This is a genomic window from Allohoeflea poritis (genome assembly GCF_027889715.1).
In the GTDB taxonomy this organism is placed as follows: Bacteria; Pseudomonadota; Alphaproteobacteria; order Rhizobiales; family Rhizobiaceae; genus Hoeflea_A; species Hoeflea_A poritis.
Map to the genome: position 1 here is coordinate 1 of NZ_JAPJZH010000026.1, position 55,153 is coordinate 55,153.

The 55,153-nt window shown below is 59.1% G+C and carries 56 protein-coding genes and 1 rRNA gene; 33 read left to right on the forward strand and 24 right to left on the reverse strand.

Translation table 11 applies throughout. The features are described 5' to 3' along the window. From trbE to OOZ53_RS24840, 8 genes are all read left to right on the forward strand, one after another. Nucleotides 1-1,917: conjugal transfer protein TrbE (trbE, locus tag OOZ53_RS24805; protein ID WP_271092479.1), on the forward strand; the 1,917-nt coding region annotated here is incomplete at its 5' end. After that, complete coding sequence (trbJ, locus tag OOZ53_RS24810; RefSeq protein WP_271092480.1) at nt 1,907-2,629, forward strand: P-type conjugative transfer protein TrbJ; 723 nt, start codon at nt 1,907-1,909, stop codon at nt 2,627-2,629. The genes trbE and trbJ, both read left to right, overlap by 11 nt. A 35-nt stretch (nt 2,630-2,664) precedes the next feature. Further along, nucleotides 2,665-3,861, forward strand: coding sequence for a P-type conjugative transfer protein TrbL (trbL, locus tag OOZ53_RS24815; RefSeq protein ID WP_271092481.1), 1,197 nt, complete (start codon nt 2,665-2,667; stop codon nt 3,859-3,861). After that, the gene (trbF, locus tag OOZ53_RS24820) at nt 3,861-4,556 is read left to right on the forward strand and encodes a conjugal transfer protein TrbF (protein WP_271092482.1); all 696 of its coding nucleotides are present in this window, start codon (nt 3,861-3,863) and stop codon (nt 4,554-4,556) included. The genes trbL and trbF overlap by 1 nt, the downstream gene beginning before the upstream one ends. Next, nucleotides 4,553-5,608 (forward strand): P-type conjugative transfer protein TrbG, encoded by a 1,056-nt coding sequence (gene trbG / locus OOZ53_RS24825; protein ID WP_271092483.1) that lies wholly within the window; start codon nt 4,553-4,555, stop codon nt 5,606-5,608. The genes trbF and trbG overlap by 4 nt, the downstream gene beginning before the upstream one ends. A 92-nt stretch (nt 5,609-5,700) precedes the next feature. Beyond that, a complete protein-coding gene (locus tag OOZ53_RS24830; RefSeq protein WP_333780613.1) occupies nt 5,701-6,939 on the forward strand; it encodes a TraB/TrbI/VirB10 family type IV secretion system protein in 1,239 nt (412 codons plus the stop codon). After that, the gene (locus OOZ53_RS24835) at nt 6,936-7,208 is read left to right on the forward strand and encodes a DUF2274 domain-containing protein (protein ID WP_271092485.1); all 273 of its coding nucleotides are present in this window, start codon (nt 6,936-6,938) and stop codon (nt 7,206-7,208) included. Before OOZ53_RS24830 ends, OOZ53_RS24835 begins: the two co-directional genes overlap by 4 nt. Nucleotides 7,209-7,210: 2 nt before the next feature. Next, nucleotides 7,211-7,519 (forward strand): DUF736 domain-containing protein, encoded by a 309-nt coding sequence (locus OOZ53_RS24840; RefSeq protein WP_271092486.1) that lies wholly within the window; start codon nt 7,211-7,213, stop codon nt 7,517-7,519. A gap of 48 nt (nt 7,520-7,567) precedes the next feature. Here the strand turns inward: OOZ53_RS24840 and OOZ53_RS26570 are convergent, their stop codons facing one another. Beyond that, complete coding sequence (locus OOZ53_RS26570; protein ID WP_425499236.1) at nt 7,568-7,888, reverse strand: helix-turn-helix domain-containing protein; 321 nt, start codon at nt 7,886-7,888, stop codon at nt 7,568-7,570. 13 nt (nt 7,889-7,901) lie between these two features. On the opposite strand from OOZ53_RS26570, the gene OOZ53_RS24845 reads away from it, so the two are divergent. The 3 genes from OOZ53_RS24845 to OOZ53_RS24855 all read left to right on the forward strand — a co-directional run bounded on the left by OOZ53_RS24845 (nt 7,902) and on the right by OOZ53_RS24855 (nt 10,863). After that, nucleotides 7,902-8,657 (forward strand): 8-oxoguanine DNA glycosylase, encoded by a 756-nt coding sequence (locus OOZ53_RS24845; RefSeq protein ID WP_271092487.1) that lies wholly within the window; start codon nt 7,902-7,904, stop codon nt 8,655-8,657. Nucleotides 8,658-9,043: 386 nt separating this feature from the next. Next, nucleotides 9,044-10,270, forward strand: coding sequence for a PfkB family carbohydrate kinase (locus OOZ53_RS24850; RefSeq protein WP_271092488.1), 1,227 nt, complete (start codon nt 9,044-9,046; stop codon nt 10,268-10,270). Next, nucleotides 10,258-10,863: a 7-cyano-7-deazaguanine synthase gene (locus OOZ53_RS24855; protein ID WP_271092489.1), complete on the forward strand. Its 606-nt coding sequence runs from the start codon at nt 10,258-10,260 to the stop codon at nt 10,861-10,863. Before OOZ53_RS24850 ends, OOZ53_RS24855 begins: the two co-directional genes overlap by 13 nt. A gap of 41 nt (nt 10,864-10,904) precedes the next feature. Here OOZ53_RS24855 and OOZ53_RS24860 read toward each other — a convergent pair whose 3' ends face one another. The 5 genes from OOZ53_RS24860 to OOZ53_RS24880 form a co-directional block, all read right to left on the reverse strand. After that, nucleotides 10,905-11,741 carry a hypothetical protein gene (locus tag OOZ53_RS24860; protein ID WP_271092490.1) on the reverse strand — a complete coding sequence of 279 codons (837 nt, stop codon included), beginning with the start codon at nt 11,739-11,741 and terminating at the stop codon, nt 10,905-10,907. A gap of 204 nt (nt 11,742-11,945) precedes the next feature. After that, the gene (locus OOZ53_RS24865; RefSeq protein WP_271092491.1) at nt 11,946-13,304 is read right to left on the reverse strand and encodes a type II toxin-antitoxin system HipA family toxin; all 1,359 of its coding nucleotides are present in this window, start codon (nt 13,302-13,304) and stop codon (nt 11,946-11,948) included. Beyond that, the gene (locus OOZ53_RS24870; protein WP_271092492.1) at nt 13,304-13,555 is read right to left on the reverse strand and encodes a helix-turn-helix domain-containing protein; all 252 of its coding nucleotides are present in this window, start codon (nt 13,553-13,555) and stop codon (nt 13,304-13,306) included. Before OOZ53_RS24870 ends, OOZ53_RS24865 begins: the two co-directional genes overlap by 1 nt. A 316-nt stretch (nt 13,556-13,871) precedes the next feature. Next, complete coding sequence (locus OOZ53_RS24875) at nt 13,872-14,435, reverse strand: ImmA/IrrE family metallo-endopeptidase (RefSeq protein WP_271092493.1); 564 nt, start codon at nt 14,433-14,435, stop codon at nt 13,872-13,874. A 2-nt stretch (nt 14,436-14,437) separates the two neighbouring features. Beyond that, nucleotides 14,438-14,773 carry a helix-turn-helix domain-containing protein gene (locus tag OOZ53_RS24880; RefSeq protein ID WP_271092533.1) on the reverse strand — a complete coding sequence of 112 codons (336 nt, stop codon included), beginning with the start codon at nt 14,771-14,773 and terminating at the stop codon, nt 14,438-14,440. Between the two features lie 183 nt (nt 14,774-14,956). On the opposite strand from OOZ53_RS24880, the gene OOZ53_RS24885 reads away from it, so the two are divergent. Genes OOZ53_RS24885 through OOZ53_RS24895 form a run of 3 tightly spaced genes read left to right on the forward strand, consistent with a single transcriptional unit; the run spans nt 14,957 to nt 17,242 of the window. Further along, nucleotides 14,957-15,634 carry a multiubiquitin domain-containing protein gene (locus tag OOZ53_RS24885; protein WP_271092494.1) on the forward strand — a complete coding sequence of 226 codons (678 nt, stop codon included), beginning with the start codon at nt 14,957-14,959 and terminating at the stop codon, nt 15,632-15,634. Continuing rightward, entirely contained in the window at nt 15,609-16,793 is a 1,185-nt protein-coding gene (locus tag OOZ53_RS24890; RefSeq protein ID WP_271092495.1) for a ThiF family adenylyltransferase, read from the forward strand. The genes OOZ53_RS24885 and OOZ53_RS24890 overlap by 26 nt, the downstream gene beginning before the upstream one ends. Further along, entirely contained in the window at nt 16,790-17,242 is a 453-nt protein-coding gene (locus OOZ53_RS24895; protein WP_271092496.1) for a ubiquitination-like system serine protease family protein, read from the forward strand. Before OOZ53_RS24890 ends, OOZ53_RS24895 begins: the two co-directional genes overlap by 4 nt. Nucleotides 17,243-17,469: 227 nt before the next feature. On the opposite strand, the gene OOZ53_RS24900 is transcribed toward OOZ53_RS24895, so the two are convergent. Together OOZ53_RS24900 and OOZ53_RS24905 are read right to left on the reverse strand one after the other, a co-directional pair. Next, complete coding sequence (locus OOZ53_RS24900; RefSeq protein WP_271092497.1) at nt 17,470-18,411, reverse strand: hypothetical protein; 942 nt, start codon at nt 18,409-18,411, stop codon at nt 17,470-17,472. 89 nt (nt 18,412-18,500) lie between these two features. Further along, nucleotides 18,501-19,661, reverse strand: a complete 1,161-nt coding sequence (locus OOZ53_RS24905) for a tyrosine-type recombinase/integrase (protein ID WP_271092498.1) — start codon at nt 19,659-19,661, stop codon at nt 18,501-18,503. A 334-nt stretch (nt 19,662-19,995) separates the two neighbouring features. Between OOZ53_RS24905 and OOZ53_RS24910 the strand changes: the two genes are divergently transcribed. From OOZ53_RS24910 to rrf, 3 genes are all read left to right on the forward strand, one after another. Next, nucleotides 19,996-20,463 (forward strand): hypothetical protein, encoded by a 468-nt coding sequence (locus OOZ53_RS24910; RefSeq protein ID WP_271092499.1) that lies wholly within the window; start codon nt 19,996-19,998, stop codon nt 20,461-20,463. A gap of 279 nt (nt 20,464-20,742) precedes the next feature. Then, nucleotides 20,743-22,215 (forward strand): S8 family serine peptidase, encoded by a 1,473-nt coding sequence (locus OOZ53_RS24915; protein WP_271092500.1) that lies wholly within the window; start codon nt 20,743-20,745, stop codon nt 22,213-22,215. Between the two features lie 121 nt (nt 22,216-22,336). Further along, nucleotides 22,337-22,451, forward strand: a 5S ribosomal RNA gene (gene rrf, locus OOZ53_RS24920). A 178-nt stretch (nt 22,452-22,629) separates the two neighbouring features. Here rrf and OOZ53_RS24925 read toward each other — a convergent pair. The 3 genes from OOZ53_RS24925 to OOZ53_RS24935 form a co-directional block, all read right to left on the reverse strand. Beyond that, a complete protein-coding gene (locus OOZ53_RS24925) occupies nt 22,630-24,606 on the reverse strand; it encodes a hypothetical protein (RefSeq protein ID WP_271092501.1) in 1,977 nt (658 codons plus the stop codon). After that, complete coding sequence (locus OOZ53_RS24930; RefSeq protein ID WP_271092502.1) at nt 24,606-25,541, reverse strand: MBL fold metallo-hydrolase; 936 nt, start codon at nt 25,539-25,541, stop codon at nt 24,606-24,608. Before OOZ53_RS24930 ends, OOZ53_RS24925 begins: the two co-directional genes overlap by 1 nt. A 342-nt stretch (nt 25,542-25,883) precedes the next feature. Next, nucleotides 25,884-26,492, reverse strand: a complete 609-nt coding sequence (locus tag OOZ53_RS24935; protein ID WP_271092503.1) for a helix-turn-helix domain-containing protein — start codon at nt 26,490-26,492, stop codon at nt 25,884-25,886. 120 nt (nt 26,493-26,612) lie between these two features. Here OOZ53_RS24935 and OOZ53_RS24940 point away from each other — a divergent pair, with 120 nt between their 5' ends. The 14 genes from OOZ53_RS24940 (at nt 26,613) to OOZ53_RS25005 (ending at nt 39,590) form a co-directional block, all read left to right on the forward strand. Beyond that, nucleotides 26,613-27,803 carry an LLM class flavin-dependent oxidoreductase gene (locus tag OOZ53_RS24940; RefSeq protein ID WP_271092504.1) on the forward strand — a complete coding sequence of 397 codons (1,191 nt, stop codon included), beginning with the start codon at nt 26,613-26,615 and terminating at the stop codon, nt 27,801-27,803. Then, complete coding sequence (locus OOZ53_RS24945; RefSeq protein ID WP_271092505.1) at nt 27,796-28,473, forward strand: glutathione S-transferase family protein; 678 nt, start codon at nt 27,796-27,798, stop codon at nt 28,471-28,473. The genes OOZ53_RS24940 and OOZ53_RS24945 overlap by 8 nt, the downstream gene beginning before the upstream one ends. A gap of 1 nt (nt 28,474) precedes the next feature. Continuing rightward, nucleotides 28,475-28,942, forward strand: a complete 468-nt coding sequence (locus tag OOZ53_RS24950; protein ID WP_271092506.1) for a flavin reductase family protein — start codon at nt 28,475-28,477, stop codon at nt 28,940-28,942. Between the two features lie 13 nt (nt 28,943-28,955). Further along, complete coding sequence (locus tag OOZ53_RS24955) at nt 28,956-29,837, forward strand: alpha/beta hydrolase (RefSeq protein ID WP_271092507.1); 882 nt, start codon at nt 28,956-28,958, stop codon at nt 29,835-29,837. 24 nt (nt 29,838-29,861) lie between these two features. Further along, nucleotides 29,862-30,236 carry a nuclear transport factor 2 family protein gene (locus tag OOZ53_RS24960; protein ID WP_271092508.1) on the forward strand — a complete coding sequence of 125 codons (375 nt, stop codon included), beginning with the start codon at nt 29,862-29,864 and terminating at the stop codon, nt 30,234-30,236. A gap of 63 nt (nt 30,237-30,299) precedes the next feature. Further along, on the forward strand, nt 30,300-31,325 hold the full coding sequence (locus OOZ53_RS24965; RefSeq protein ID WP_271092509.1) for a LacI family DNA-binding transcriptional regulator: 1,026 nt from the start codon (nt 30,300-30,302) through the stop codon (nt 31,323-31,325). 91 nt (nt 31,326-31,416) lie between these two features. Then, nucleotides 31,417-33,075, forward strand: a complete 1,659-nt coding sequence (locus OOZ53_RS24970; protein ID WP_271092510.1) for a GMC family oxidoreductase — start codon at nt 31,417-31,419, stop codon at nt 33,073-33,075. Nucleotides 33,076-33,086: 11 nt separating this feature from the next. Then, nucleotides 33,087-33,599: a VOC family protein gene (locus OOZ53_RS24975; protein WP_271092511.1), complete on the forward strand. Its 513-nt coding sequence runs from the start codon at nt 33,087-33,089 to the stop codon at nt 33,597-33,599. Nucleotides 33,600-33,678: 79 nt separating this feature from the next. After that, nucleotides 33,679-35,082, forward strand: a complete 1,404-nt coding sequence (locus OOZ53_RS24980; RefSeq protein WP_271092512.1) for an extracellular solute-binding protein — start codon at nt 33,679-33,681, stop codon at nt 35,080-35,082. A gap of 70 nt (nt 35,083-35,152) precedes the next feature. After that, complete coding sequence (locus OOZ53_RS24985) at nt 35,153-36,040, forward strand: carbohydrate ABC transporter permease (protein WP_271092513.1); 888 nt, start codon at nt 35,153-35,155, stop codon at nt 36,038-36,040. Between the two features lie 11 nt (nt 36,041-36,051). Then, a complete protein-coding gene (locus tag OOZ53_RS24990; RefSeq protein WP_271092514.1) occupies nt 36,052-36,876 on the forward strand; it encodes a carbohydrate ABC transporter permease in 825 nt (274 codons plus the stop codon). 31 nt (nt 36,877-36,907) lie between these two features. Further along, entirely contained in the window at nt 36,908-37,990 is a 1,083-nt protein-coding gene (locus OOZ53_RS24995) for an ABC transporter ATP-binding protein (RefSeq protein ID WP_271092515.1), read from the forward strand. Between the two features lie 5 nt (nt 37,991-37,995). Beyond that, nucleotides 37,996-38,985 (forward strand): zinc-binding dehydrogenase, encoded by a 990-nt coding sequence (locus OOZ53_RS25000; RefSeq protein ID WP_271092516.1) that lies wholly within the window; start codon nt 37,996-37,998, stop codon nt 38,983-38,985. Nucleotides 38,986-39,059: 74 nt separating this feature from the next. After that, the gene (locus OOZ53_RS25005) at nt 39,060-39,590 is read left to right on the forward strand and encodes a GNAT family N-acetyltransferase (RefSeq protein WP_271092517.1); all 531 of its coding nucleotides are present in this window, start codon (nt 39,060-39,062) and stop codon (nt 39,588-39,590) included. A 21-nt stretch (nt 39,591-39,611) separates the two neighbouring features. Here the strand turns inward: OOZ53_RS25005 and OOZ53_RS25010 are convergent, their stop codons facing one another. The 13 genes from OOZ53_RS25010 to OOZ53_RS25070 form a co-directional block, all read right to left on the reverse strand. Further along, a complete protein-coding gene (locus tag OOZ53_RS25010; RefSeq protein ID WP_271092518.1) occupies nt 39,612-41,573 on the reverse strand; it encodes a tetratricopeptide repeat protein in 1,962 nt (653 codons plus the stop codon). Between the two features lie 126 nt (nt 41,574-41,699). Next, a complete protein-coding gene (locus OOZ53_RS25015) occupies nt 41,700-42,380 on the reverse strand; it encodes an HAD family hydrolase (RefSeq protein ID WP_271092519.1) in 681 nt (226 codons plus the stop codon). Then, nucleotides 42,364-44,277: an NAD-dependent epimerase/dehydratase family protein gene (locus OOZ53_RS25020; protein WP_271092520.1), complete on the reverse strand. Its 1,914-nt coding sequence runs from the start codon at nt 44,275-44,277 to the stop codon at nt 42,364-42,366. The genes OOZ53_RS25015 and OOZ53_RS25020 overlap by 17 nt, the downstream gene beginning before the upstream one ends. Continuing rightward, nucleotides 44,274-44,924, reverse strand: a complete 651-nt coding sequence (locus OOZ53_RS25025) for a GNAT family N-acetyltransferase (RefSeq protein WP_271092521.1) — start codon at nt 44,922-44,924, stop codon at nt 44,274-44,276. The genes OOZ53_RS25020 and OOZ53_RS25025 overlap by 4 nt, the downstream gene beginning before the upstream one ends. Nucleotides 44,925-44,926: 2 nt before the next feature. Then, nucleotides 44,927-45,811, reverse strand: a complete 885-nt coding sequence (locus OOZ53_RS25030; RefSeq protein WP_271092522.1) for a class I SAM-dependent methyltransferase — start codon at nt 45,809-45,811, stop codon at nt 44,927-44,929. Then, nucleotides 45,808-46,500 (reverse strand): pseudaminic acid cytidylyltransferase, encoded by a 693-nt coding sequence (gene pseF, locus OOZ53_RS25035; RefSeq protein WP_271092523.1) that lies wholly within the window; start codon nt 46,498-46,500, stop codon nt 45,808-45,810. Before pseF ends, OOZ53_RS25030 begins: the two co-directional genes overlap by 4 nt. Continuing rightward, nucleotides 46,497-47,570 (reverse strand): pseudaminic acid synthase, encoded by a 1,074-nt coding sequence (pseI, locus tag OOZ53_RS25040; RefSeq protein WP_271092524.1) that lies wholly within the window; start codon nt 47,568-47,570, stop codon nt 46,497-46,499. Before pseI ends, pseF begins: the two co-directional genes overlap by 4 nt. Nucleotides 47,571-47,598: 28 nt before the next feature. Beyond that, a complete protein-coding gene (gene pseC / locus OOZ53_RS25045; protein ID WP_271092525.1) occupies nt 47,599-48,744 on the reverse strand; it encodes a UDP-4-amino-4,6-dideoxy-N-acetyl-beta-L-altrosamine transaminase in 1,146 nt (381 codons plus the stop codon). After that, entirely contained in the window at nt 48,744-49,742 is a 999-nt protein-coding gene (pseB, locus tag OOZ53_RS25050; RefSeq protein ID WP_271092526.1) for a UDP-N-acetylglucosamine 4,6-dehydratase (inverting), read from the reverse strand. Before pseB ends, pseC begins: the two co-directional genes overlap by 1 nt. A gap of 242 nt (nt 49,743-49,984) precedes the next feature. Continuing rightward, on the reverse strand, nt 49,985-50,479 hold the full coding sequence (locus OOZ53_RS25055) for an SRPBCC family protein (protein ID WP_271092527.1): 495 nt from the start codon (nt 50,477-50,479) through the stop codon (nt 49,985-49,987). Next, entirely contained in the window at nt 50,472-50,843 is a 372-nt protein-coding gene (locus tag OOZ53_RS25060; RefSeq protein ID WP_271092528.1) for an ArsR/SmtB family transcription factor, read from the reverse strand. Before OOZ53_RS25060 ends, OOZ53_RS25055 begins: the two co-directional genes overlap by 8 nt. Before the next feature lie 77 nt (nt 50,844-50,920). Further along, complete coding sequence (locus tag OOZ53_RS25065) at nt 50,921-51,715, reverse strand: glutathione S-transferase family protein (RefSeq protein ID WP_271092529.1); 795 nt, start codon at nt 51,713-51,715, stop codon at nt 50,921-50,923. Nucleotides 51,716-51,789: 74 nt separating this feature from the next. Continuing rightward, nucleotides 51,790-53,478, reverse strand: a complete 1,689-nt coding sequence (locus OOZ53_RS25070) for a SulP family inorganic anion transporter (protein WP_271092530.1) — start codon at nt 53,476-53,478, stop codon at nt 51,790-51,792. Nucleotides 53,479-53,855: 377 nt separating this feature from the next. Here OOZ53_RS25070 and OOZ53_RS25075 point away from each other — a divergent pair, with 377 nt between their 5' ends. Beyond that, nucleotides 53,856-54,386 carry a helix-turn-helix domain-containing protein gene (locus OOZ53_RS25075; RefSeq protein WP_271092531.1) on the forward strand — a complete coding sequence of 177 codons (531 nt, stop codon included), beginning with the start codon at nt 53,856-53,858 and terminating at the stop codon, nt 54,384-54,386. Nucleotides 54,387-54,392: 6 nt separating this feature from the next. Beyond that, entirely contained in the window at nt 54,393-54,917 is a 525-nt protein-coding gene (locus OOZ53_RS25080) for a GNAT family N-acetyltransferase (protein ID WP_271092532.1), read from the forward strand. The last annotated feature ends 236 nt before the right edge of the window (nt 54,918-55,153 follow it).

Here is a 55,153-nt window from a genome sequence, read left to right on the forward strand (position 1 = left end):
GCGCTGTCCGATGGCGAAACACTCACCTATCTGCATGGCTGCATCTCCGACCGGCGTCTGTCCGTCGCCGTCCCGGATATCCCTGCCCATCTCGATGCCGTGCTTGTCGACACACCGTTGTCCGGCGGGCTCGAGCCGATACTGGGCGATGCACACCTACGCACGCTCACTGTGCTCGGTTATCCCGGCTCCACGACGCCCGGACTGCTCGACGATCTCAACCATCTGGGCTTCGAATACCGCTGGGCGGTGCGGTTCATCGCGCTCGACAAGGCGCAAGCGGAAAAGATCATCCGCCGCTGCCGCCGGCAGTGGTTTGCCAAACGCAAATCGATCTCCGCCATCATCAAGGAGGTGCTCACTAATGAGCAGTCAGTCCTGGTCGACACGGATGCGGACAACAAGACGGATGATGCCGATGCCGCGCTGCAGGAGCTCGGACAGGATCTGGTTTCCTACGGCTACGTCACCACGACGGTGACCGTCTGGGATGAAGACGCCGATGCAGTTCGCGAAAAGGTTCGGGCCGTTCAACGCATCATCGACGGACGCGGTTTTGTCACCATCCAGGAGACGGCCAATGCGGTCGAGGCCTGGCTCTCATCCTTTCCCGGTCATGTTTACGCAAATGTTCGGCAGGCGCCGGTCAATACGCTGAACCTTGCCCACATGATGCCGCTGTCGGCGACTTGGGCCGGACCGGAGCGGAACGATCATCTGGACGGGCCGCCGCTGATTACCGTTCGGACTAACGGCACAACGCCGTTCCGGCTGGTCACCCATATCGGCGACGTGGGGCACACCATCGTTGTCGGTCCCACAGGCGCGGGAAAATCGGTGCTGCTGTCGCTGATTGCCCTGCAGTTCCGCCGCTATGCCAACGCCCAGGTCACCGTCTTCGACAAGGGCGGCTCGGCGCGTGCCGGCGTGCTCGGCATGGGCGGTCAGTACTTCGATCTCGGTTCGGAAGGAGCGTTGTCGTTCCAGCCACTGGCGAACATCGACATCGTTGCCGAACGGTCCTTCGCGCAAACCTGGATCCTGGATCTCCTGACCATCGAGAATGTGTCCGTCACACCGGAGATCAAGGACGCGGTCTGGTCGGCACTCTCGAACCTTGCCGCCGCTCCGCGGGCCGAGCGTACGCTGACCGGGCTTTGCTCGCTCCTGCAGCGCAACGATCTGCGCCAGGCGCTTCAGCCCTTTACGCTGGAAGGACCCTATGGCCGCCTGCTCGATGCCGACGATGACCGGCTGACGCTCAGCGCCGTCCAGTGCTTCGAGATGGAAGAGCTGATGCACGAGAAGGGTGCCGTGCTTCCCGTGCTCACCTATCTCTTCCATCGCCTTGAAGCCGGCTTTGAAGGCAGGCCCGCGCTGCTTGTCCTTGATGAGGCTTGGTTGTTCCTCGACAATCCGGCCTTTGCCGCGCGCATCCGCGAATGGCTGAAGACGCTGCGCAAGCAGAATGTCTCGGTGATCTTCGCGACGCAGGGTTTGTCGGATATTTCCGGCAGCACCATTGCACCCGCTATCATCGAAAGCTGCCCGACACGCATTTTCCTTCCCAATGACCGTGCCGTCGAGCCGCAGGCAAGGGCAGTCTATGAAGCCCTCGGCCTCAATCACCGGCAGATCGAGATGATCGCCCGCGCAGTGCCCAAGCGCGACTACTACTATCAATCCCGTCAGGGCAACCGGCTGTTTGAACTCGGGCTCGGGCCGGTGGCGCTTGCCTTCACCGCCGCCTCCGCCAAACAGGATCACGCCCTCATCGACGAGCTGATCGCCGCCCATGGCGAAGACGAGTTCGCCGACTCCTGGCTGCGGGCGAAGGACCTGGACTGGGCGGCCAATCTGATTGTTGCAGACGAAAAAGATTCCTCATCAGAACTGGAGACACCAGATGCGCATTAGGTTCCTTGCGGCTGTCACTGCCGTTTGTCTAACGATAGCCCCAGTCGACAACGCCTATGCCCTCTTCGGGTTCGGCGATATCGTTTACGACCCAACAAACCACGCGGAGAACCTGCTGACCGCGGCCCGTTCGCTGGAGCAGATCAACAACCAGGTCCGGCAGTTGGCCAATGAGGCGCAGATGCTGATCAATCAGGCGCAGAACCTCGCCAGTCTGCCGTCCTCCATCGCCTCGGAGCTTCAGACATCATTGGAAGAAGTCGGCGCTCTGATCGAGAACGCAGAAGGCCTTGCCTACGATGTTGTCCGGATCGACGAGGCCTACCGGGAACTGTTTCCGGAAGGCTATGCCGCCTCGGTGACGACCTCCCGGATCGTTCAGGATGCTCAAGCGACCTGGGAACTTGCCCGCGAGGGTTTCAAGCATAGTCTCGATGTGCAGGCCGGGGTTGTCGTGCAGCTCCAAGGCGATGCCGCGACGCTGGACGGACTTATCGCCGACAGCCAGGGCGCTGCCGGCAATCTCCAGGCGCTTCAGGCCGGCAACCAGCTCACCGCGCTTGCGGCCAAACAATCCATGCAGCTCCAAAGCCTTCTGGCCGCTTCCGCGCGGGCCGATGCGTTGCGAGAAGCCGATGCGCTGGCCGCCCGCGAACGGGGCCGAGCCCGGTTCGAGCGTTTCCTCGGCGACGGCAACGCCTATTCGCGCTGACCTGCTGATCAATCGAAGGGACAGGATAGGCGGCCATGGATGATCTCAACATTATCGATCAGTTCACGCAGACATTCGTGACCTATATCGAGTCCGGATTCGGACTGCTCGGTCCGGATGTCACCTTCCTGACGACCATCCTGATCGGCATCGACATCACCCTTGCCGGCCTGTTCTGGGCGTTCTCCGAGGATCGGTCTATTCTCCCGTCCCTGATCAAGAAGGTGCTTTATGTCGGTGCCTTCGCCTTCATTCTGAACAACTTCTCCGACCTGGCCACAATCATCTTTGAGTCTTTCGCCGGTCTGGGATTGCGGGCGACCGGATCGCCGATCTCCGCCGACGATCTCATGCGGCCGGGATTTGTGGCTGCCACCGGCTACGATGCCGCCGCGCCGCTACTGGAAGACGTCTCCGACCTCATCGGGCCGATCGCGTTTTTTGAGAACTTCGTTACGATCGCAATCCTTATGTTCGCATGGGTCGTGGTGCTGCTCGCCTTCTTCATCCTGGCGATCCAGCTCTTCATCACCATCCTTGAGTTCAAGCTGACGACGTTGGCAGGCTTCGTGCTGGTGCCGTTCGCGCTCTGGAACAAGACGGCGTTTCTGGCCGAACGGGTACTGGGCAATGTGATTGCCGCCGGCATCAAGCTGATGGTGCTGGCGGTGATCGTTGGTATCGGCTCGACCCTGTTCGGCACCTTTGCCGCATCTTTCTCCGGTGGCGACATCACGCTGGAACAGGCGGCCTCCACGGTGCTCGGTGCGCTCTCCATCTTTATGCTTGGCATCTTCGGACCCGGCATTGCGGCGGGCCTGGTCTCCGGCGCGCCGCAACTTGGGGCAGGGGCCGCCGCCGGATCGGCCGCGGGTCTTGCCTTGGGAGGCGCTGCTACAGCGGGCGCGGCTGTTGGCGGCGTGCGTGCCCTGGGCAGTGCAGCGGGCGGGGCCGTCCGGGCCGCGGCATCAATGGGCGGAGCAGCCGCAGCCGTCCGCTCACCCGGAGCCACGGGTGTTGCCTCCGCGGCAATGACCCCGGCATCCGGGATCGTGAGTGCGGCCGGTGCTTCCCAAGCTGCTTCTGCAGGTTCCTCCCAAGCGCCGGAATGGGCGCGAAAGCTCCATCGCCGACAGCGGCTTCGCGAGGGCGCGACCGTTGCCGCCCACACGCTGCGCGACGGCGACCGGCCCGCTTCCGGTGAAAACCCCAAACTGAAGGACGATGATTGATGTTCAAACGGTCGACGACCACCTATGGGCAAACGCCCCAGCCTGAAACCCCATACCAAAAGGCCGCCCAGGTTTGGGACACCCGCATGGGCGATGCGCTAGTGCGGGCAAGGAACTGGCGATTGATGGCCTTCGGGTGCCTGACACTGTCGTTGTTGTTGTCAGGCGGTGTGGTCTGGCAGGCCGGGCGCAGCACCATCACCCCCTATGTCGTCGAAGTCGACCGGCTGGGCGACGTACGCACCGTCGGTCGGGCGACCGAAGTCTATGAGCCGACAGACGCCCAGATCGCCTACCATCTTGCGCGCTTCATCGAAAACGTTCGATCCCTGCCGATCGATCCCGTGATCGTGCGCAAGAACTGGCTGCGCGCCTACGATTATACGACCACGCGTGGCGCCAACAGTCTCAATGACTATGCCCGCGTCCACGATCCGTTCTCCAGGGTCGGCAGGCGCACGGTCGCAGTCGACGTCACCAGCGTGGTGCGCTCCTCGGATGACAGTTTCGATGTGCGCTGGCGCGAGCAGACCTTCGAGAACGGATCGCTCGCCGATACGGCCCGTTACACCGCCGTCCTTTCGATCGCCATCCAGCGTCCACGCACCGAAGAGGCGTTGCGCAAGAATCCCCTCGGCATCTACGTCTACAGCCTCAACTGGTCGAAAGACCTCATCGCAGGAGAACCCAAATGAAGTTTTTACACTTGTCCAAATTGTCTGCGGTGAGCGCATTGGTGTTGCTGGCTGGCTGTGCGGGTAGAGAGCGTCCGCCGGTTATCGATTTCGACGCAGAGGACTTCGATACGGCGGTACTCACTGCCGAGCCGCCCAAACCGGTGGAGATCGTAGAGTTGCCGAAACCCCTGCCACTGCCTGGTCAGTTAAAACCGGCTCCGGGCAAGACAACAAAGAGAGTGGTAGACAAGCGCCCGCCCCGGGACCGGATTACGGCCGCCAATGCAGCAGCCAAGATCGAGCCGTCGAAAGACGGTTATGTCAATGCAATCCAGGTCTATCCCTATTCTGAAGGCGCGCTCTATCAGCTCTATGCCGCACCGGAGCAGGTCAGCGACATTGCCCTTCAGAAAGGCGAAAGGATCGTCTCCGTCTCCGCCGGCGACACGCTGCGATGGGTGGTGGGCGATACGGTGAGTGGCTCCGGCAGCGAGGCTCGCGCCCATGTGCTGGTGAAACCCACCAAGGAAGACCTCAAAACCAACCTGGTCATCATCACCAACCGGCGGACCTATCATTTGGAGCTGCAAAGCACGGATGAGACTTATATGGCATCCGTCTCCTGGCGCTATCCGGGTGATGAGCTGATCGCGCTCAAAGGCCGGAACGAACAAGCCGAAAGTGCCGCCCAGCTTGTGGCTGACACCGGCCTCAACATCGCCCGGCTGCGCTTTCGTTACCGCATCACCGGCGACGATCCGCCCTGGCGCCCCGTGCGGGTCTTCGACGATTCGAAGAAGGTCTATGTCCAGTTCCCCGCCCGTCTCGACCAGGGCGAGGCACCGCCGCTCTTCGTCGTCGGCCCGGACGGGCGCAACCAGCTGGTCAATTACCGGGTGAGGGGCCGTTATTACATCGTCGACCGCATGTTCGCAGCTGCCGAATTACGACTCGGTGAAGATCCGCAACAGGTGGTCCGCATCACCCGTACCGACGGCCGCCACGCGAGCGCCGGGCGCAGGGACGCATTCGGAACTCGCAATAGGCTCGAGGAAGAGGGGACACGATGACATCTTCTGACGCCGACAAGCCATCCGGCAATGTCGCTCCGCCGCCAAAGGCGGACCCGGAGGATCTGGTCTTGCGTGCCAAACCCCGCCCGGTGACGCGCATCAACCGGCGAGTGTTGATGCTGCTCACCGGCACCGGTCTTGTTCTGATCTGTGCCGCGACGATCTTTGCTCTCGATCCGCCGCGTCTGTTCGATCGCGGCGAGACAGGGCGTGAACTTTATACGACGCAAAACCGTCCCACCGCCGATGGTCTCGATACATTGCCGCGCCGGTACAGCGACATGAAGGAACCGGCCATCAAACTTGGACCGCCGCTTGCCGGCGATATCGGGCCGGCGGTCGTTGGCAAGGAAAGGGAGCTTGGTTTGAGGCAGACGCCGAGCTTGCCGTTCCGGCCGGACCCTGAAGAAGATGCGCTCAGGGCCGAGCGCATCCGCCAGTCGCGCCTCGCTCAGCAGGCCCGGGAATCGAATGTGTTCTTCAAGCTGACTTCCGGTTCGGCTGGGCAACGGCTGGCGGGACTTGGAGTATCTGGCATTGGAAGCGGTCATCAACGTTCAGCCGTTGAAGCACAGGTTGCAACTGCTCGATCGGGGCAAAATCGATTTGCAATTGCCGATGATGTCAGTTCCGGGCCGCTTCAACTCGACCTTGCGAACGATCAGAACTCGCAAGGCCGAAAAATTGGGTTCCTGAATAGTGAGGTGGACGAGGCGATCTACAATCCACACACATTGCAGGATCCGGCGTCGCCATACCAGATCATGGCCGGCACCATCATCCCGGCCAGCCTTGTCACCGGCATTAATTCCGATTTGCCGGGCCAGATCATCGCTCAGGTAACCGAAAACGTATATGACGCGGTTTCGGGGCAGCATCTGCTAATCCCGCAGGGAACGCGGATCATCGGAACCTATGACAGCGTCATTGCCTTCGGCCAGAGCCGGGCGCTCGTTGTGTGGCGGCGACTTATTTTGCCGAACGGCTCCTCTGTCGTCATCGAAAACCTGCCCGCAACGGACACTGCCGGCTACGCGGGGCTCGAAGACAAGGTGAATTTCCATACCTGGCGCTTGCTAAAGGGCGTGGCCCTGTCGACACTCCTCGGCGTCGGAACGGAACTGACGTTCGGGGATGATGAAGGTGATCTTGTCACCACGATCCGAGAAACCGCACAGGACAACGCAAATCAAGTCGGGCAATCGCTGACCCAGCGCAATCTCAACATCCAGCCCACGATCACCATCCGCCCCGGCTGGCCGCTGAGCATCATCGTCAACAAGGACATTGTGCTGCGCCCCTACAGCAGCCCGTGGAGAAACCCATGAGCCTCAAACTTGAAAAACTGCCCGACCGCGATCCGGTAAAGATTACATTCACAGCAAATCCGGAACTCAAATCAGCGCTCAATGATTACGCCGAGCTCTATAGCTGTGCCTACGGCCAGAAGGAATCGGTCACGGATCTGATCCCGTTCATGCTGGACACGTTCATGAATGCGGATCAGGGCTTCAAGCGATCGCGCAAGCAACTCCATGAGGCGCGTGCACTGCCGCCTCCTCGTCAATCCTCAACAATTCAAACGAAGGAGAAGTAGCTGTGGCCACAATCGGTAACTTTACACCCGACAAGGACGGCTATGTAGGAACGATCCGCACTCTAACAATGAATGTGAAGGCGAAGATCGTCGCAAATGACCAAAAGAGTAGCGCCGGAGCGCCCGATTTTCGGATCTTTGCCGGACGGGCCGAACTCGGCGCCGCTTGGAAGGCGCAGACCAACGGCAAGGAGCCGCGGGATTATCTCAGCGTCCAGCTGGATGATCCGAGCTTTGCCGAACCGATCCATGCGGCACTGTTTGAGGAAGAGGGCGCTGCGTTTCTCGTGTGGAACCGGCGTGACGGTTAGCATGGTGCTTCGTGCGCATTGCAGGTGCTATAGTGCATGAAAAATGCGTTAGAGTTCAGCTGCAATGCGAGCGATTAGTGCCTTGAGTTCGTCGGAGCTCGCGATGGCAGCCACAACGTCGTCTTGAAGTCGCGGCTCCGATCGCTCCGTTTCCTCGATAAAAGCGATGGTACGAAAAAGCAAAGGTTTGCGGGGTTTTTGGCCGCCTTCGATGCGTGAGACATTGAATTGCCTGGTACCCAGCCGTTTGGCAAGCTCAGTCTGTGTCAACCCGGCGTTCTGACGCGCACGCTTCAGACGCCTTGAGAAGTTCCCATCGTTCCATTCGTTTGCTTGCATAAAAAAAGCATATAATATGCAATTAATCATTTGGCGAGATGAGATGTCCTCAAAAACCGCACAACCCGCAGTTCAGTACCGCCTGTTGGCGCCTTCCCACCCCGATGATGAGGTTATGCCGGGCTTGAGATTCGGCCGGGAGGATGAGTTGCTCACGCCCGCGTATTGGACTATGCGATGTGAGACGGCAGACCCCACCGACATAGACTTTGTGAATCGCCACGGTACGCTTGAAGAGGAAATCGGATTCTGTTTGCTGGGCGGTTTCGGCGTGACCTTAGAGGTCGCAACAGCTTTCTTCGAGCGTCTGCGGAGGAATGGTGCCTTCGAGCGAGGCGCTATGCTTCCAGAAGTCGACTTATTCGCTATGCTCGATGAGCCCGCGGTGGTCGGTGGCCTGCCTCGCCGTTATCGTTTTCCGACGCAGCGAGCCCGCAGGCTTAACCGTGCAATGGCAGATCTGACGAAGATGAAGTTCGATCAAGCCGATCCAGTTAGATTTCGTGACCAAATTCAGAGTTTAGAAGGCGTTGGACCGAAGACTGCGAGTTGGATCGCGCGCAATTGGTTGGATACAGATCTAATCGCGATACTGGACATTCATGTTTTGCGAGCAGGTTGGTTGCTCGAGCTGTTTGACAAGAACTGCCGTCTCCCTCGTGACTACTTGAATTTGGAGAACCGATTCCTTTGTTTCGCAAAAAACTTGCACGTCCGTGCATCGGTACTCGATAGTGTAATGTGGTATGATATGCGCACATTCGGGTCGAATCTGGTGCGGCAAAGACTAGTAGCTTAAGTAGTACTAACCAGATGTTTAGGTGGAGCAGAAGAAGGCAAGGCGATGGGTGGAAGTGGATCGAGCGGTGGATGGACTCCGCCGGGGTCGGACGGTAGCGGACAAGACCCCTGCGATCTGCGTTTTCAAACGGATCTTTTTGCACCAGTCGCCTCCGTTGTGCAGGCGCTAAGTGTCGGTGATCGACTAACGGTCCAACTCATCACACAAGGTCAATCCCAGAGCGTTGGGGCGTTGACGCAATCGACAGGCGCCGTTGCGGGCACCATTACTGGAGCGCGCCAACTCGGTGTCCTTGTCAATTGTCTTGCACAACATGCTTACGAAGCAGAGGTGACAGCGATTTCAGGATCGCAGATAACCGTTGTCGTCGAACGGGTCTGACAGTGATTGTTGCGGGCGGCTACTATCGCGAGATCTGTGTATCGCCGAAACACGACGAGCTATTTGGATCCGGTGCGCGTGCCGCGTTTGCTATCGCTTCCGCGGGTACCGATGTCGGGTGGCATTACTATTGCCCTAAATCTCAGCAACAGATCGCTTCGGTGGCTATATCAAGCCCTTACCTAAGGCATCATCCGCACACGTCAGGTGAAATAGTATCTTTCACCTACTTCCATCCGTTGTCGGAGCCGGAGTATCGACCAAGCGATCTTCCGAGGTGCGAGAACATCGTAGTAGAGGACGCCAACATTTTGCGCTTCGGCTTTATGGAGGGTGACGCCATCGTCCACGGGGACAGGGTTGTATTTGATCCCCAAAGCCCCAAGAAGCCGGTGTCCTTCAAGGAGAATGGATCAACCGCAAAGTCATTAGCAGTCGTACTGAACGCCCAAGAGGTGCGGACGCTCGGGAAGGACCAGGATGAATTGCAGGCTGTGCGAAATGTTCAACAATCGGAAGACGCCTCAGTTGTGTTGGTAAAATCTGGACCGCACGGATGTAGGATCTATGTGGGCGACACTTTTCGGGGAACGGTACCGCCATATCGCACCGATCGCGTCTATAAGATAGGATCTGGCGACATCTTCAGCGCCGCCTTTGCATACCATTGGGCAGAGAAAGGGATGGCTCCAGACCTGGCTGCCGATGCAGCGTCCCGTTGCGTCGCACGCTACTGCAACTCCCGGCGGCCGACCGTCCTTTTGGACGACGAGACAAGCACGCTCGAACCCGTCGCTATCAAAGACGAGAAAGCGAAAGTCTACATTGCGGGTCCATTTTTCACGATGGCTGAGTTATGGCTCGTGGAACAGGCGTGCCGCGCTCTCGATAGTCTCGGCGTTTCTTTCTTTTCGCCCTATCATGAAGCCGGGCTTCTACGCGACCACACTGACGATCAGGCACAGCAGAAGGAGATCGAGCGTGTGGTCGAGGCAGATATCAAAGGTCTCAGTGAGTGCAAGGCTGTATTCGCCATTCTTGACGGATGTGATCCGGGAACGATCTTCGAGATCGGTTGGGCGGTGCGGCACAATATCCCTGTTGTGGCGCTGTCGCAGAACCCGAAACCCGCCGATCAGACAATGGTCCGTGGATCGAGGAATTGTTCGATATCCGACGATTTTGCGAGCGCGATATATCGTGTCGCTTGGGAGGCATGGTCGAGATGAGAGTGCTTTTGTTTTCGGGTGGTGTTGAGTCGGCTTGCCTTGCGGCGATGACGAAGCCAGATCTTGCACTGACGATCGACTACGGTCAGGTCTGTGCACCGGGAGAGATCCGCGCCGCTAAGCACATTGCTTCAATAATCGGTATGGACCACAGGGTCATCGAGGTCTCGCTTGGCCATTTGGGGGCCGGCGAGATGACCGGGTTTCCATCCGACGACAGCGAAGATCGAGTCCCAGAGCATTGGCCGTTCCGTAACCAGATGCTCTTGACCGTCGCGGCCATGGCGCTTGCGGACTGTGATTTGCGGGAGTTGATTATTGGGACCGTGCTTACGGATAGTGTGCATAATGACGGAACGCCCGAGTTCTTGAGCGCCATGGAACGGCTTCTCCAGACACAGCTTTCTGATTTCAAGTTGAGCGCCCCGGCTTCGACCATGACCACCGATGATTTAGTCCGTAGTTCTGGTGTGGGCCGGGACCTTATGGGCTGGACTTTCTCATGCCACCGAGCCGAAGTGGCCTGTGGCGCATGTCGAGGCTGCAACAAATCATTGGAGCTGTTTACGCGGCTTGAAAGCGGAGAATCCTAGCAAGTGTCTAAGCAGCGCCGTGTTCGCCGGCATTGATCTCGTCATGGATAAGGATCGTATTGAATTGCGACTTTGAGTTTTTCTGCGATTTGCTTTGAATCGGATGCCGTGTAGCTCTTATCGACACGCGCGCGCGCCGATTCGATCGCATCAATCAAGCCTGCGATCCATGTGCTGTAAGTCTCCAGAGAGGCGCGCTGCTTTTCGCCGCTTCTTGAAGCATGGCGCACGCCAGACTCGTCATTCGCTATCTGTCCTACCGCCTTGATCTGTTTTGTAGTGACGCCGATGTCACCGGCGATTTCGTCCCACGAAAGGTTCAGGCCTTTCTTTAGCCACTCGAAACCCCTGTAAATATAAACGAATGCCTCCACAGGATTGTTGATGGCCTGGACCGCATCGTGCAATGCACGGCGAACGGGAATATTCTCACATATGAACTGGAACCACGATGCGAATTCGTTTTCGTCGAACGCATCGTACACCGCTCGCACGCGTTCGCTATAGAATGGCTGTAGGTCGATTTGGGAATGCCATCTGAGTTTCTCAACCGGCGTGTCTACGAAGATGCGGCCCATCGGAAATGCACGGAAAAGTCCGGCGCCGCTAATCAAAAGGCCCGCTACAACCCGATCCGCCATGAAATGGCTGTCCGCGGCCTGGGCATCACCGGACTGATCGAGATTGTCGCCGACGCGACTTAGATAGAGGCGCGTCCCACCGCCGGTAATAAAGGTCGTGTTCCCTATGTCTTTTTCGTCGTAGCGAATGTTAAAGCCCGGTGCGAAATATCCCGCATGCCCTGTGAGCGCGAATACAGAGCATACAAATCTCACATCCAGCGTTTCTTCAGTTGCGACGTCGTCGTTCGTGTTCAACGTTCTCTCCGAGCGCTTTGCCGACTTTCAATGTTTGGCCGCCACCCCATACGACGCAAATATAACTCTACGCCTGTTCCACCCTCTGGTAGAAAGCCCATCATACACTAACGCGTTGTTGATCGCTTCACAGTCGCGGCTGCTGACACCCTCGTACCGCGTTGTGGAAAGCCGCTGTTGATGCAATGGAAGTGGATGGATAAGTTACATACTAGTCCCATCCGGTATTCTGTAAGCTCCTTCAGTCGCCTCGGTTTTGAAGCTAAAACTGCCGATTCGCGCGGCTGCAACCTTCATCACTGAACCGTGGATGAATTCAGGGAAATCTTTCGGCAGCGAGGCTTCGAGGCGCGAGAACGCATCTTCCGCCGCGTTCGCAATTTGCTCGATCGCGTCGGGGACGAGCGTTTTTGGTAGGCCGGCTTCTACGCCCGTCTGGATAAAATGCCGGGGATGAATGTTGGTAAACCGGTAGTGACGGCTCTTGCCGACAGACATGGCCAGTTTCATTTGCTTGCGGTTGATCTGATTGTTGTCGAGGCTCGGCTGTGCGGTCAGCACATCGTAGAGCGGTGTCAGGTGAAAGCTTCCGCCCGATCCGAGATAGATACTGAAATTTTTAGCATGGCCGTCCGTCGCGCCGAGCAACCAGAAAAGAAGCTGTGCCTTGACGAAGGTCATTTGGTCTTCTGCTGGCGTGTCGCTGCCTTTCAGAAGATCGAGGATCGCGACCATGCCAGGGCCGCCGTCGCTTTGGTATTTCAGGGTCGGGGGCACCGACAAAGCCTGGCAGCAATCTTCCTGCGGTAGTCGCAGCAGCCGGCCATCTCTTGTCCAGCGGCGATCGAAGCGCTCGATCACGAGTGCCTTTGTTTCTCCGAAGGTTTTGATCTCGGCTTCGTTCACCGGGAGGCCGAAAGCCTCGATGAATTTGAGGCAGTAGAATTCGTTTTCCACGCTATTTGATAGATCGATTCCGTTCGGCAACTGACCGATCTGCGTTTTGAACAGATGCGTGGTTGGCGTTGTGCCGTGAGGCTTGATCCATTTGTTGTTGTGCCAGAGGAGAGCGGTCTTTTCCTGTGCGCCCGCCACCGATATGCGAAAGTCGTCGTCACGGTTCAGGCCCAACGGTGCTTGCGTTAGACTGCGAAGCAGCCGGTCTATGGCCTCGTCATCGATGACATCGCCTTCGATCTTGCCAGTGACGTCAATCTCTTCATCGCCATCGGCTATGAATTGTAACGCCCCGACACAATCCCGGCCAATTGCAGCAAGCAGACTATAGGCATCAGTTCCGCGGGCTCCGACCTTTTCGGCTACGCGGCGACGAAGCACGTTGGAGTCCGGTAGAAGATTCTCGAAGACCGCGGCAACAGGTTCGCCACGGAAGGGTGTCTCGCGGAGAGGCAACGAAAGGGAGACCGGCATGGCATGCTGCCATTCCAGCCAGCTTTCTTCATACTGAAAGCTGATCGCGCCGCTTGGCTCTCTGGTCAAATGGCCGACTAGGCGGTTGTTCAGAAAAACCCGCAGTGGTGGATGTTGACGATGGCGAGGCATCAAAAGATGTCCTCGATGTCGTCTGCATGGGCTTTCGAGCGCGGCACGATTCTGAATTCCAGATCGAGCGCGGCGAGAACCGCCAGGATGGTTTCCAGTTTAGTGGCCGGATTACCCGTCTCGATCAGAGAAATGGTCTCCTGCCGCAAACCGGCGAGGTTGCCGAGTTCCGTCTGATTGAGGTCCCGCTTTTTGCGAGCGCGTTGTACGATGTTTCCGATCTGCTTCGGATTGCGTGCTAAATCTGCCATGCTGGTATTATGATCTAATTCCGATAAAAATGCAATATCGGATTTGGCGCATAATATGATTTTATGCGTTGAATAACATAAATTCAGATTATAGGAATTGGCGCATAGTTGGGACCGGCGCGCTCAAGCCTGCGTTCAGGATAAACATCCACAACCGAGGCATGAAACAAGCACAAATCCATACCAAATACGTCATCCTCGCTGCCGTGGCATCCGCAGCGCTCCGATTGCCGAATCGCGCACTGCGCTCTTCCACCGGGCGCAATACAGCTGACGCTCTCCATCCCGCAAGTGCACGAGATCAGGTTGTTGCAAATCAATACTGCCGGAAATTGAGTTGATGCTTGATTCCAGTTTTTCCGATACGCCAGTTCGCTAACTGAGTGCTTATGCCATAGTGCTGCGCAACTTCACCCGGTTCGAGACCCTTTCCGCAATGAAAGAGAAGTCCATCTCGCGGCGCAAGTATACAACCGGCTAGCCAATCGGCCTCTTCCTCCAACTCTGGTGGATAGTCGCTCAAAAGGAGCAAGCCGCCAGCTGACCGATCCGCCCGGCTCGGTTTGTGACGCAATTCTATATGCGCCCATTCGTGCATGAGTGTGTTTGCCTGACGGGTTATTGGGTGGGTGGCATTGACGATGATCGCTGTTTTGCCACCCTCCCTGATCGTTATGCCCGACCAGCTGTCGGGGTCGACAACTGTTAGCTGCCTGAGGTGTTCGGTATCGACGTTGGGAATGTCCGTAGGTGTCCAAACAATTATTCCGATCGATCTGAGGAAGTGCCTTGGATCGAGCGCGTCGTTCGCGGATAGCCCGATATCCGCGCGTTGTTTGAGCGCTAGCTTCTCGGCCTGGGATTTGAAGCCGCGCCGCATGGTCAAAGGTTCTCGATATCTCGCAACGCCTCCTGCGCGGCAAGGATCAAACCACCCAGAGCCGTCGCAGTGTCGACGCTGGTGGTTTTCTTTTTTCGCAGGTGAACAGTTGGCGCTTCATCTCCTGGCTTCGCCGGTTGCATGCCGAGGAATTGGTTTGGATCTTTTCCAAGCCACTGACATATGGCCGCGAAGGTCGCAAGGTCGGGTACATTGCCGTTTTCGATTCGGGATAGTGTCGCGGGGCTGATGCCGATCTCTTTCGCCGCGGCTCGAATGCCTAAGGTCCCGCGACGCTCAACAATCATTTCTCCAAGTTTTTCAATGTGTAACGTCATAGCGCGCAATTCGCGCGAGACTCCTCTTGACGGGTCATGTGGCGCTCCTGTATGTTTCGTTAATGAGACACTTTACGTCTCGACTATGAAACGTCTCGTTAACGAGACACTAGAATCACGGAACGAGCTGCTCGTCAAGCTCCGGAGGATCCGATCAACAGGCGAGATTAACGGAGTTAGACCATGGCACAGGCCGCGGAAAATCATCAGTACAGCTTGATCATCAACGACCAGAACTATGCAACAGAGGACCCCGTCCTCACCGGGCGGGACATTCTTGCCATCGCAAATTTCCGACCGGCTTCAGACTTCACAACAGTAGTTTTCGCCGGTCAGGGAACCCAGGCGATCGGTCTCGACGAGACCTACGAGATCGCTGATACACTGCCGCCGCAGTTTCGTGTCTTTAAAGGTGATCGACTTTTTCGAGCTGTCCTGAACGAGCGTGAAATCGTCTGGGGTGAAAAAGCCATCTCGGCTGCAGACCTCCGCATCATCGGAGACTTCTCGGACGACCAGGACCTTTACTTCGACTCCGACGGTGACCGCGTCATCGAGGATGACGAGGTGCTTTCGTTACGAAGAGACGGTGTTGAGCGTTTTCGATCCGGAGATCCACATGATCAGACGGTGGATATCATCCTAAACGGCGAGATTACTGCGGTTGAAAAAGGTCGCTTGTCGTTTTCTGAGCTCGCAAAACTCGCCTTCCCGAAGCTCTTTGGCCGGGACCTGATTTGTTTCACGGTCTCGTTCACCCGGGGCCCCAAGCGCCGCCGCGAAGGTGTGCTCCTGGAGGGAGACAAAATCCGCATCGTGGAGGGGATGGTCTTCAATGTCTCGGCAACTGATAAATCGTAGCGAAGACCTTCAGCGCCTAGCCTCGGAGGGCTTTGCCATCCGAATTGAGGCCGGTCACCTTCTCGTTGAGGAAATACCTTTTCTCGACGAAAACGGCTGCATTCGGCATGGCGTGTTTGCATGTCCATTGGATGCTACCGATGAGGCCACATTGCCGCCCCGTGACCACGTCATGTCCTTTTCAGGCGGAATGCCTCACGACCGACATGGGAAGCCCCTGGCTGCCCTTGGACTGACAAGCCCGCGCTGCAGCGTAATCGGATCTCTTGTTTTTCAGCACGGCTTCTCAAACAAGCTGCGCGGTCCACGCGGGCCGCGCAGCTACGAGAGCTTCTATGAAAAAGTCATTACCTATGGGGACATCATTATTGGCGAGGTCCAGGCCATTGATCCGTCGGCTACGGCACGCGTCGGCGCGCTTCCGACCAGCGACACCGAAAACGACCCATTCGTTTACCCCGACAGTGCCTCAGCGCGTGCTGGGACAGTCGAGTTGGCCTCCAAATTTAAAGACGAAATCGTCGCTTTCATCGGGCTCGGTGGAACCGGTGGGTATATTCTGGATCATGTTGCAAAAACGCCCGTGTGCGAGACCCGTCTGATCGATGGCGACCGGCTGTATCCCTTCAACACATTTCGCGCGCCAGGTGCACCCCACAAATCCGAACTCCAGCCTCCTCCCTATAAGGTCGATTATTATGCCCACCGTTACGGTCTGATTAAACGAAACATTATCCCGCATGCGGTCAACCTCACTCCGGAGACATTTTATCTGCTCGACAGGACCACGTTTGCCTTTGTGTCAATCGATCCGTGCCCGGAAAAGGCGGCGATCATGGCAGAACTCGAACGGCGCGCCCTGCCTTTCGTAGATTCCGGTATGGGGCTTCACAAGGGCAGCAACGGAATCGGAGGAACGCTCAGGGCTGTGCTCAGCACCGAAGCAAACCGCGACCGGGTTCGCCCGCATATTCCCGTCGATCCTGGCGGACGCGATCCCATTTACGAAAACAACATCCAGATCTCTGATTTAAATAGCCTGAACGCAAATATGGCAGTCCAGCTTTGGAAGAGTTTTCGCGGTTTCTATGCCGATTTCGGCGAGCCTGTTTGGCTTTATCAGGTAGAGACGCGCCAATTTATCCGAGAGGCCGCATGACGCGCTCCATCGAACGGCTCACACCCCGATTTGTTGAGTTCATCCCAAAAGCGCTGGAACCGGGCGTACTCTACATCTCTGTCGAGTACACAACGACGGCGCATAGCTGCGCCTGTGGATGTGGCGAGAAGGTTGTGCTCCCCCTCCACCCGACCGATTGGTGCCTCACCTTCGATGGCAAGTCGATCACTATGCGACCCTCTGTAGGAAACTGGGGATTTCCATGCCGGTCTCACTATCTGATCACGGGCAGCCAAATCGAATGGGCTTCAGATTGGTCTGAAGAACAAATCGCTGCCGGACGCACCCGTGATGCAAAGCGCCGGTCTTCGTGGCACAAGGGTAACCGGGCAAAAGAACCGAAAGCTGTTGAACCAATTCGAGACACACGTGGCAACAATGGCCTGATCCAGCGTTTGGTCGCGTTTGTGACGTGGTTCTGGCGCTGAGACAATACACCAAATCAGCGGTGCCCTTTTGGAACTGCGAGACTGGCGCGGTTGTACTAGAGGGACGGTTGAGGATGTTATTTGTGAAATTGAAGGTTAATTGGACCAAAGCAGTTTATCACGCAGCTGTGTGGAGAAGTCCCCGCTAACAGCGTTGGTTGCGGCTGCTCCAACCATCTGGTCTTTTGGCTTGCGCGGTAAATCGCGCTTCATACCGCCCATCATACCTACTTGCGCATTACCGGTGTCAGACTTCCGTGCGTGGTCTCCGGATCAAAATCCAGAACAAAGGACTCGACTGGCTGCAAGACACTTTCATCGGACGACCAATCCCACTGGATTGGCAAGCCGTATCCGATCTTCACAATTCCGCCTTCCTCAGCAGCCAGCGCATTTGTCCACCGAATGCCAAGACCACCATCCGGCACAACATGATTATCCAGTTTATCGGGCCGGAGCCTGATCTGAAGGCAAACCGAACCGCTGCAAAAAACAAACACCATATGGGGCAGCGGATCGTCCGGAGCTTTCCGGCGTAGAAGCGTTCCCGTGACGAGAGGCGGAGAGTTTCCTATAAGGGCGAATGAAGCGCCGACCTCTAGCGGCACCATATCCGCGCCGCTCCCAGGATCACCGATCCAAGCGATGAGTTTCCCGAAGTTGCCAAGCTCCTTTTCCGGCAGTAGCGCAAGGCCCATCTTGCATAGCGCCTTGTAGGCCAGCAGCGGTACAAACTTATCACCCTTTACCCCGATCACCGCCTTCATGTTTCCCGTAGCAGGGTCTATTCCTACACCACCGCTCTCTGCCCGAATACTAATTCGCCGTCTGCCGCCTTCCATGCTGTGACGAATTTTCGAATTGCTTTGCGAACGCCCGGTTTGCCTGATGCCTTTTTTGCCCTTTACTCCGCCCAGCGTAAGGAAAGGACCAACAGCCTTGGCAAGTGCGTCCTCGTAAACTGAAAACTTCCCGTTGCAGCTATCGCACTCGTCGACTGACATCACCCATTTGTTGCCCAGCGCCTCGGGAAAGGTATGCGCCACCTTCTTGAATTTCCTGCTATCCTGGCATCCGCAATACCGGCAGATTCCAGCCGTGCCGACCATCTGCCTCTGATCGCCTTCGGATGCCTGCACCTGGACCGCTATTTCATACACCTCGTTCATTCCCGATCTCTTGAAGCGCACGGGCCCCACACCGCATCAATTAGCAAGCCAACAATCAATCGCCCATCTCCATCCCCTTTGACAGATTGTCATGAAGCGGCTGCTGATATCGAGATGCCTTCGGCAATCCTATCAGCAGCCGACTTGATTGGGTCATTCGCCAGATGAGCATAACGGGCTGTCGTTTGCACCTGTGAGTGTCCTAGCAGTTTTCCGATCATTGGAAGGCCTTCGCCAACGATGAGACCGCGGCTGGCGAAGGAGTGGCGGAGATCGTGTATCCGGACATCGTCCAGTTTTGCCAATGCCCGAATGCGCCGCCACGGATGCTGCAAGTCTGTCAAATGGCTGCTCGGTTTCTTTCCTGTAATGACGAAGTCGTTGTCTTCAAGCTTCTTGATGTTCTTCAGCAGGTCGACGGCGGCGAGGCCAAGATGAACCGTTTTAGGTCCGGTCTTGGAGTCGGGAAGGCGAAGCTCTTTTGCATCGAGATCGACGTAACTCCATTTAAGTGTCATGATCTCATTCAGCCGGCATCCAGTTAGCATGAGCAACCAGATGGCATCGATCGCCGACCGGGTTTCAGATTTCTCCGCTTCGGTTATTCTTAATGCCTCACCGAGCTTTTTGTATTCGGCATCGGACAGGAACCGTTCACGCTTTTCCTCCTTGTATTTCTTCACGTGGCGGCAAGGGTTCGAGCCGTCCGGGCGCAAGCCCCAAATTTCAGCCAGGTTGAACATCTTGGAAAGAACGCCGAGAGTCCGGTTTGCCTGATAGGGCTTGTCCCGGAGATTATGGTGGATCTTGGCAATATCGGCGCGCTCAATGTCGATAATCTTCCGGGTGCCGATCTTTGGATTGATGAACAGCTCAACCGACCGCCGATACTCCCGTTCGGTTGTGGGGCGGCAATGGGTTGGGACATATTCCTCCAGAAAACGTTTGCCCAGATCCTTTATTGTCGGCGATTTCCGCATACGGGAATGTTCAGCGGACGGATCCCGGCCGGCCTTGGCTTCTGCGATGATGGTTCGTGCATTGGTTCTGGCTTGCTCGACGGTGATGGGACCGTGGGTTCCGATCGTCATTTTTATTTGCCGCCCCCGGCAGCGACATTTGACGATGTAGGATTTCCGACCGCTTGGGCGCACCCGGATTCCGAAGCCTGCCAATTCGTCATCCCAGTGCACGATATCGGATGTTTCTGGCTTCAGTGCATCTACAACACGTTTGGTGAGTTTCGGCATTTCGCGGCTCCTCGTTGCACGCGATACCCGCTCATTTTGGGTACCATATGGGTACCACTTGGGAGCAAGTTCGCGCTAACTGAAGCCTAGTCTAGCAAATCAGGATGTTAGAAATAACCCTTCATATGCAATAGGTTATCTAAAATTATCCGGCTCTATCCAGCGTGGCGAAAACCGCATTAAACGATCTCATAACCTGAAGGTCGCAGGTTCAAATCCTGCCCCCGCAACCAATAATAAGCCGCCCCTCGGGGCGGCTTTTTTGTTGCTTCCGGCGGACGTCGATTTGAACCTGACTGGGTGGTCATGGCGTATTGCCGACAGGCAATCGTCCATGGGACAGAAATCCCGCCGCCCCACCTCATCGCCAACTCGTGCGCGGGGGATGCCGATTTTAATCGGACCACAGGCCGGTATTGCAACGGCCGGGGTTCTGTGTGAAACAAAAGATCAGTCGATGCATTGGAGTTCGATCAGAACATTGAATGGTGCAAACGAACTGGTATCCGCCGAAATAACGCCACAGGCGAGCAAGTCGGAGCAGGCAGCGCGGCAGTTGCAGCAGTCAGGGTTTCGTGTCTTGTCCATCGGCGAAACCATAAGCGTGGATGGCAGCCCGGCGCTTTGGACATCGCGTTTTGGCGTGCAATTCGAAACCACCGGTGAAGAAGCCGCTCCCGGGTCTTTTCCGGGCGGGTCCGAACCTCGCCAGGTGCCGATAGAGTCGACATTGTCGATTCCCCAGGACCTCGAGAGTTTCATCAAGGGCGTTTCGTTCGTCGCGCCGCCGGAGTTTTTCTGATGTCGCCCTGCGGCTGAAACGGCCATCGTTCTGATGTCGGGGCGTGCCACGCAACGGAACTCCCGTGCATCGAAATCGCAACGAATACATCACCCGGAACTGCCCGGGACCTGCCGGAAGAACGCCGGTTGCAGCCTGAAAACGGTCCCAATCCATCGAACGTGAAAAACCTCACATACAGCCCTCGTGGCAAACCCCATGCTGGGAGTTTGCATGCAGTTCATCCAGTAAGACCGGATCGAATCCTGCAATGACGTTGACTTTCAGGAGGCTAGCACGATGGCGAAAAAGGCTAAAAGCAAGGCAAGCGGGAAGACAGCGGCGAAAACTGTCTACTTCGAAGCAGCAGTGGTCAGCGATGGGTGGTCGATGTTCACATCGGACACCAGCCTGACTCCGGAAAATATCGGCAAATTGTCACCGCCGCAGGAGCGTTGCACCGAAGCGGCCAAGGCCCTCAAGGCACTGGGTTTCACGGTACGGCATATCGGAACATATTCGATAAGCGGTGAGGGTCCCCGCAGATTATGGGAAAACGTTTTTGGCACCAAGGTCCAGCGGCGCAGCGAGTTGATCAGCGAGGCCCATCCGAGCCTTGGCAAGATGAGTTATCTTTCTCACAAGGCCGATACACCTTTCGAGATTCCCACGGTGCTCAGGGGGCTGGTTGAACGAGCCTATCCGCAGCGACCGCCGACATTCTACGAATCTCCGCTCCCGCCAAGGGTCAACTACCATCATCTGCAGGTGCCCGCGGACGTTTCGATGATCCTGAGATCCGATGTCGCCCGCAAAGATGGTGTCACCGGCAAAGGTGTACTCGTTGCCATGGTGGACAGCGGTTTCTACAAGCATCCTTTCTATAGCTGGCATGGCTACAATTACAATGCGACACTGGCGCCGGATGCCATCGATGTCGACCAGGATGCCAACGGCCACGGCACCGCAGAGGCGGCAAACATATTTGCAAGTGCGCCCGATATTGATTTCATTGGCGTCAAGATGGGCGGCAATGCAACGCTGGCGTTCAAGACCGCGTCGGATTTGCATCCGGCCATCATGACAAACAGCTGGGGCTACAGCATTCAGAATCCGCCTCTTCCGAATTCTCTGCTGCCGCTGCAGGCCGCTGTCATCGAGGCGGTTGCCGTACGCGGAATAACCGTCTGCTTCTCTGCCGGAAACGGCCATTGGGGTTGGCCGGGACAAATGCCGGAAGTCATTTCGGTCGGCGGCGTGTTTGCCCATAGCGACATTGTCGGCAACGATTTCGATCTGGAGGCGTCAAACTACGCCAGCAGCTTCGACAGCAACCTCTATCCAGGCCGGCATGTCCCGGATGTGTGCGGCCTTGTCGGAATGCAGCCGCGGGGTATCTACATCATGCTGCCGGTTCCGCCACAGAGCCAAATAGACACGGGCCTCGCCGGCGGGGTGTTTCCAAACGGTGACGAGACCGCCGCAGATGATGGCTGGGCCGTCATCAGCGGGACCAGCGCTTCATCACCTCAGATCGCAGGCGTATGCGCGCTGCTGAAGCAGCTGCAGCCCGGCATTTCGCCCACATTGATGAAATCAATTCTCATGGCTTCGGCCCGCGATGTTAAGGCCGGCCAAAGCAACCATGGTCAACCGGCCGGAAACGGACATGACGGAGCAACCGGTGCCGGACTTGTTGACGCGAATGTGGCTTGCCAACTGGCGCGTTCGGTCAAGATTCGCAACATTCATGATCTGCCTGCGCCCGTTTAGGCACAACAGCGCAGATCTCCTCATCTCGTGCGCAAAACGCCCGGTGAGATCGGCGCGCACCGGTGCGTGCCGCCGATCATTCTGCCGGTCGTAATGGCCACCCGGTTTCGCCCTTTGCCGACCTGGTGGTCATGGCGGGGTGCCTGCACCCGTTCGCATCCCGAACACGGCCGTGAAACACCCCTGCGCCAATGGTACTTCGTCTCAAGACGCGGGAGAGTAGGTCACCGCATATCCGCAAAACGCAAAATACCTTCTCTGAAACGATGTTCGAGCCAAGCCATTTCCAGCGCCGACCAGGGTGCAAGTTTCGCTCCGGCACCTGTATAGGCGGTCGCGCCTTTGCAGCTTGCGTCGCTGCTTCGTGCCAACTCGCGGAATTTTCTTTCAGAGCGCCAAATCCCGGAGGCAAGGTCATCTGGACCAATCGAGGCCGTTGTTGGCGAAGGCGTTCTTGATATTCCCACTGTGCTTTTTCAGTGCCCAGGCTGTGTAATTGTACAAGGCATAAAGGCGGGCCGGGTCCGTCTTGATCAGAAAGCCGGGCTGATCGAAAAATGTTCCAAGGTGCGGGAAGCCGTTCGACCCGACGCCTCGTCGCTTTTTGTCGACGGGGCGCAGATCTTCGTCCAGGTCCAGCGCATTGCGAATGGCACGAATGTCTCTTTTGCTCATACCCGCATTCCGCGCGGCTGTCCTGACCCGTTCGGCCCATTCCCCATCCAGCCCGAGATAGAGAATGCAGATACGCGGCGCATAGCTGCGCCCAACAGCCCCGGCGTCGCCGGGATCATAGACATAGCGGTTGCAGCTCAGGCGATTGTTGTCCCGAAGCTCCTGCGCCACATGAAGCAAATGGTAATAGCCATCGAGTTCGTTCCTTCCGGCAGGTGTCGGGCTGTCTGCCAGTTTCAAGCCGACATTGTGAATATGATTCCTGGTGCGGACAAAGAAGCTCGGTATGTCACCGCCGATCATCCTGATGCAGTTTTGCATGCCGCTATCGAGCTTTTCGGGATCCTGCGGCTCGGGTCTCAGCCGGTCCAGAGCGGCTTTGCAGTCTTCGATCATCTGCGCGTTTAGCGGATAGACGGAATTGGCAAGGACGAGAATGTTCTCAACCTGGCGCGCCAGCAGTGGCGCAAGTCCCAGATTGTCCTCATGGCCGCCATCCCCATGCGCCCATTCCTTTTCATAGATCTCGCCGGCCGGCGCCGATACAAAGGATTGCCTCGGACTGCGGCGGTCACCCGGAACAAAGTGCTCCGGGAAACCGAAATTGGCGGCAAGAAACCGCAAGGCCCGAATGGACACAGCGGTCTCGACCGGCGCCGCGCCTGATACGGCAGCCATATTGGCAAGGGAGAAATTGAGCCGGTCCTGGTCTGACCGGTTGCCCCATAATGGATCACGCAGTTTGAGTGTCCTCATAGGTCCTGCCAGGCCCGGGTCTTCCGTCACATAGTCATAACCGAACGATTCCACGAAACCGCCGCCAAACTCGAATTTGGTTCCGTTGCGCGTTTCGTAGTCAATCTTCCGCGGGATACCCGTGTAAAGCGGCGTCATCTCCATTCGGAACTTACCATCCGGCTCGACAAGCGTGCGCCGTGTAAGGACGACACCACCGACAATCAGATAAGGACGCTTGCGCTCGACATAATGAATTGTGCTGCGGGCAATTCGCTCATTGCCTCTGTTTTCCCGGCGTATCCGGTCCCGGTCGGTTTTGCGCCAGGTGAACAGGCTGTCGGGGTCATTCCTTTTACTGCGGCTCAAACCAAATGGTCTGAGATAGATTTCTCCGAGCGCATTGGAGAAGGACTCGTCGAAGCGGCCCTGCGTCCAGGCGTTGATCACCTTGCCGGTGACCGCTCCGTCAGCGATTGCGCCGAGCATGGATCCGGGTGCGAATTCAACCGGATTTTTCTCTGTCACAATTCCGGGCAGGCGCAGCGCGACCTCCTCCGGAGATTTCGAAACGCCGAGAAACGTCGATTGATCGCAGTGCACGTCGCTTTCGGCCGGACAGTTTTTCAAAAACGTATAGGGAATGGCCGTCCAACTGCCTCCGGAGATCGCGGAGATATAGCGCACCTTGTCGATCCAGCCGAGGTCATGAAGAGCCCGCAATTGCCCCAAGGCCGCGGGTGCGGCCCTGTTCCCGCCGCCCTGGAACGCGACACCGAACGATTGTCTGTGTTTGGAAATGGCATTATCGGCCATTTCCGGATAATCGAGACCGGAGAGCGGTGTCTTCCAGTATTGCGCAACGAAGAAAGACGTCGTTGTGTCCTCGACGCGCGAGTGGATGGTGCAGGCTGACAGCGCCGTAGCGGCGAGGAAAACGATCAATGCCGAGGTCAACCGTCGTGGCAATGAATTCCGCATTACTTGTCCTCTCCGGCTGACGGATCGTTGAAGGGATCAAAGGGGGCGAGCGCAGGAACGGACACCAATTCAATCCGCGGATCCTGATCCGCAAATTCCCGCATCCAGATCAGCGCCTGATTGAGCCGTCCGTAGGACGGTATGGCGGGTGTGGGCGAAACGGAATCCAGCGGCGGGGAAAAGCTGTCCCAGTGAATCGGGACCACCTGCCTTGCGCCGGTCGCCACGACCGTCTTTTCCCAGTAGGCTTTTGCAAAGTCGCGGGACCCCCATCCCAGACCTCCGATCCCGAGAAAGACGATATCCGCGTCCAGTTTTGGATCGGCGAATTGCTCGCCTATGCGCCCTGCCGTCGGAACAATGAGAATCCTGCCCGACCCTGTCCGTATATGCGCGGCAAGACTGACCCCCATTTTCAGCTGCGATCGTTTGGTCGGAAATGTCCAGCCGGGATCAGCCGGCCAGGCCTCCAGAAGGCGCGACGCCGGATTCCTCGAATGGTTCACCGGAACCAGCGTCAGAGTTATGGTTCCGATGGCAAGCCGGGAGAGGGATGCGGTCTCGTTGATATCTACGACCCTGCGGAAAGGGCAGATGTCGGGAAACCGTATTCTGGTCCGGCCCGCGATCTGTTTCACGGTCCTGTCTGCGATCAGTGTTGCCCCGGTCAATGCAGCGATCAACGGCGTATCGAGGGCATGGTCGAAGTGCCCGTGCATGGCGACGATGGCATCAAGCCTGGAAAATGCGGGTGTCGCGGGCTTGCAGTCAGGCTCGGTTTGAATGCCGATTTCATGCAGTCTGTTCGTGACAGTATTGATGTCGGGCTCGATGCGGCCGAGCAACGGCACCCTCGGGCGACTGATGAAACCGTCGATCATGAGGCTTGATGCGCCGTCCCGGATGAGAAAGCTCGAGACGCCCAGATAGCGCATTTCCGTTCCATGATACGGACTTGCCACAACCGGCAGTCGGCTGGACTGATCATTCCAAAACTGGCTGAACGAAGCGCTGCACACCGAGGCGACCAACACGGTGGATGCAAAAACAGCAGTGCCGAGATATCGAGCGACAGGATGCCTCATCATGCACAACGCGAATTCAGCATATCACCGCCCGATGCTTCATGTTTTGGTGGCTAAATGGTATTCAGGAAAACAACTCGGATCAACCTGCCAGTTGGCCATGGATTGTCGGGCGCACAGTCAATGCGACAACCCGCCGGTTCCGCAGATCAGGCTCAATTGCTTGCGAAAAGAGGCGCGACCCGGTGCACCTCACCAGCTGATCCGCACCGGCGCCATGGCCCAGACCATGGTCGCTTCCTTGTCCGTGTGGTTGCGGAAGCGGTGGGCGATCAGCGAGGGATAGGAAAAGCTGTCACCGGCCTTCAGCACGATCAACTCGTCGTCAAGTCGAAGCTCAACCTCACCCGTCAGCACCAACCCGTGTTGCTCGCCCTCGAACACGTAGCCCTCCAACGGTGCCGGCGGTTTGCCTATGCCGGGGGCAAAGCGGGACAACAGCAGATAGCACTGTCCCGACAGTGTGCTTGAAAGCAATTCATCCTCGAAACCGAGTTCCTCCCTGGAGCGCGTATACATGCCACTCAGCGGCCGGCGATCCTTTGCACGCACGACATGACGGCGTTCCAGGGGGCCATCGCCACGCTGGGCAGGAAAAAACCAGGCCGGGTCAACTTTGAGCGCGGCGCCGATCTCGGCCAGCAGCGCCTCGGATACGCGCGCTGTGCCCAGCTCAATCCGGCTCAGATATGCGGTGGAGCACGAGATCACTGCGCTCAGCTCATTGAGCGTCAGCCCGCGCGCCTTTCGCACTTCCCGAATTTCGCTGCCGAGCCGTTCGGCATCGCCGTCATCCTTCATCGCGGCAGTCCTCGCAGATCCAGTCCATTTCCTAATCTAGAATATTTTGGTTGATTTTTTAAGAAAAATTCAATTTAGTAGAAAAATCGACGAAAATTCAACTTCGCAAGGCAACCGACGATGCGCTTCGATCTGATCGCCAATTTCTCCCCGGGCGAAACCATCCCGTGGACACGCACGCTTGAAATGATTCTCGAGCAATGCCGGCTGGCGGAGCAGGCGGGCTTCACCACGGCCTGGTTCACCGAGCATCACTTCGCCCATAACGGCTTCATGAACGCGCCGCCCAACCCGATCCAGATGTGCACGCATGTGGCGGCCCATTGTCCGAACCTGAGAGTGGGCACGTGTCCCATCGTCCTGCCGGACTGGCACCCGCTGCGTGTCGCCGAAGACATCGCAATGCTCGACAACATGACGCTGGGCCGCGTCGATTTCGGCGTTGCCAAAGGTATCAACGAGCGCTCGACCATACAGTTCAATCGGGATGCCGACCGGCGCGACAATGCCAAGGTGATGCGACTGTTTCAGGAATCGCTCGAGATCATCGTCAAGGCCTGGACCAACGAGGCCTTCACCCACACGGGCGAGTTTTACCGGTTTCCCGTGCCGGGCTGGAAAGAGACCAACCGCTTTTTCGAGCCGCTCGATCGGCGCTATCATGACGAGGACGGGGAATACAGGGCGATGTATGTCCACCCGCGTCCCTACCAGAAAGAACACCCGCCGGTGTGGTTGCTGTCGAACGCACCGCCGACATTCGAGCTTGCCGGATCGAAGGGATGGGGCGTTATCTCCATGGCGGCGGCGCCCCGGCGCACACTTGCGTGTTGGGAGCCCTATCGCGAAGCGCTGTCCAAATTCCATGGTCGCGAGGCCCGGCTTGGCGAGGGCGTCGGGGTGTGCATGGCGTTCTATGTAGGGGAGTCCATGGAAGAGGCGGAGCGCACCATTCGCCCTTGCATCAATGCCTATTACGAGTTTCTCGGCGGCACGCGGCCGGCGGGCGAATGGACCAAGCATGGCTATCTCGATATCGGTGAAGAAATGACGCCGGAGGACGATGCCATGGATTGGTTCGACTTTCTGAACAAACGCGGCATCATCGTCGTCGGCGACGCGGAATATGTGGCAGACCGGTTCGCTGCGCTTCAGGAAACGACCGGCCTCGACCACCTCATGCTGATGCAGCAATATACCGGCGTGCCCTATGCCAAAATCCTCGCCAGCTGGAACCGGCTTTTCGAGCATGTCGTGCCAAAATTCGGCACACGATCGATTGCACAGATGCGGGAATTGGCAGATGCTTGAGATCTGGGGCCGACCTTACTCCTCCAACGTCATTCCCGTAATCTGGACCGCCAATGAACTGGGGCTTGATTATACGCTCCAGCTTGCCGGTGGCAGTTTCGGCAAGCTCGACACGGACGACTATGCGAAGATCAATCCCAACCGCATGATCCCCGCCATCCGCGATGGCGATTTCGCATTGTGGGAAAGCCACGCGATCGTCCGCTTCCTGAGCCGGAAATATGGTCCGGGCACCCTGTGCCCTGCCGATCTGCAGGCCCTGGCGGTTGCCGACCAGTGGATGGACTGGTCCGCCAGCCGTGCCTTCCCGCCGGTCATCCAGCTGTTTTTCGCGACGGTGCGTACCGCAGCGAACAAGCGCGATCCGGGAAGAATCAATGCGCTTGCGCAGGAGGCGTCGGAGGTGATGCGTCTGCTCGACGCCCATCTCGCCAACCGGTCCTTTGTGGCGGGAGAGGCGTTCACCATGGGCGATATACCACTCGGCTGTGTCGCCTACCGTTACTACAATGTCGAGGCTGAACGGCCCGCTTTGCCGCATCTGGAAGCCTGGTACCAGCGATTGGCCGAGCGACCCGCCTACCGCAGGCACGTGATGCGTTTCTTCGGCACCAATTCGGATGAATGGCAAGCGCTGGAGCGGGAAAGCGCATCGGAAGGAGTGCTTTGAGATGGATGTGACCAACTATCGCCGCGCGCTTGGTTCATTCGCGACCGGTGTGACGGTCGCAACCGTCTTCGACGATATGGGCGAACCGTGGGGTGTGACGGCAAATTCCTTTACCTCCGTCTCGCTCGAGCCGCCTGTCATTTCCGTTTGCATTGCGCGCAACGGCCGCGCGCATCCGGTGTTTGCCGCCTGCTCACGATTTGGCATCAATATTCTTGCTGCCGACCAGCAGGCGCTGGCCATGCACTTCGCCGGCAAAACAGAAAATCGTTTCACCGGCACACCGTGGGAAGCCGAGCCCCACGGCGCGCCGCGTCTGCCCGGAACGGCCGCATGGCTCGACTGCACGGTCAAGTCCCGCATCGATGCGGGCGATCACGAGATCCTGCTCGGTCTCGTCCAGCGATACGACCACACACCGCATCCGCCGCTGGCCTATTGCCGCGGCCGGTTCTTCGCCGCTGCTTGAACAGGAAACACCCATGAATGAGGCGCTGACCTATCATACCCGTTTTTCGCCGGAAGAGTTCGACGCGCAATACAATCTGCGCGCCGGCCGTCCGGATTACGAGGCTACTGTCATCCCCGGCTGGGTGAGAGCCAGCGAAATCGCGCGGAAAACGTTGAACTGCAAGACCGGCATTCGCTATGGAGACGGCAAAAAGCAGATGCTTGATGCGTTCCATTGTGGCGACAATGATGCGCCTGTCCTGGTCTATTTCCACGGCGGCTACTGGCAGCGCGGCGACAAGTCGATCTACAGCTTCCTGGCTGCGCCCTTTGTCGCGGCGGGGGTCAATGTTGTGGTCATCGGCTACGACCTGTGTCCCGACGTGACGATCACCCGCATATCACAGGAGGCGCGCGAAGCGATCGCTTTCATCTGGCGAAACGCGGAGGAGCTGGGGGTCAACCGCGCGCGCCTGACGGTCATGGGTCATTCGGCCGGCGGTCACATTACCCAGATGATGATGGCGACCGATTGGCCGGCATTCGGCAAGGACCTGCCCGCGGGGCTTATCAAGTCGGGCATTCCCGTCTCGCCGTTGAGTTACCTCGAGCCAGTGCGCCTGACCGAAGCGCTCAACACGGGTATCCGCATGGACGCGGCGGAAGCCGAAGCCGAAAGCCCGATGACCGGCCACCCGCCGGTGACCGACGCGCCGCAGATGGTCGTCGTTGGCGGCGCGGAAACGCCGGAATTTCACCGCCAGGCACAGATGTATGTCAATGCCTATGCGACCTCGGTTCGCCGCATCGAATTGTATGTCGTGCCTGATGTCGATCATTTCGACGAACTGAACGTACTGGCTGATCCGGCCAGTCCTTTCTTCACGAAAACCCTCGCAATGATGGGACTGTAACGCAGCCTGCGAAGAGGACATTCCATGACCGAAGTGACCCGCCAACTCGTCGATGCCATCGGCGACGCCTTCAACGCCAACGATATTGACGCTGTCATGCAGTATTTTGCCGGCGATGCCGTTTTCGACCACGCTGCCGGTCCCGAGGTTCATGGTGTTCGCTTCGAAGGCAAGGACAATATCCGCGCTGTCTTTGCCGGGCTGTTCGACAAGGTCGAAAACGTTCACTGGGAGACGCGTGATTTCCGGATTGCCGGCGACAAGGTCTTTTGCGAATACCGGCGCACGGCGAAACACAAGAGCGGCGAAGTCGAAGACTACCTCAGCGTCGACATCCTGACTTTCCGCGATGGCCTGATCGTGCACAAGGACACCTATTACAAGCAAAGGACAGGATGACGTCCGTCGCGAGCCAATATGAGGAACCGCATAACCGGCAAGCGTTGAATATCGGAAGCGTTTGTGGGTTATATCTGGGCGATGAGCAAGATCAGCATCAAAGATGTGGCAAGACGCGCAGGATGTTCCAACGCGACGGCCTCCTATGCGCTGAACGACAGCGGGCGTGTCGCAAAGCAGACGCGCGAGAAGGTTCTCAAGGCGGCGAACGAGCTGGGATTCATTCCCGATCACTCGGCGATACGGCTTCGAACCGGACGCTCCAACCTGATCGGCGCCATCATCAATGACATCAACAATCCCTTCTTCGCGGAGCTGGTTTCCGAATTCGAGGTGGAGGCATGGAACGCGGGGTTCCTGACTGTCCTTGCAACATCGCAGGACGATCCCGAGCGCCAGAAGCACATCATCGAATCCATGGTGTCGCAAGGTGTGGCGGGGGTCATCATCAGCCCGGTTCACGGCAGCAACGTGGATGTTCTGCGCCCGTTCAGGCAACGTTCGATCCCGTATCTCGTCTGTGTCCGCGACATCGATGACAAGGATGCCGGCCTGGTGGCGGCGGACGATTTCCGGGCCGGGGTGATCGCCGGCCGGCACGCCCTCGAAATGGGACACCGCCGCATCGCCTTTGTCGGCGGCTACGAGCACACGGCGACCTGGCAGCGCCGCGTCGCCGGCATCCATGAGGCGATCGCCGAAAGCGGCATCAAAAACGTGACCGTTGACGTCTATCCGGGATCGGAGGGCCCCGAATACGGTGCAAAAGTGGTGCATTCCCTGGTCGGCCGCGACACGGCGCCGACATTGATTGTCGGGCTCAACGACGATACCGCGATCGGCACCTATCTGGCGGCGCGCGACCTGGGACTTGTGATCGGCAGGCAGTTGTCGGTCATCGGCTTCGACAATATTCCGCAGTCGGCCTCGGTTGCGCCTGCCATGACCACCGTCGAGTTGTTTCCCCGGACCATGGGGCGTCGGTGCGCGGAGCAATTGACTCGTGTCCTGGGAGGCGCTCACAATGAGGCCGAGGTCGTCAAAATTTCTCCGGTTCTCATCGAGCGGGAATCAATCGCCCGGCTTTGAACGGGCGATTTCCGACTTGACTTGAGGAGCGCCATGTGAAACGTTTCAAGTAACTAAATAGTTAGATAGATATTTGGTCAGGTTGGCGAAGGTGCAACAGTACGATTACATCATAACCGGCGGTGGTTCAGCGGGCTGCGTCCTGGCCAGCCGGCTGACGGAAGATCCCGATGTGACGGTTCTGCTGCTCGAAGCCGGCGGCGAGGACCGCAATATCCTGTTTCACTGGCCCGCCGGCTTTGCCAAGATGACGAAGGGCATCGCCTCGTGGGGCTGGGAAACCGTGCCACAGCGAAACATGAATGACCGTGTGCTCTGGTATACGCAGGCAAAGGTCGTCGGCGGCGGCTCCACCATCAACGCGCAGGTCTATACCAGGGGCAATGCCGTCGATTATGACGCGTGGCGCGATCAGGCCGGCTGCGAGGGCTGGGGCTATCGCGAAGCGCTGCCCTATTTCAAGCGCTCGGAAGGCAACCAGGTCTTTAGCGACGACTATCACGGCGCCGACGGCCCGCTGGGCGTATCGCAACCGGTCGCGCCGCTGCCGGTAGCCTGGGCGTTCATCCGGGCGGCGCAGGAATACGGCATTCCGTACAATCCCGACTTCAACGGCGCCCGGCAGGCGGGAACCGGTTTCTATCAGCTGACCCAGCGCGATGCCCGCCGGTCCTCCGCGTCCACCGCGTTTTTGAAGCCCGCCATGAGCCGGCCGAACCTGACGGTCAGGACCGGTGCGCAGGCGTTGAAAGTTGTCGTCGAGAACGGCAGGGCGATCGGCGTCGACTATTCCGCCGGTCAAAGCGTGCACACCGCACGGGCTTCCCGCGAGGTGCTCGTCACATCCGGGGCCATCGGGTCGCCGCGGCTTCTGCTTCTATCCGGAATCGGGCCTGCCGATCATCTGAAATCGGCCGGTGTCGGCGTCGTTCATGATCTGCCCGGAGTCGGGGAAAACCTGCACGACCATCTCGACCTATTCGTCATCGCCGAGTGCGCGGGACGCTATTCCTACGACCACTACGGCAAGTGGCATCATGCGTTGCGGGCGGGTGTGCAATATCTGCTCTTCCGAAACGGTCCGGCCGCCTCGAGCCTGTTCGAGACCGGCGCATTCTGGCGGTCCGAGCCGGGCGAGGGACCTTGCGATCTGCAGTTCCATTTCGGTCAGGGCTCGGGGATCGAGGCCGGCGTGGCGGCGATGAAACAGGGCGGTGTGACGCTAAACGCAGCCTATATGCGGCCGAAATCGCGCGGCACCGTGCGGCTGAAAACCGCGGACCCCGCCGACGCGCCGCTGATCGACCCCAACTACTGGCAGGAGCCGGAAGACCGGCAACGCCATATCGAGGGCCTTAAAATCGCCCGTGACATCATGCGCCAGCCGGCACTGCAGCCTTTTCTCAAGGCCGAACGCCTGCCCGGCCCGGATGTGCGCAGCGATGCGGATCTCTTCGAATATGCCTGCGCCAACGCCAAGACCCAGCATCACCCGGTGGGAACGTGCAAGATGGGCACTGACGACATGGCGGTCGTGGATGCGGAGCTGAAGGTTCGCGGCATCGACGGGCTGAGGGTGTGCGACTCTTCGATCATGCCCTCCATAAACTCATCGAATACCAATGCGCCGACGCTCATGATCGGTGAGAAGGCGTCCGACATGGTGCGCGGACTGCCGCCACTGCCGCCGGCGATATTCGAGTATGAGCGAAACGAGCCGAGACAGACAATTCGGGCACACCAGGCATAGGGCAGGAAACAATGTTCACGACACACGGGCTTCAACATATCGGTTTCACCGTTCCCGACATGGAGGAGGCGGTTACCTTCCTGACGGAACTGTTCGGTGCCGTGACGGTCATGGAGTGCGGTGCGGTGGATGTGGACGATGCATTCATGCTGACGCGGCTCGGCGTGCCCGAGGGCTGCAAGATCACCGATCAACGGGTTCTGCAGGTAGGCGAGGGCGGCGCCCTCGAACTGTTCGAATATTCGGGCACGTCGGGCCCCCAGAGCCTGAAACACAATGGCGAAGTCGGCGCCATGCACATCGCGTTCGAAGTCGACAATGCCTATGCCGCCGCGGAGCGGATGCGCGAGGCCGGCGTTGATGTGCTCGAAGGTCCGACGCTGATCGAAGGCGGACCGATGGACGGGCTGGTCTGGCTTTATCTGCGGGCCCCGTGGGGACAGTATTTCGAGGTGGTCAGCGCCGATCGTCCGCTTGGATATGAGGCCGAAGGCGGGCCGAAAATGTACTCGCCGAAGGCGTAGGAGTTCCGGCACCGTCAATTCGTGTGTTGGATGGGTGGTTTGTTGAAACGTTTCAGCAAGCCTTAGATTGGAGGAAATCATGAAACATTTCAAAACACTTGTCGTTGCGGGCGCGGTATCGCTTGTTTGCGGCGGATTGGCTTCGGCCGGCGAGTTCGACGACGTCGAACTGAAGATGCTGGCCATCGGAGACACATCGGTCACACGGCTCGCCCCCATTGTGGGCGAATTCGAGGAACTGACCGGCGCCAAGGTTCAGATCGACCAGTTCCCCTATCCGGGTTTGATCGACAAGATCGTCATCGAGGCAAGCGCCAATACGCCAAGCTACCAGCTGATGTGGGTGGACAGCCCGTGGGTCGGCGTGCTGGGCGAGTCCGGCGCGCTGGAGGATTTGACCGACCTGGTCAAGCGGGACGCGGCGGAAATCAATCTGGATGACATCGTGCCCATTCAGCTCCAGGAAAACACCTGGCAGGGCCGGCTCCTGGCGTTTCCCGCATCCGGCATGATCTGGCATCAGAACTACCGCAAGGACCTTTACGAGCACCCCGACGAACAGGCCGCCTTCAAGGCCAAATACGGCTACGACCTGGCTCCGGCCCAGACCTGGGACCAGTATATCGACATTGCCGAGTTCTTCACCCGCAAGGCCGGCGACACGCTTGCCGGCGAGACGCTGGAAAAGGACTTTTACGGCAATGCACAGGCCTATAGCCGTGTGGCCGGTGCCATCACCCATGACTTCTTCCCGATCATGCGTTCCTTCGGCGGCCAGTACTGGGATCCGGAAACCGGGCTTTGCGCCATGGACGGGGAGGCCGCGCTGGCGGCTGCCGAAGTCATGAAGAAGCTCGTGGCATTCAACCCGCCGGACTATCTCGGCCTGATGTGGGACATCCGCACCGGTTACATGGAACGCGGCGAAACCGCCCAGTCCTCCTACTGGTCGGTGCGTACGGTCCGGCTGACCAATCCGGACGAGGCGGTGCTGCCGACCATCGGTGAAGCCGGCTATGCGCCAAGCCCGACCGGCGACGGCAATGCGCAGCCGACGATGACCGGCGCGCTCAGCTTCGGCATCAACTCCAAGGCGACCGAGCGTGAGAAGGAAGCCGCTTGGGCGTTCATCAAATGGGGCACGTCGCGGGACATGATGCGCCGTTTCGCCAATGAGGGCTCCGGCGTCAGCCAGTTCCACAAGTCGATCCTGTCCGATGCAGGCCTGCAGGAGAAATATCCCTACTACCAGGTGCTGCTCGACACGCAGGAAAACGCGCAGCGGCGGATCTTCCACCCGTTCTATGCGGATGTCGAGGAAGTGTTCGGCGTCGAGTTGAACAAATACATGGCCGGCGAGACGGAAAGCGCGCAGGAAGCGCTGACCAATGCCTGCACCAAGATCAACACGCGGCTCAAGGTGTTCCCGCAGGATATGCGGTTGCGCTGGATCGCCGATCCAAAGGCTGAAATCTTCAACTAGGTTTCGGCATGCACCGCTCCCGGAAACTCCCAATCCGGGAGCGGCTCCCTGCAAATCTTGAGCGTGGTCCATGGCTTACATCAGAAAACGCAACCGCAAGATCTTCCTGATCTTCATGATGCCGGCGGTGCTGGTGCTATTCGGCACCACGATCTATCCGATGCTCTATGCGGGCTATCTGAGCTTCCGCAGCTACGACCTGGCGAAGCTGTTCGTGCCGCGCGTCTATGTGGGATGGGCAAATTACCGGGAGATCCTTTCATCGTCGGAGTTCCTGCACACGCTGATCGTGACGTTCAAACTGATGGCGATGACCCTGTCGGTTCAACTCGTGCTCGGCGTCGGCATAGCGCTCCTGGTCACGCAGCGGCTGCCGGGAATGGGCGTGGCGCGCACCCTGCTGCTGATCCCGATGATGATATCGCCGGTCATCGTCGGCCTCGTATGGTTGTTTCTGTATTTTCCCGAACTCGGATATCTGAACTATTTCCTGAGCTTCCTGGGCCTTGGTCCCTATGCCTGGATCACGTCGACCGACTGGGCATTGTGGGCGATCGCGATCGCCGATATCTGGCAGTGGACGCCCTTCGTCATGATGGGCACGGCCGCCGCGCTGACAAACCTGTCGCCCGAACCGTTTGAAGCCGCCAAGCTGGACGGCAACTCGCCCTTTGATGTTTTCTGGCGCGTGACGCTGCCGCAGATCAGGCCGGTGCTGATTTCACTGATGTTCCTGCGGGCCATCGACGCCTTCAAGATCTACGACATCATCTTCGTCCTGACCAAGGGCGGGCCGGGCGATACCACGGAAGTGTTGTCGATGTTCATCTACCGCCAGTCCTTCACATTCTGGCGCATGGGCGTGGGCGCGGCGGCGTCCTTCGTTTCGCTGGTGATCATCGTCGTGCTGATCACGCTGTTCTTCAAATCGCTCAACCGCGATCCGCACCAGGCCTGAGGAGAAGGCGCATGAACCGTCCAAACCGTCGCCAGGCCGTCCTTGTCTATCTTCTTCTGGCCGTTGTGCTGATCGTGTTCCTGACACCGATCTACATTATCGCCTCGTCGTCGGTGAAGCCGACGCCGATCATGTTCCAGAAGCCGCCGGCCATGGTTTTCACGCCAACTTTCGAGCACTACACGCAGCTTTTCGCCACGCGTCCATTCGCAAAGTTCATGCTGAATTCGCTGATCGCGGCGCTCGGATCGACAGTCTTCAGCCTGACATTCGGCTCCCTTGCCGCCTACGCGATCAGCCGCATCCGCCACAAGCGCATGAATGACGTGGCATTCTGGATCCTGTCGATGCGCATGTTCCCGCCGATTGCAGTGGTCGTGCCTTACTACATCATCTTCAAGGCATCGGGCCTGCTCGACACGCCGCTGGCGCTGATCATCATCTATTCGACCGCAAACATTCCGCTGACCGTATGGCTGATGAAGGGGTTCTTCGACGAGGTGCCGAGGGCGCTGGAGGAGGCGGCGGCCATCGACGGCTACGGGCTGTTGCAGATCTTCTGGTACGTGACATTGCCGCTCGCCGCGCCCGGGCTCGCGGTCTCGGCGGTGTTCTGTTTCATCTTTTCGTGGAACGAGTTCATTTTCGCACTGATGCTCACCGGATCGAACGCACAGACGGTGACCGTCGCCGTCATGTCGTTCTGGTCGTCCGATGCCGTCCAGTGGGGCCGGATCATGGCGGGCTCCTTCATCATTCTCATCCCCGGGGTGATTTTTGTGCTGACCTGTCAGCGCTGGCTGGTCCGCGGCCTGACGATGGGTTCGGTGAAGTAGGCGCGGTGCCGCAATAAAGAGGAAACGGTTGATGTCGTCCATAGAGCTCAAGAAGGTTGTCAAACGCTACGGCGCCGTCGATGTCGTGCACGGCATCGATCTGGAAATCGCCGAAGGCGAATTCGTCGTCCTGCTCGGCCCGTCCGGCTGCGGCAAGACCACGACCCTGCGCATGATCGCGGGGCTGGAAGACGTGTCGGACGGCGAATTGTCGATCGGCAACCAGGTCGTGAACGCCGTCGCGCCAAAGGATCGCGGCGTCGCGATGGTGTTCCAGAACTATGCGCTTTATCCGCATATGACGGTGCGCCAGAACATGGAATTCGCGCTGCGGCCGCTCAGGCTCGCGCGATCGGAAACGGACCGGCGGATAAACGAAACGGCTGTCCTGCTGGGGCTCGACGAACTGCTGGCGCGCAGGCCATCGCAGCTTTCGGGCGGACAGCGCCAGCGCGTTGCGATGGCGCGGGCGCTGGTGCGGACCCCTGACGTCTTCCTCTTCGACGAGCCGCTGTCCAATCTGGATGCCAAGCTGCGCACCCAGGTCCGCCTGGAGATCGGAAAGCTGCACAAGCGGCTGGGCACCACGATTGTCTATGTCACCCACGACCAGGTGGAAGCGATGACGCTGGCCGACAAGATCGTCATCATGCAGGACGGTCACATCGAGCAGACGGGCAGTCCGCAGGAGGTCTATACCAGGCCCCGAAACCGTTTCGTGGCCACATTCATCGGCAGTCCGGCCATGAACATCGTCCCGGCGACGATCAGCGACGGCAAGCTTGTCGGCGATCATGTCAGCGTGGAGATACCGGAGCGCTTCAAGAAACGCGTGCAAGCGGGACAGAAGGTGGAGTTCGGCATTCGCCCGACGGAAATTTCTCTGCTCGACGGTGCCGAGCAGGCAACGGCCACCGCGCGTGTGGAGGTCACCGAATATCTGGGCGACGAAGCGTTGCTCGATCTGCGTATCGGCTCGCAGGAACTGATCGCGGAAGTTCCGGCAAACCAGTGTCCGGCTGAGGACGCCGAGGTTCGGCTTCGCTTCAATCCGGAGGCGCTGCACATTTTCGATGCCGAAACCGGCATGTCCCTTGAGAACCAGGCGAGGTAGCGACGATGGCGACCGAGATCATCTTCCCGGCGAAAAACACATTCGCGCTGGGCGACTATCAGGATACCCCCCTCGAGCCCGACGAAATCCGCGGCGACACCGTCGCCACGCTGATCAGCCAGGGAACGGAGCTGGCCTGGGCCGGCGGCGACGACTTTCCCATCCGTCCCGGCTACGGGGCGGTGTTCCGCGTCACGCATACCGGCGAAGCGGTGAAGGACATTGAAGCAGGTGAACTGCGCTTCTGCATGGGCCATCATCGCTCGACGCAGCAATATCCGGCGCGGTTCACCATGCCGGTGCCCGCGTCGGTCGATGCAGAAACCGCGGTCATCGCCAGGCTGATGGGCGTTTCCATGACGACCCTGATGACCACCAGCGCGCGTCCGGGCGACCAGGTGATCATCTCCGGCGCTGGCCCGGTGGGTCTTTGCGCCGCCCATAATTTCCGCATTGGCGGCTACGAGGTCTCGGTTGTCGAGCCCGACGCGCTGCGCCGCGACCAGATGCGGGCCTCGGGCATTGAATCGGTCTTTTCGGCCATGCCGTTCGACGATGCCGCGCTGGCGAAGAAGGTCCGGCTGGTGGTCGATTGTTCCGGACACGAAGCCGCCGTATTGGATGCCTGCAATATGGTTGCCCAAGGCGGCGAAGTCGTTCTGGTCGGTGTGCCCTGGCGGCGCCATACCGACCTTTCCGCGCACGAGATCATGCATTCGGTGTTCTTCAATTTCGTTCAGCTTCGATCGGGCTGGGAGTGGGAACTGCCGATCGGCTCCAGGGGCTTTGTCTGGGAGGAATTGCTGGAGGGTTACAACAATGCCTCGCACAGCATCTTTTCCGGCTTTGAGCGCGCTTTGAGATGGCTGGAGGAGGGGCGGCTGGATTTCGCGCAATTGCGGCGCCTGGTCAAACCGGATGATCCGGCTTCGCTTTATGACGCGATCGGCAAGCGCGCGATCGAAGAACCGCTCATCGTGTTGGACTGGACATAGCTGCTGCGGCGGCTCCGGGAGCCCATCGTCGCGGGCGTTGACAGGCGCGGTGTCGATCTGTCAGACCCGCCGGCATGCAGGAAAACCATTGTCTGAGACCGGTGGCGGAAGAGGATATCGAAGCGCTCCATTCGCTTTTGTCGGTGGAGGCGGTGTTTTTCTACCTTGCCGACGGCGTGAAACCCGAAAGGTCGATTGCCGCCGGCTGGGTGGACGAAAGCCTGTCCGATTTCGAGCGTTTCGACGTCGGTATCTGGTGCCTTTCGGGCCAAACGGACGGACAGATTTCAGGGCTTGCCCGCCTTTCCGACTATGACCACGGTACGATGCAACTGACCTACCTGCTCCATCCCGATATGTGGGGAAAGGGCCTTGCGACCCGCATGGCGCATACGGCGCTCTCGATGGCATTCCGAGGCGATCACGTTTGCGAGGTATGGGCCGGCGCGGACAAACCCAATGCGGCTTCGATTTCCGTCATGCAGCGTCTTGGGATGGCGTTCCAAAAGGACGTCCAATATCCGGCGGGAGAAGGGGTCGAATACCGGATCACCCGCGCGGACTTCGACCCTCGCCGCATGGAGAGGTTGCCGATTTGCACATAGGGCGGCGCAAGGAGGCCGGTATCAAGCGGCCTTGATCGCAAATTCGAGGTCGAGATCCGCGCCTTCGGTGTTCGCTGACGCTGCTTTTGGGGTATCTACATCCGTTTTTGGATTCCAGGGCCTGTCGGCAGTTGTCACGTCTTTTGCCCATTGCAGGATCGAGGGCCATCGCTCGACAATTTGCGCCAGCGCCGCATCGCCGCCATGCGGTTTCATGCGCAGGGACATGCAGGTCGGGAACCATGGAACATGGTCGGTTCCAAGAAAGACCTCGGCGTTCTCACGGGCAATCTGTATGACGGGAACGCCCAGGCCGGCGGCGAGATCCGAGACCGAGACACCGACGGAGATGACCACATCGCATGCACCGAGCAGGCTGCAGGCGCCGACGAGATCGTTCTTCTGATCGAGATTTCCATAATGGTGGAGGGGAAGTCCCAGATCCCTGATGGTCTGGACTTCCTCGTCACCGCAATCATATTGCACATTGACCCAGCGACAGTTGGGCAATGCCTTGAGCGGCTCCAGTTGCTCCGCCTGGAGGAAATACCGGTCGCGTGACGTGGCCTGGTGAGACGAGCGCCAGCATACGCCGATCAGCGTTTCGCCGGGATCCACCGCAAGCTGGGCGCGCAGGGCCTGCTCGGCATCGCAGAAGCGCCGGATCCAGGGCACCTGCCTTTCATCGAAGTCCTTGACGGCGGGCCGGAAGATCGAACCGAGCGAGCCGACCGGGATCTGATAGTCGAAATGCGCATAGGCGTCGTCGCCCCGGCATTCCGTCGGACCCTCATCGGCGATTGTCGCCCAAGGGAAGGAGTGCTCCCAGACAGCCGACAGCTTGGGCGAGCATTCGAATGTCACGGCACCGCCACGTTCCTGAAGATCCGCAATGATGGACGCATAGCGCACTTCGTCACCGATACCCTGCTCGCGCCAAACGAGCAGCTTTTTCCCCTCAAGCGGCTCGCCGGTCCAGCGCGGCACGCTGAACTGCCGGCGTTTGGAAGGGAATTCGGGCCGCTGCCAGCGGGCCTCATAATTCTTGTAGCCTTCCTCGAGATCGCCGTTCTTGATTTGAAGAAGGCCGAGATTGTAGCGCCCGATCGTATGGTCGGGCTTACTTTCAAGCAGGGTCTTGTGATACGCGATCCCGTCGTCGAGCTGCCCGGCCTCGGCGTAGCAAAGCCCCAGCAGCATCACGTAATGGTGTTGCAGGTTGGTCTCGACATCCACCCATTTCTTGAGAAGCGCAATCGCTTCGTCCATGCGGCCGTTGATGCGAAGATACGAAACCTCGACGCTGTCCAGCTCCGCCTGCTCGTCGATGCTCAACATCGACCTGTCGATCGTATCGAGATGCGCGACGATATAGTCGAAATCCTCAAGCCGCTCGGCGATATGCAGCCTTTGCAGCAGCAGAGCCGGCGTGATTTTGCTGCAGGCCGCCAGCAGCTTGTCCATGGCGGCTTCTGCGCGCTTGTACTGGCGGTTGTCGATGAGAATTTCGACGATGTTGAGCATCGGATCGACCTGGGTGCGGTCGAGGTGATGAGCGCAGTTGAATGCGGTGAAAGCGGCCTGATAGCGCTCCACCTTTCTCAGTGCGATGCCGAGATTTTTCCAGGCATCGTACATTTTCTGGTCGACCTGGGTGGCGCGCTTGAACTGCGCGATCGCCGCTTCGACCTCATTCATCTGAAACAGGATGACACCCAGCGAATTCAGCATCAGGGCATCGTCGGGCTTTAGTTCCGTTGCCGCATAGACCTTGACCAGTGCGCCGTTCAGGTCATTGCCGGCCCGCAAAGCCAGCCCGTGAAAATGCAGGAGATCGGCGCTTGTGTAGCCCTGGGCGGCGAGCCGGTTGCACAGTGGCAGGCTTTCGGCAAATTTACCGCGCTTCTGAAGCGAATGGATCTTCTTCAGCAGTTTGGCCGGTGGTGCGTTTGTATTGACGGTTTTCAGGGCAAGATTGGTCATGATGTGCAAAGCCGGTCGGTTTGCTCGCGTTTCGCGAAGGGAGACGGGTTGTGGTTGCCGACCCGTCGTACAGTCCCATGATTAGTGGATGAGGCTTGTGCGTGGCTGATCCGGGGGCCGTTGCGCTCAGGTCGCGGCCGCAATCAGCTCATCCAGCAGCGCCGGCAATGCGTCGAGATCGGTAATCGTATTCTGCGCATCGAATTCGGGGCTCGCTTTGCGGTCGCGGTGTATGCCGGTCAGCACCCTGACTGTTCTGGCGCCAATGCGGTTAAGATTGACGAAGTCCTTGGATGGGTTGTCGCCGACATAGATCATATCGGACCAGTCGCAGCGTTCGCCTTTCCGGATCCGTTCGAAACAGTGGGTGGAGGGTTTGGCGTTGTGCCTGCCGAAGCGGTTGGTGATCATGACCCGCCGGAAATCCGGCCAAAGCCCGAGCGCATCGACCTTGTTCTTCTGAACGATCTTGTGCCCGTCGGTGACGAGATAGAGCGGAAAGACGGTGCGGTAGCGGTCGAGGACTGCACGCGCGGCCGGAAAAAGAGACAGTGCCGGCCGGTGGTGACGGTAGACCTTCACACACTCCTTCACGCGTCCTCTGGTGCATTCGCCCTGCGCGGCGAGCCAGTCGTCGAAGATGCTGCCGCGGCCCTTGCGGTCGAGAATCCCGGTCATGAATTGCAGCGACGTTTCTGCGTCCCAGCCGAACTCGGCTTCGCCATGGTTTGCCACCGCCCGCAAACCGCTGATCACGAAGCTGCGCTCGTCGTAGAGCGTGTCGTCGAGGTCAAAGATCAGGATCATGGAGGATGATATCCTCGGGCATGCGCACCTGGCGCAGCTCGCCCGCGATCCGATGGAAATGCTGCGGGGCATCCGGCATGTGAAATTCGGCGAGGCTCCAATAAAGGGAATCGAGCCCGGCGGCGATGGATGCGGTCGATGCGCCGCCGAAGCGTGCGTTGCACTCGATGACATTCAATTCGCCGTCATCCGTAACGATGGCCTGAAGCACCACGGGGCCGCGCAATTGCAATGCGCCAAGGACCTGCCGGGCCTTTTCTTCGATCTCGGGATCGCGGAAAGTCGTCGTCGTCTGCGATTCACCGCCGACGACCCTGTCACGCCGCCGCAGGATAAGGCCGCGCGGACGGTGGGCGTTGTCCATCCATGCATCAATGCTGATTTCAGGCCCGGCGACAAAGGGCTGGAAGATCGGTGCGGCCAGGCGCGCGGCATGCGAAAGTGCCTCTTCGCGGTCAAGATCAAGACCGATGCCAAGCGATCCGGCACCGAAGCGCTCCTTCACCACAAATCGCGTTGCGGCAAGAGAATCCGTATCGGTCGAGGCCGGAATGAAGGGCAGACCTGCCTCGGCGCCGAATTGCGTGAAAGCGAGCTTGTCGAGGCAGCGTTCCACGCTTTGGGGCGGCGAGACGATGATGTCGATCCCGGCCTCGGCGAAGGCGTCCCTCGCCTTTGCCCAAAACAGCAACTCACCGTCGCGCGTGGGCAGGACGGTTCCGATCTCGTGTTTGCGGCACGCTTCGATCAGCTCTCCGGGCGATACCGAATCGAGGCGCGGCATCTGCCAGAAACCGTCCGCGGCGTGCCGTGCCGGCGCGTCGGGGTCCATATCGCCGGCGATCACCCTGGCGTCGGCCGATATTCGCGCCGCCGCCTGCTTCATGGCGCGCACGAGCGGCGCCTTTCTGGAAGCGCTGGTGATCAGCACGTTTCGGTGTTTGCCCTTGGTTTCCGTCGCATGGAGCCTGGCGCGCTCATGGGCGATGATTTCCGGTATGGCGGTTTCAAGATCGTAACCGGGCACCCAGCCGAGTGCCGTCTCGAGCTTATTGACGTCCGCTTGAGACGCTTCGAACGGGATGTCGGAATCCGCGGTTTCCGCTTTCATATCCGGGAAATGGCCGCGCAGTATCTCGACAATGTCCGAGACCCTGCGCGCCCGGCCCGTTCCAAGATTGATGATGCCCGTCACCTGCTCGCAGGCCGCGAGCCGCAATAGGCCTTCGGCCGAATCCTTCGCATAGATGTAGTCGAACAGCCCCTCGGGCCGGAACACGGTGATCGGTTCGCCGTGAAGCAGGGCACGGACCCAACGCGAGATGACATCGCGCGAATTGCGGCCGTATCCGCGATAGATGCGCGCCATGACGGTCGTGAACCCGTAGCGGTCGAAACCGTCCAGAAACTGCAGTTCGATCTCATGGGCCAGCTTTGCCATGCCGGTCAGGTTGCGTGGCCGGACCGGATCGGCTTCGGCAAGCGCGACCGGCGCCGCCTGCGCCGTTTCAAACTGATAGAGGTCGGGATCGTAGATGAGATAGGACGAGGCGAAAATCACCCTTTTCAGGCTGGGCAGGTCGCGGGCGATCGTCATCAGGTGATGGCTGAGCCGAATGTTGTGCCTGAAGTTTTCACTCCAGAATTCCGCGGACTCGGTGGAACGCTCGAAGGTCGCCGCGAGATGGATGAATATATCCGGCCCGAAGGCGCCGAGTTCCTCTCGCCCCATGCCATTCAAGTCGCCTTGCCGGTATCGAACCTGCGGGGGAAACTGTGATGGTCGCGGCTTGAGGTCGCCGACCAGAACCTCGGCGCCGCGATCGACGAGCTGGGCGACCATCTCGAGGCCGATGACGCCCGCACCGCCGCTGACAAAGACTCTCCGGCCCTTCACCTTGTCTGTTCTCCCTCGTCGCCGGCGATGCATCCGTGCATTATCGAATCGACCGGCCGCCCATCCAGGTGCACATGCTGCCTCAGGCAACCTTCCCTGCAAAATCCGGCCTGTTCCAGCGTTTCCATGTGCTGCCGGCGGATCGCGTAGGTCTCGGTGTAGAGACGGTTCAGCCCGAGGTCCTCGAATGCGAGGCGTTTCATGAGCTGGAGGAAACGAGCGAACAGGGCGGCACGGCTTTCGCTCTGGCGTTCATGCTTCGGATCGAGCAGGAAGGAAAGCTCGGCCCGCTTGTGTTCCCAGGCAATGTGGACCAGGCCTCCATAGCCGACCGGTTGCCCCTCGCGCAGGTAAATGAGCAAAATGTTGCGCGGATTTTCTACTTGCTTGTCCGGCCAGATCGTTTGTTCAAAGTAGCTTTGTTGCGCTTCCGGTGTGATCGGTTCGGCTTGCCGCAGGACGTCCACCTGTGCATTGCGCCATTGTCGTATCGTCTCGATATGCTCCGGCTCAACCGCGCGAACCGCGAGCGATCCGTCGCGCAACTCTGTCTGCGGCATGCAGTGATAGGCGCCCGCGCCGTTGTCTTCGGGATTGTGCTCTGGGATCATGCCGTGATCCTTCCTGTCGACGTTCCCATGTTGCACGATCAGCTCCGGGGCGAAAGAAAGGCGGTGATGTTCCGGCCAAGCCCGACATCGGCGAGAGCCGAATAGAAACGGCCGGCCGCCGCGACACCTGCGGCGCCGATGAGGCGTTCGAGCTGCAGGCGTGCGCTGTGCGCCGCCGGTCCTTTCGAACGGTCGCGAACATAGTTGGAGCCCTCATGGGCCAGAAAGAGATCAATCGGAAAATCGGCCTGCATGTCCCGGCAGTCCCACCCGGTCGCCTCGGCCGTGCGTTTCAGGCTTTCGGCCGTGAAATAGGACATGTGATCGGGAATGGCGATCCAGAACCGGTCCGCAATGGCGCAGCTTTCAAGCAGTTCATCGTGAAAGGCGTTGCCGTCGTTCGGAACGGTCACAACGAGCATTCCGCCCGGCTTCACCAACCGGTGCAGAAGTTCGAGAAGGTCGACCGGTTCGAGAACATGTTCGAGCACATTTGCGAGCCACACCAGATCGTGGCGTTCACCTTCCGCTATGCGGCGCTCGAGGATTGAAAACAGATCGCCATCTTCGACACGATCGGCAATGGCAGGGTTCATGGCTTCGACGCCCGCGCGGCTGAAATCGATCCCTTCGACCTGCCAGCCCAGGCTCTCGAACGCTGCGAGAACGAAGCCTTCGCCGCAGCCGACATCGAGGATACTGCCAGGCCGTTCGCGGCCCAGAAGCTCCAGCGCCCACGCGCGGCGCTGTTCGATGCGAAGCCCGATGACCTCGAGTTCCTCCGGCGGGTAGACGGTGCGATAGTTTCCCTTTTCGTTCTGGAAATAGGTGTTCCTGTAATAGGCGGCGAGTTCCGCGGCGGACGGCTTGTCCGCGACTTCCAGAAAGCCCAGTTCGTGCCGCTGGAGACGCGGATCGTTCATCCGAAGATCCTCTCGTGCTTCCACTCGGCAATCGTCCAGTCTTCCTCCGTGTCTATGTCCTGCACCTGGGTCGACGGCAGGACGACCGACCCGGTATTCGGCCCCAACAGGACCCTTTCGCGCAAGAACACGTCCGTCTTGAACCAGTACCACTGACCGGCGTCATGAAAGGCGGGTGGCAAGTCCTGCGACCGCGTGTTCAGGTTTTCCGGAAAATTCATCCGGAGCCGCCCTTCCGGGTCGCGGTTCAGCGAGCGCCAGATGGGGTAGCTGAAGGCCGCGACCGGCATGATGACGTCGAACCCGTCCGCGGCGAGCCGCCGCTTCCCGTCGGTAATGTCGCTTGAGCGCATGAAGGGCGCGGTGGGATAGATGCAGCAACCGAACGCGAACTCACGACCCGAGGCGCGGTAGCGATCAAGAACCTCAAGCAACACGTCGCTCGTCGTTGCTGTGTCGTCGGCCGTGCCCGCCGATCGCATGAAGGGAACCAGAGCGCCGCAGGACCGCGCGACCGAGGCGATTTCCTCATCATCGGTGCTGACCATGACCTCATCGAATGCGCCGGATTCCAGCGCGGCTTCCACGGACCAGGCGATGATCGGCCGGCCGCGAAAACGCCGGATGTTCTTGCGCGGGATCCGTTTGCTGCCGCCGCGCGCCGGGATGATCGCGACGCTTGCTGTCATTGCACGTCCAGTCCGCCGGCGATCATTGAAACATCGAGCGGCTCGCCGAATTCCAGATCGCGCGCCGCCTTGCGGCCGAGAACGGCATCGAGGTGCTTCGGTTTGAGACCGAGGCCCGGGCGGATCGATCGCACATTGTCGCTGGTGAAGATCTCATCCCGCGCCACCGGCTTCATGATGTACAGCGAACGCCGGTTCTTCAAGACAGAAGCCTCGGATCGGGTCGGATGATACATTGGCTGGCCCATGGCGGCTTGCGCGATGCGCGCGTTTTCGACAAGTTCGGCGAGTTCCGCCGGCTCCAGCGAGAAGGCGCTGTCGACACCGCCGTCCGACCTTGCGAGGGTAAAGTGCTTTTCGATCACCGCCGCTCCGAGCGCTATGGCGGTCGTGGCAACGGCGGTGCCGAGCGTGTGATCCGAAAGACCGGTAACGACGCCGAAGCGCTCCCGGAGATCCGGTATCGTCGCCAGATTGGCTTCCTCCGGCGGTGTCGGATAGGCCGCCGTGCAATGCAGCAGTACAATATCTTCAGCGCCGCCCGAACGTGCGGCAGCCAGCGCTTCACCGATCTCGTCAAGGCTTGCCATGCCTGTCGAGATGATCATCGGTTTTCCGGTGCCGGCGATCTTCCGGATCAGGGGAAGGTCGATGATCTCCGGCGACGCCACCTTGTAGGCCGGCGCGTCGAGGCCTTCGAGAAAGTCGACAGCCGTCGGATCGAAGGGTGAGGAGAACACGGTGATGCCGATTTCGCGTGCCCTGGCAAATATCTCAGGGTGCCATTCCCAGGGCGTGTGTGCTTCCTCGTAGAGCTCGAACAGCCGCCGGCCGTCCCACAGGCCGCCATCGACGACGAATTCCGGTCCGTCGTGATCGATGGTAATCGTGTCCGGGCGGTAGGTCTGCAGTTTGACGGCGTCCGCGCCGGCTTCTTTCGCGGCTTCGAGGATCCGGAATGTCCGCGCCAGGTCGCCATTGTGATTGCCGGACATTTCGGCGATCACATAGGGCGGTTGATCCGGCCCGATCCGGCGGCCGGCGATCTTTATCGTTGCTGGCTGTTTCATCGATCACTCCGCATTCGCGTCACCGGCTTCAATTCAAGAGCCCGGCCAGGGCATCGACCACCTCATCCTGCATCGCCTCAGTCATCGCCGGAAAGAGCGGCAGGCTGATTGCCTCGGCGTAGTAGCGCTCGGCTTCCGGGAAGTCGCCGTCGGAAAAGCCGAGATCGCGATAATAAGGCTGCAGATGCACGGGGATGTAATGAAGGTTCACTCCAATTCCCGAAGCGCGCAAGCCTTCAAAGACCGCGCGATGCCGTTCGGCGGATATTCGTACGATGTAAAGATGAAATGCCGATCGGGAGGCAGTGGTGCGCCCGGGCCTGGATATCGGCATTCCACCCAGCATCCGGTCATACCGGTCCGCCAGCGCATTGCGCCGCGCGACATAGTCCTCCAACCGGGCGAGTTGCGCATGACCCAGCGCAGCCTGGATGTCCGTCATGCGGTAGTTCCAGCCGAGCTCGATCTGCTGGTAGTACCAGGGCCCGTCCGGCGCATGCGTCATAAGCTCCGGATCGCGCGTGATGCCGTGACTTCTCAGGCGCGCCATATGGGACGCCAGCTCGGCATCCTGTGTCACGGCCACGCCGCCTTCGCCCGTAGTGACGATCTTGACCGGGTGAAAGCTGAACACGGCAATGTCGCTGTATTCGCAACTGCCGACCGGCCCGCCGCCACAGGATGCGCCGACGGCATGTGACGCGTCCTCGATGACGCGCACCCCGTAGCGGGCAGCAAGGGCGCCGATGGCGGCCATGTCGCATGAGAGCCCGGCCAGATGAACGGGGATGATGATTTTGGGAAGCCGGTCTGCGGAAGCGGCCTGTTCGAGTTTTTCCTCCAGCCGTGAGGGGCACATATTTCCGGTCGCGGGATCGATGTCGACAAAGTCGACCTGCGCTCCGCAGTAGCGGGCGCAATTGGCTGAGGCAACGAAGGTTACGGGCGATGTCCACAAAAGGTCGTCCGGCCCAAGGCCGAGGGCGACACAGGCGATATGCAGGGCGGAGGTGGCGCTGTTCACCGCGACCGCGTGCGCCGCGTCTACCCTGGCGGCAATCGCGGATTCGAAGTGCGGCACGGCAGGTCCCTGGGTGAGGAAATCGGACCGCAGGACGTCGGCCACCGCGTCGATGTCGTCCTGCCGGATATCCTGCCTGCCATAGGGGATCATTATATGGCACCGATCCTGTTCTGGTTCACCTCGATCCAGCTATTGAGTTCGGCGTCGCACATCCATTCGGTGTTGTTGTCGCTGGCATAGGTGAAGCCTTCGGCCACCCGGACGCCATCCTTGATCCGGTAGGGATCGGACGCCCAGTTGTTGATCACCGGCAGGATCTTGAAATGCCCCGGATATTCGTAGGTGTAGGGCGCATCCTCGATGCCCACCATCTGCTCGTGCACCTTCTCACCCGGGCGGATGCCGATGATTTCCTGCTCTGCGTCCGGGGCGATGACACGAGCGATGTCGGTGACCTTCATGGATGGAATCTTCTTCACATAGATCTCGCCGCCGACCATGTCCTCGAAGGCGTGCCAGACGAGCTCCACGCCCTGCTCGAGCGAGATCATGAAACGCGTCATGCGCGGATCGGTGATCGGCAGCACGCCCTTTTCGCGTACCGACATGAAGAACGGAATGACGGAGCCGCGCGAGCCCATCACATTGCCGTATCGCACGACGGCAAAGCGGGTGTCGTGCTCGCCCGCATAGGAGTTGCCGGCAACGAACAGTTTATCTGATGCAAGTTTGGAGGCGCCGTAAAGGTTGATGGGGCTTGATGCCTTGTCGGTCGACAGCGCCACGACGCGCTTCACACCCTTGTCGATGCAGGCATCGATCAGGTTCATCGCGCCGTTGACATTGGTCTTGATGCATTCGAACGGATTGTATTCGGCTGTCGGGACGATCTTGGTCGCTGCCGCATGGACAACGTAGTCGACACCGTCGAGCGCGCGATAGAGCCGGTCCTTGTCGCGCACATCGCCGATGAAGAATCTGAGGCGTTTGTCACCGTCGAATCTTTTGGCCATTTCCCACTGCTTCATCTCATCGCGGGAAAATATGACGAGACGCCGGGGATCGTATTTCTTGAGGGTCTGCGGAACGAAAGCGTGACCAAATGAGCCTGTGCCGCCGGTAACGAGAATAGAGGCGTTTGTCAGCATTCTTGTCGGTCTGTCCTACATGATGTTCCGTTGTCCGGTGTGTGGGCAGAGAAGCGGTCCGGGCGAACGGAAATCGGATCCGTTTAGGCGCAACCGACAGCCGAGGGCTCGCCTTGTACGCCCGCCCGGCAACATCCGCCCATGCCGCCAGGCGTGCGGAGAATCGCATACCGGGCTGGAGCGAGCCTTGCGGATCGTGCGGTTGCCTGAAGGTTCGGCAGTCCGTCGCGTCGCGCGTGAGCCTATCCTTGCAATTCCTCGAGAATCCCGGCAAGCAGGTCCATGCCGGCGCCCCAGCCTTTGCCGATGCCTTCCATTGCCGCGGCGAAACAGGCGATTTCAGCGTCGCTTGCCTCATGCGGGGTCCAGGTCAGGCGCATTTTCGTGCGGCCGCCGACATCCTCGAAGGTCACGATCGTCAGCAGGACACGCGGCCAGTCGGGCATCATCGGATTGGCAATCACGTTCCATTCGGCATCGGCAACCGAATGCAGCCAGACAAGGCGCTCAGGCGGGATCACTTCCGTGTATTCGACGCGTTCGTAGTTCGAATTGCCACCCCACTGCATTTCATTGAGCCAAAGACCGCCCGGCCTGACATCCAGTTGATGAACAATGGTCTCGACGTTCGGGCCGTACCAGCGCGAAAGCAGCTCGGGTTCCGTCCAGGTCCGCCACACAGTCTGCCTCGGGGCGTCAAATTCGCGTTCCAGCACATAGGTCGGCAATTCACTCATCTGCGGCTCCCTTTGGTTCGGCCTGTTTCAACTCTTCCAGAAGGCCGTCCAGTTCATCGAAGCTGGATGACCAGAACCGCCTGAATTCCTCAAGCCAGCCTATGGCGGCCTGCATCGGGGCGGCGTTAAGCCGCGCGGGACGGCGCTGGCGGTCGATTTCGCGCTCGATCAATCCGGCCCGTTCGAGGACCTTGAGATGTTTGGAGATCGCCGGCTGACTTATCTCGAACGGTTCGGCCAGCTCACCGACCGAAGCCTCTCCGGTGGCAAGGCGCGCAAGAATCGAGCGGCGGGTCGGATCTGCGAGTGCCGCGAAGACGGCATCGAGATTTTCAGGTTGCGATTCATAATCACTCAGTTTCATAACTCAATGGTTATATAAATTGTGGGCACTGTCAACCAGGCCGTTCAACGCTCTTGCAGGAGCTGTGAGTCCGGAAGTCAGGACAGATATTCTGAGAACCTGTCGTCGGACAGAAAAGCCCGCCGCCCCTCGGCCTTGATCCCGGCGAGCTGCGCCTCATTAAGGTAGGGGCCGACAGCCTGATCCATGGAAGGTCTGGCCTTCAAACGGCGATACCAGTCGGTGACCCGCGGGAAGCGGGATTCCCAGAGGCCTTCAAGGCCGAGGCACTCGATCCGGTATATGTATGAAAGCGGCAATGTGTCGGCGAGCGAAAAGTCATCGCCCATGAGCCACGGACCGTTTTCCAGTTCGGCCTCAATGCTGGCGCACATTTTCGAAAGCCCGCCGAAGGCCACGGGCACGTAGTCGGATGACGGGCCGTTCTCGATCAGATCGCGCAGTTTGCGCGCCCTGATGCGGTTGGGCAGCTTGGCGTAGCGGGCTTCCAGTTCTTCGGCCGGCTTCTTGAGCAGCATCGTTCTCTGGTAGCTGGCGAAGGTCAGCGTGTTGACGTGGTCGTGATATTCGAGGGTATTGGTGCCCCACACGCGGGTCCTGGCCTGGAGATAGGGATCTTCCGGCATCAGCGGGTTGGTGTCCGAGAGCGTGTCGACATATTCGGCGATGATGCTCGATTCGAAGATGCGGCGACCGTCATGTTCGAGTACCGGCACAACACCTTTCGGATTTATCTTCAAAAACTCCGGCGTAAGCTGTTCGCCATCGGGAAGGCTGATATGAACGCTTTCCCATTCCAGTTGTTTCTCCGCGAGCACGATGCGGGCCTTGATGGAGCATACGGAGTTTCCGTTGTGGTAGAGCTTGAGCATATGCGTTCCTTGCCACAGTGGTATCTCGACACAATCAATGTATCGACATTTGATACGATTGTACCGCTTTACGGTCAATCCTTGTCGTCTTGCCCAAAGTGGTCCAGCACCTCATCGAGTGAATCGAAGAACGGGGCATTGCCGAAACGCTCGCGCAATTGCCGATGGCTCCCGGTATTAATGTCATCGACGTCCTGCGCAAAAACCAGCGTCACCGGTCGGGCGCTGAGTGTCTCATGTATTTCGTGCAGTGCGGCGGCGGCGGTGTAGTCAACATCATCGACGGCCGATACGTCGATGCAGAGCCATTTCAACGGCGGCTCGGCCCGTTCGGCAAGTTCCAGAACCTCGTCCTTCATGCGTTCGGCATTGGCATAGTACATGCTGTGGCCGAAGCGGTAGATCAGCAGGCCGGGCAAGGCCTGGGCATTGGTGTCGAGCGACCTGGCGCGCCAGCGGCCGGACGTCTCGCGCACAAGCAGAAGATCCTTCGGGCGGTAGCCATGTCTTGTGTGCACCACCAGCGAAAACAGGATCGCGAATATGATGCCTTGCTCGACCCCGAAGGCGACAACGACCGCAGCCGTGATCAGCGCTACCCAGAATTCCGAGCGCCGCCTGCGGTAAATGTCACGCATGCCACGGACATCAATGAGCTTGAGGCCGATCAGGAAGACGACGGCCGACAGGACCGCCTGCGGCAGATAGCTCAGCGGACGGGTCAGGAAAAGCAGTGTGACGAGGGCGACCAGCGCAGCCGCCAGCAGCGACAACTGGCTCCTGCCGCCGGCGCTGTCGACCATTTCGGTCTTTGTCGGGCTGCCGTTGACGACAAAGGTTCCGGTAAGGCCGGCGCCGAGATTCGCAGCGCCGAGCGCCGTCAGGTCCTGTGTCTCCTGAAGCTTCTCGTGATAGCGCGCCGCATAGGCCCGCGCCGTCGCGGCGCTCTGTGCCAGGATGACGATCAGCATGGCAAGGGCGGTGGGAAGCAGTTGCCAGATGAGCGCAAAGCTGAGTTCGACATTCGGAAAGCCAAGGCTCGGCAAGCCCATGGGGATGCTGCCGACCAGCGGCATGAATTTGCCCAGGTCGAGCGCCCAACTCACCACGATCGCTCCGATGACGGCAATCATGGCGCCGGGAATGTTGCGTTTCAGCCTTTTCGACAGCAGGTGCCCGCCTATGATGACGGCAAGGACTGCGACAGCGAGAAGCACGGCCGGCGTATTGATATTGAACGAGCGCTCGACATCCAGCCACAACATCATGATGGTGCCGCGGTGCGGTGCGTGGAACCCGAAAAGGTCGGAAACAGCGCGCAAGGCGACTTGAATGCCGACCCCCGTCAGAAAACCGACAAGAACGGTCCGCGAAAGGAAATCGGCCATGAAGCCGAGACCGATGGCGCTTGCCGCAAAAAGCATAAGGCCGACGATGAGCGCGAGCAGGCCGGCAAGAGCGACATATTCTGCCGAGCCGATAGCCGCCATGCCGGCAAGTCCGCTTGCCAGGATTGCCGCGGTCGCCGAATCCGCACCGACCACAAGATGGCGCGAGGATCCCAGTAACGCGAAGAGCGCGGCCGGTATCAGCAACGTATACAGGCCGGTGATGACCGGCATGCCGGCAATATTCGCGTAGCCCATGACCTCGGGGATAGCGAGGGCTGCAAGCGTGAAGCCGGCGATGATTTCGGACGGTATCTGCGAGCGTTGCAGGGGCAGCATGCCGGCGAGCGGCCTGATACGCAGTCGCGCTGCCATCTCATGAATAGCCGACATCGCCGTCCGCAGTCCCCATTTTCGTCTTTGCGCGCACGCACGTTACATGGCGAGCAATATCATGTGTCGTCGGGAAAAGGCGAGGGGGAGGTGGTTTGGTGCCGGGAAGGTGGCAACGACAGCGGTCATCAAGACCGGATCACCCAGGCGCGCGGTATAGCCGGTATTCGATGCCGCTGTCGCAGGGTTGTCTTCTAGCCCCACTGTCCGTTGCCAAACTGTGGCAATAGCCACAAAACAGCAAAGAAGCTCGGTGCGCTGCAAATAAGAACGGTCAATGGTGTACATTGTTTCTTAAATGAGATAAATTCCCGTATATGAGAGATGGCGTCGTATCAGCTGAGGCCCTTGATCGCGCAATGGCGGACCGCCTGAAAACATTGCGGCTGGAACGTGGCTGGTCTCTGGAAGCACTTTGCGAGCGTTGCGGCGTGAGCAGGGCGACACTGTCGCGCCTGGAGAATGCGGAGGTCAGTCCGACGGCGCAGGTGCTCGGCAAGTTGTGTTCCGCCTTCGGCCTGACCATGTCGCGCCTGATGGCGATGGTGGAGACGGGCTTTGTGCCGCTGGTGCCGTGCGAGAGCCAGCAGACATGGCAGGATCCGAAGAACGGCTTCCTGCGAAAGAACATATCACCGCCGTCTCAGGCCCTGGCCGCGGAAATGGTCGAATGCCGGCTCGCGGCGGATGAGGCAATCGACTATCCCCATCCGCCCGATCACGATATCGAGCATCACCTCTATATGCTTGAAGGCTGCCTGAAGCTTACGATTCATGGCGAGGACTTTCTGCTGAACGAGGGCGACTGTCTGCGCTACCGGCTGCGCGGCGCAAGCAGGTTCAGCACCGGCAAAGAACAGGCGGCCCGATATCTTCTTGTGATCGTGTGAGGCCGGATGAACGGGTTCGAAATCTTCAAGGTGAACGATGAAACGCTCCGGCGACATGTCGATGGGTTCGCGCAAGTGCTGAATGCGAGTGTCAACGGTGGCGCCAGCATCAGTTTCGTGCAGCCCCATACGATGGAAGACTCAAGACGGTTCTGGCTTGATGCGGTCCTGCCTTCACTCGATGGCGACAGGCGGCTCCTGCTGGTCGCGATGGCAGGCGATGCGGTGGCCGGGACTGTTCAACTCGATTGCGACATGCCGCCCAACCAGCCGCACCGTGGCGAGGTTCTCAAGCTGATAGTCCACCCCTCCTTCCGGCGGCGGGGTATCGCGAGGGCGCTTATGCGCGATCTCGAATGCCATGCCCGCGCGCGCGGGCGGATGTTGCTGACGCTCGATACGGCGAGTGCGGAGGCGGAAAGATTATATGCATCGCTCGGTTTTGCGCGGGCCGGGGCCATTCCGGGATTTGCGAGGGATCCCATCGATGGTCGGCTTGAGGCGACGACACTCATGTACAAGCAGCTGTAGACGGCCAGGGCCAGGGCCGGGCTTGGTGCGGGCCTTTGCCTGGCCTGCTTGCGCTCCGGCGGAATGTTGCCTTCTGCGTGGCAAGCGCCTGCCGGCCAATTCTGTCCGTTTTTTAATATTCAGGCTTTTGAAACAGCCATGACACATACCTATATGGGTTAGGTCTAATCGACATTCAGGATTCATTTTTGGTTTGATGTGTGATTCATGGGTATCCAGATTCGATTGTCTGGAGC

Bases quoted from the DNA above. Each gene is read 5' to 3' on its own strand.
- OOZ53_RS25060 (WP_271092528.1), bottom strand. From the start codon at position 50,843: ATGAAACTGAGTGATTATGAATCGCAACCTGAAAATCTCGATGCCGTC.
- trbL (WP_271092481.1), top strand. From the start codon at position 2,665: ATGGATGATCTCAACATTATCGATCAGTTCACGCAGACATTCGTGACC.
- OOZ53_RS24855 (WP_271092489.1), top strand. From the start codon at position 10,258: ATGGTCGAGATGAGAGTGCTTTTGTTTTCGGGTGGTGTTGAGTCGGCT.
- OOZ53_RS24995 (WP_271092515.1), top strand. From the start codon at position 36,908: ATGTCGTCCATAGAGCTCAAGAAGGTTGTCAAACGCTACGGCGCCGTC.
- OOZ53_RS24890 (WP_271092495.1), top strand. From the start codon at position 15,609: ATGTCTCGGCAACTGATAAATCGTAGCGAAGACCTTCAGCGCCTAGCC.
- trbF (WP_271092482.1), top strand. From the start codon at position 3,861: ATGTTCAAACGGTCGACGACCACCTATGGGCAAACGCCCCAGCCTGAA.
- OOZ53_RS24945 (WP_271092505.1), top strand. From the start codon at position 27,796: ATGCTTGAGATCTGGGGCCGACCTTACTCCTCCAACGTCATTCCCGTA.
- OOZ53_RS25010 (WP_271092518.1), bottom strand. From the start codon at position 41,573: ATGACCAATCTTGCCCTGAAAACCGTCAATACAAACGCACCACCGGCC.
- trbJ (WP_271092480.1), top strand. From the start codon at position 1,907: ATGCGCATTAGGTTCCTTGCGGCTGTCACTGCCGTTTGTCTAACGATA.
- OOZ53_RS25005 (WP_271092517.1), top strand. From the start codon at position 39,060: ATGCAGGAAAACCATTGTCTGAGACCGGTGGCGGAAGAGGATATCGAA.
- pseC (WP_271092525.1), bottom strand. From the start codon at position 48,744: ATGATCCCCTATGGCAGGCAGGATATCCGGCAGGACGACATCGACGCG.
- OOZ53_RS25070 (WP_271092530.1), bottom strand. From the start codon at position 53,478: ATGGCAGCGCGACTGCGTATCAGGCCGCTCGCCGGCATGCTGCCCCTG.
- OOZ53_RS24955 (WP_271092507.1), top strand. From the start codon at position 28,956: ATGAATGAGGCGCTGACCTATCATACCCGTTTTTCGCCGGAAGAGTTC.
- OOZ53_RS24880 (WP_271092533.1), bottom strand. From the start codon at position 14,773: ATGACGTTACACATTGAAAAACTTGGAGAAATGATTGTTGAGCGTCGC.
- OOZ53_RS24915 (WP_271092500.1), top strand. From the start codon at position 20,743: ATGGCGAAAAAGGCTAAAAGCAAGGCAAGCGGGAAGACAGCGGCGAAA.
- OOZ53_RS25055 (WP_271092527.1), bottom strand. From the start codon at position 50,479: ATGAGTGAATTGCCGACCTATGTGCTGGAACGCGAATTTGACGCCCCG.
- pseI (WP_271092524.1), bottom strand. From the start codon at position 47,570: ATGAAACAGCCAGCAACGATAAAGATCGCCGGCCGCCGGATCGGGCCG.
- OOZ53_RS25000 (WP_271092516.1), top strand. From the start codon at position 37,996: ATGGCGACCGAGATCATCTTCCCGGCGAAAAACACATTCGCGCTGGGC.
- OOZ53_RS24935 (WP_271092503.1), bottom strand. From the start codon at position 26,492: ATGAAGGATGACGGCGATGCCGAACGGCTCGGCAGCGAAATTCGGGAA.
- OOZ53_RS24930 (WP_271092502.1), bottom strand. From the start codon at position 25,541: ATGCGCTATCTGGGCGTCTCGAGCTTTCTCATCCGGGACGGCGCATCA.
- OOZ53_RS24865 (WP_271092491.1), bottom strand. From the start codon at position 13,304: ATGCCTCGCCATCGTCAACATCCACCACTGCGGGTTTTTCTGAACAAC.
- OOZ53_RS24980 (WP_271092512.1), top strand. From the start codon at position 33,679: ATGAAACATTTCAAAACACTTGTCGTTGCGGGCGCGGTATCGCTTGTT.
- trbG (WP_271092483.1), top strand. From the start codon at position 4,553: ATGAAGTTTTTACACTTGTCCAAATTGTCTGCGGTGAGCGCATTGGTG.
- OOZ53_RS25075 (WP_271092531.1), top strand. From the start codon at position 53,856: ATGGCGGACCGCCTGAAAACATTGCGGCTGGAACGTGGCTGGTCTCTG.
- OOZ53_RS24940 (WP_271092504.1), top strand. From the start codon at position 26,613: ATGCGCTTCGATCTGATCGCCAATTTCTCCCCGGGCGAAACCATCCCG.
- OOZ53_RS24895 (WP_271092496.1), top strand. From the start codon at position 16,790: ATGACGCGCTCCATCGAACGGCTCACACCCCGATTTGTTGAGTTCATC.
- OOZ53_RS25030 (WP_271092522.1), bottom strand. From the start codon at position 45,811: ATGAACGATCCGCGTCTCCAGCGGCACGAACTGGGCTTTCTGGAAGTC.
- pseB (WP_271092526.1), bottom strand. From the start codon at position 49,742: ATGCTGACAAACGCCTCTATTCTCGTTACCGGCGGCACAGGCTCATTT.
- OOZ53_RS24975 (WP_271092511.1), top strand. From the start codon at position 33,087: ATGTTCACGACACACGGGCTTCAACATATCGGTTTCACCGTTCCCGAC.
- OOZ53_RS24990 (WP_271092514.1), top strand. From the start codon at position 36,052: ATGAACCGTCCAAACCGTCGCCAGGCCGTCCTTGTCTATCTTCTTCTG.
- OOZ53_RS24950 (WP_271092506.1), top strand. From the start codon at position 28,475: ATGGATGTGACCAACTATCGCCGCGCGCTTGGTTCATTCGCGACCGGT.
- OOZ53_RS24845 (WP_271092487.1), top strand. From the start codon at position 7,902: ATGTCCTCAAAAACCGCACAACCCGCAGTTCAGTACCGCCTGTTGGCG.
- OOZ53_RS26570 (WP_425499236.1), bottom strand. From the start codon at position 7,888: ATGATTAATTGCATATTATATGCTTTTTTTATGCAAGCAAACGAATGG.
- OOZ53_RS24925 (WP_271092501.1), bottom strand. From the start codon at position 24,606: ATGCGGAATTCATTGCCACGACGGTTGACCTCGGCATTGATCGTTTTC.
- OOZ53_RS25080 (WP_271092532.1), top strand. From the start codon at position 54,393: ATGAACGGGTTCGAAATCTTCAAGGTGAACGATGAAACGCTCCGGCGA.
- OOZ53_RS24870 (WP_271092492.1), bottom strand. From the start codon at position 13,555: ATGGCAGATTTAGCACGCAATCCGAAGCAGATCGGAAACATCGTACAA.
- OOZ53_RS24910 (WP_271092499.1), top strand. From the start codon at position 19,996: ATGGGACAGAAATCCCGCCGCCCCACCTCATCGCCAACTCGTGCGCGG.
- OOZ53_RS24985 (WP_271092513.1), top strand. From the start codon at position 35,153: ATGGCTTACATCAGAAAACGCAACCGCAAGATCTTCCTGATCTTCATG.
- OOZ53_RS25015 (WP_271092519.1), bottom strand. From the start codon at position 42,380: ATGATCCTGATCTTTGACCTCGACGACACGCTCTACGACGAGCGCAGC.
- OOZ53_RS24905 (WP_271092498.1), bottom strand. From the start codon at position 19,661: ATGCCGAAACTCACCAAACGTGTTGTAGATGCACTGAAGCCAGAAACA.
- pseF (WP_271092523.1), bottom strand. From the start codon at position 46,500: ATGACAGCAAGCGTCGCGATCATCCCGGCGCGCGGCGGCAGCAAACGG.
- OOZ53_RS24835 (WP_271092485.1), top strand. From the start codon at position 6,936: ATGAGCCTCAAACTTGAAAAACTGCCCGACCGCGATCCGGTAAAGATT.
- OOZ53_RS25065 (WP_271092529.1), bottom strand. From the start codon at position 51,715: ATGCTCAAGCTCTACCACAACGGAAACTCCGTATGCTCCATCAAGGCC.
- OOZ53_RS24900 (WP_271092497.1), bottom strand. From the start codon at position 18,411: ATGAACGAGGTGTATGAAATAGCGGTCCAGGTGCAGGCATCCGAAGGC.
- OOZ53_RS24875 (WP_271092493.1), bottom strand. From the start codon at position 14,435: ATGCGGCGCGGCTTCAAATCCCAGGCCGAGAAGCTAGCGCTCAAACAA.
- OOZ53_RS24960 (WP_271092508.1), top strand. From the start codon at position 29,862: ATGACCGAAGTGACCCGCCAACTCGTCGATGCCATCGGCGACGCCTTC.
- OOZ53_RS24885 (WP_271092494.1), top strand. From the start codon at position 14,957: ATGGCACAGGCCGCGGAAAATCATCAGTACAGCTTGATCATCAACGAC.